The sequence below is a fragment of the Pseudomonas sp. TNT2022 ID1044 genome, assembly GCF_028656895.1.
GTDB classification, from domain to species: domain Bacteria; phylum Pseudomonadota; class Gammaproteobacteria; order Pseudomonadales; family Pseudomonadaceae; genus Aquipseudomonas; species Aquipseudomonas reinekei.
The window spans coordinates 1-57,019 of the sequence record NZ_JAMDHB010000009.1 but is presented as its reverse complement, the minus strand read 5'-3'; the positions used below and the strand labels follow the sequence as shown (position 1 = coordinate 57,019).

The following is a 57,019-nucleotide window of genomic DNA, read 5'->3' as shown; positions in this document are numbered from 1 at the left end:
CCCACGTTGCGCTGATCCACTGCGAAACCAGCACCGGCATCCTCAACCCACTGCCGGAAATCGCCCAGGTCATTGCGCAACACGGCAAACGCCTGATCATCGACGCCATGAGTTCCTTCGGTGCGTTGCCGGTCGATGCTCAGCAGATCCCGTTCGAGGCACTGATCGCCGCCTCGGGCAAATGCCTGGAAGGCGTACCGGGGATGGGGTTTGTCTTCGCTCGCAAAGAATCCCTGGCCAGTGCAGCCGGCAACTCGCATTCGCTGGCGATGGACCTGTATGACCAGCACACCTACATGGCCAAGACCGGCCAATGGCGCTTCACCCCGCCGACTCACGTGGTCGCGGCGTTGCACGAAGCCCTGCTGCAATACAACGAAGAAGGCGGCTTGCCGGCCCGGCACAAGCGCTACGCCGCCAACTGTCAGGCGTTGATGGAAGAGATGAGCAAGCTGGGCCTGCGCAGTTTCCTGCCGGCCGAGATCCAGGCGCCGATCATCGCCACCTTCCACGCGCCGAAAGATCCGCGCTACCAGTTCAAGGCGTTCTACGAGCGGGTCAAGGCCAAGGGTTACATCCTCTACCCCGGCAAACTGACCCAGGTCGAAACCTTTCGCGTCGGCTGCATTGGCTACGTCCAGCCAGCCGAAATGCGCGAAGCCGTAGCCGCCATCGGCGAGGTGTTGCGCGAGATGGAAGTGCTCGAGATTTAAGTCCACCACATTCCCCTGTGTGCGCGGGCAAGCCGCTCACACAGGTAATCGAACGCCTGATTCCCATGTTCTTACAGGAATACATTTGCCATGAACTACACCAACCCAAGCAAACTGCAAGCCGCCATCCTCGACTGGGCTGGCACCGTCGTCGATTTCGGTTCCTTTGCCCCGACGCAGATCTTCGTCGAAGCCTTCGCCGAGTTCGATGTCCAGGTCTCCATCGAAGAAGCCCGTGGCCCGATGGGCATGGGCAAGTGGGATCACATCCGCACCCTGTGCGATCAACCGCAAGTCGCCGAGCGCTATCGCAAAGTCTTCGGCCGTACGCCGACCGACGATGACGTGACCGCCATCTACCAGCGTTTCATGCCGCTGCAGATCGAGAAAATCGCCGAGCACTCGGCGCTGATCCCCGGCGCTCTGGACACCATTGCCAACCTGCGCGAACAGGGCATCAAGATCGGCTCCTGCTCCGGCTATCCCAAGCAAGTCATGGACAAAGTCGTCGAACTGGCCGCCACCAACGGTTACATCGCCGACCACGTGGTCGCCACCGACGAAGTGCCGAATGGCCGCCCATGGCCGGCCCAGGCACTGGCCAACGTGATTGCCCTGGGCATCGACGACGTCGCGGCCTGCGTGAAGATCGATGACACCGTGCCGGGCATTCTCGAAGGCCGTCGTGCCGGGATGTGGACCGTGGCGCTGATCTGCTCGGGCAACGCACTGGGCCTGGACTACGAGGGTTATCGCGCGCTCGGCAGCGATGAACTGGCCAGCGAGCGCAAACGCATTCACGCGCTGTTCGAAGGTTCGCGTCCGCACTACATGATCGATACCATCACCGACTTGCCGCAAGTGATCGCCGACATCAACAAGCGGCTGGCCAAAGGCGAGATGCCGCAAACCCACTGATTGGCTGACAACACCGCCCCCTGCAGGAGCTACCGCAAGCGGCTCCTACAGGGGGCGATGCGATTTGTTGTCAATTAGCTGAACAATGCAAGCTGCGTCCATGAGCCTCAGGTAAATCCTCTGAAACAGGATTACAGTTCAGGCATACCGTCGATCAAGAACGGTACCTTTAAACCGAGCCCCTGAGGAACACCGTATGCCGTGGAAAAGCTCCGCTTCGCGCTATAGCACCGTGTCAATCGCGTTGCACTGGTTAATGCTGGTCCTGCTGGCACTGGTTTATGCCTGCATCGAATTGCGCGGCCTCTTTCCCAAGGGCAGCGGCGGGCGAACGCTGATTGTTGAATCCCACTTCATGCTGGGCCTGACTGTGTTCGTATTGGTCTGGTTGCGCTTGTTCGCACGCAGCCTCGGCCCGGCTCCGCAAATCCTCCCGGCCTCGCCGCGTTGGCAATTAACGCTGGCCAGGCTGATGCACTGGGCGCTGTACATTTTCATGATCGCCATGCCGATTTTTGGCTGGCTGGTCACCAGTGCCAAAGGCAAACAAGTGATGTTCTACGGTTTCGACTTGCCGCTGTTGATCAGCGAGAACAAGGAACTGGCCAAAGAGCTCCAAGACTGGCACGAACTCGGTGGCACCATCGGCTACTGGCTGATCGGCCTGCATACCGTGGCCGGGCTTTATCACCATTATGTGGTGGGTGATAACACCTTGTTGCGGATGATGCCAAAACGGGTAACCCGAACCTGAAGTGTGGCCCCTGTAGGCGCGAGCAGGCTCGCGCCTACAGGACTGATGACAATATTCAGGGTTGAGAATTGAACCCCCGCCGCCCCTGCAAGCCGCCGGTATGAACGAAGATCAGGCGTGTGCCCTTTTTGAATCTGCCAGCTTCGACCTGCTGCCTGAGCGCCAGCAACGCCTTGCCGGTGTACAGCGGCTCAAGAGGAACGCCGCTGGCACTTTCGGCCTGTTCGATGAATTCGAGTAACAGCGGATCAACCCTGGCAAAGCCGCCACGGCAGGCATCGATCAGCTCATAGGCCGAATCAATAATCCCCGCTTGCGTCACAATACTGTCGACCTGCTGCGCCACGCCATGGTCATCCGGCACCGCCAACGCCCCGTAAACCGGTCGTTCGCCCGCTTCGGCAAGCACCAGTCCCGCCAGCGTCGTACCGGTCCCGCAGGCCAGCCACCAACCGTCGTAGTCGCTCCAGCCCAGGCCGCTCAAGTGCTCGCGAACCTGATCCTTGAGCTGCATGCAGCCACGCGCGCCAAGTAACCCCCCGCCACCCTCGGGCACGGGGTGCAGGTCCGGGTACCGGGCTTTCCACGGCAACCAGAAACCCGCTTCATGTCGTGCCCGATAACCGCCATAACCGAGCCAGTGCAGTTGCATGCCGAACGCCTGCAAGTCCTTTACCGTGGGTGTTTCCTGAGGGTGCCCACGCAACAGGCCCACCGTGGAAAACCCGAATCGCTTGCCGGCCGCCGCCAGTGCATGCAGATGATTAGAGTGCGCCCCGCCGAGGCTGATGATGCCATTGGCGCCCGATCGTTCAGCGACGTTGAAATGTTCGATCAGCTTGAACCATTTGTTGCCGCTGATCAGTGGGTCGATCTGGTCCAGACGCAAGAGGGCGACTTCGACGTCGGCCATTGTGAGCCAGTCGAGCGACAGGGGTTCGAGGGGGGCTTGGGGGAGCCTGTCGTTGGGAGAAAAAAGCATCAATGCCGGTTCCGGATGAAGTTCCGGCATCTTAGCAATCAAACGGTGGCGAGGGGCTTGCTCCCTCGCCACCGCTATTGGGTGGATTACAACTCGGCAGCCAACCGTGAGCCCTGATTGATCGCGCGCTTGGCATCCAGCTCGGCCGCGACATCCGCGCCGCCGATCAAGTGCACGTTTTGCCCCGCCGCTACCAGGCCATCCTGCAATTCGCGCAGTGGGTCCTGCCCGGCGCAGATCACGATGTTGTCCACCGGCAATACTTGCGGCTCGCCGGTTTCGCCGATGCGAATGTGCAGGCCTTCGTCGTCGATCTTCAGGTATTCGACGCTGTTGAGCATTTGCACCTGTTTGTTCTTCAGACCGGTGCGGTGGATCCAGCCGGTGGTCTTGCCCAGGCCGTCGCCGACCTTGGACTTCTTGCGTTGCAGCAGGAACACTTCACGGGCCGGTGCATGAGGCGCGGCCTTGATGCCGGCCACACCGCCGCGTGCTTCCAGGTGCGTGTCGATGCCCCACTCTTTCCAGAACTCATCGCGATTCAGGCTGGTGGCCTGCCCCTGATGCACCAGGAATTCCGAGACGTCGAAGCCGATGCCGCCAGCGCCGATCACCGCGACGCGCTTGCCTACCGGTTTACGCTGCAGAAGCACGTCCAGGTAGCTCAAGACCTTGGCGTTCTCAACGCCCGGAATTGCCGGGGTTCTTGGCGCGATGCCGGTCGCCAGAATGATCTCGTCGAAACCGCCCTCGACCAGTTTCGCCACGTCCACGCGAGTGTTCAGGCATACCTCGACGTTGGTGGTCTGCAGTTTGCGGCCGAAATAACGCAAGGTCTCAAAGAACTCTTCCTTGCCCGGCACACGCTTGGCCACGTTGAACTGACCGCCGATCTCGCTGGCCGAATCGAACAGCGTCACCTGATGGCCGCGCTCGGCCGCCACGGTCGCGGCGGACAGGCCCGCAGGACCGGCACCGACCACAGCGATTTTCTTGATCTGCTTGACCGGCACGTAGTTGAGCTCGGTTTCGTGGCAGGCGCGAGGGTTGACCAGGCAACTGGTCAGCTTGCCGCCGAAGGTGTGATCCAGGCACGCCTGATTGCAACCGATGCAGGTGTTGATTTCATCAGCGCGGCCTTCAGCCGCCTTGTTGACGAAGTCCGGGTCGGCGAGGAACGGGCGCGCCATGGAGACCATGTCGGCATCGCCATCAGCCAGAATCTGCTCCGCCACTTCCGGGGTGTTGATGCGGTTGGTGGTGATCAGCGGAATGTTCACCGAACCACGCAGCTTGGCCGTGACCTTGCTGAATGCCGCACGCGGCACCTTGGTGGCGATGGTCGGAATCCGCGCTTCGTGCCAGCCGATACCGGTGTTGATAATCGTCGCACCGGCCTGTTCGATGGCCTTGGCCAACAACACGATTTCATCCCAGGTACTGCCGCCCTCGACCAGATCGAGCATCGACAGACGGAAAATGATGATGAAATTCGGCCCCACCGCTTCACGCACCCGGCGCACGATTTCCACCGGCAGGCGCATGCGGTTTTCGTAGCTGCCGCCCCAACGGTCAGTACGGTGGTTGGTGTGGGCGGCGAGGAACTGGTTAATGAAATAACCTTCGGACCCCATGATCTCGACGCCGTCGTACTCGGCCTGTTGCGCCAGGGTCGAACAGGTGACGAAGTCGCGGATCTGCTTCTCGATGCCTTCCTCGTCCAGCTCTTTAGGCTTGAACGGGTTGATCGGTGCCTGGATGGCGCTTGGCGCGACCTGCTTCGGGCTGTAGGCGTAGCGACCGGCATGGAGAATCTGCATGCAGATCTTGCCGCCCGCCTCGTGCACCGCGCGGGTGACGATCTGATGCTTGAGCGCTTCTTCCTCGGTGGTCAGCTTGGCGGCGCCAGAGTACACACCGCCCTCGTCGTTCGGGCCGATACCACCCGTGACCATCAGGCCAACCCCACCCCGGGCACGTTCGGCGAAGTACGCCGCCATGCGCTCGAAACCACCTGGTTTTTCTTCAAGCCCGGTGTGCATCGAGCCCATCAGGGTGCGATTGCGCAACGTGGTAAAACCCAGGTCCAGCGGGGCCAACAGGTGCGGGTAATGAGCGGCGGTCATCGGTAACTCCACAACGAGCGATCACGGATAAATGTGGGCGCTCTTTGGCGCCCCTCTGTCATGGGATACAGCCTATGAGCAGTCCAGCGGACGCTCAATGACCGAAACTGACAACTTAATGATCGAAATGTGCAGCGACCGACGCCATATCAGGCATCGATGCGCAGGTTCAAGCGTCTACCGGATCATAGTCGTTCACGTTGGATACCTGCGCATGCAGGCGGCCCAACAGTTCGATCAGGGTGTCCACTTCCGCGGCAGAGAGCCCGCTGAGCAGCCGCCGTTCGCGTTCCAGCGCCACCTTGAGCACCCGACCGTGTAGCGCTTTTCCGCTGTCAGTCAGGCTGACGGTGTAACGCCGGGCGTCCTTTGAATCGACCTGGCTGCGAATGTGCCCTGCCGCTTCCAGCGACTGCAGTGAACGGCTGACCGCGCTCTTGTCGAGCCCGATCGTCTGACAGATTCGATTGGCGGTGATGTCATTTTCCACGGCGAGCATCGAGAGCATTCGCCACTCGACCACACCGATGCCGAAATGCTTGCGATAGCACTGCGATGCCCCGGAAGAAAGCTTGTTGGACAAGAAATTCAGCAGTGCGGGGACGTAGCGAGTGAGGTTCAGCTGGGATTCTGCGGACATTGAACGAACACCTTGGATCGGCAAGGACTTGAATATTGGTTGACACCGCAACTAAATAATCGGAGGATTTCTCTGCCGAACGTCACGGGTGATGACTTGCATGATATGTCGTCGCCCTGACTCATAAAAATAATTATCAGGTCTTGGTCATGAACCCTTTCAATTCGATCGCCCTCCACAAACAAGCGCCCGGCTGACCCCTCCTGCCGCCAAAGCTTTGATCCGTATTTTTCAGCAGCCACTTCAGTGTGGAGGGACAAGTCATGCTTCAAGTCAACGTCACCCGCAAAGCAGACGAAGCCGAAGGCATCTGCAGTTTCGAATTATCTGCCGTGGATGGCAGCACGCTGCCCGCGTTCGAAGCCGGCGCCCACATCGACATTCACATTGCCGACGGCCTCACCCGGCAGTACTCCTTGTGCAATGATCCCAGGGAACGACACCGCTACCTGATCAGCGTGCTCAAGGACCCGCAATCCCGAGGCGGCTCCAGGGCCATGCACGAGCAAATACGGTCGGGGCAAACGCTCAGCATCAGCCATCCTCGCAACCTTTTCCCGCTGGATCACTCAGCCAGCCGCCATCTGTTGTTTGGCGGCGGTATCGGTATCACGCCGATGCTGGCCATGGCCTATGAGCTATCGCACCTGGAAGCCGACTTCGAGTTGCATTACTGCTTTCGATCAAGCGACCGCGCGGCGTTTGTGGCGATGCTTGCACAAACCCCTTTCGCCGATCGCATAAAGCTTCATGACGACAGCGGTTCGCCAATCCAGAAGCTGGACGCGCCAGCCTTGCTCGCCACACCAGACGCAGGCACCCATCTTTATGTATGCGGTCCCGGCGGTTTCATGAACTACATCCTCGATGCTGCGCAGAACGCCGGCTGGTCGCAGGACCGCGTTCATAAAGAGTTCTTCGCCGCCGACCCTGTCGATCAAAGCGCCAATACGCCCTTCGAAGTCGAGCTGGCACGCAGTGGCCGGGTGTTTCAGATTCCGGCCGAACGCACGGTGTTCGAAGTGCTGGACGAGGCCGGCATAGAGATCGAGTCATCCTGCGAACAAGGCGTCTGCGGCACCTGCGTAACCCGCGTACTGAGCGGCATTCCCGAGCACCGGGACCAGTTTCTGACAGTGGCCGAACACGCCGCAAACGACCGCTTTACCCCGTGCTGCTCTCGCGCCAAATCCTCACGCCTGGTTCTTGATCTCTGAATCGAACAACAAGATAAAACCTGGAGAACACCATGAACATCCAAACGCTTGCCGAAGAAATTCCAGCACCTGCCTTGCCTGACTTTCCCTTGAACCAGTGGTACGTCGCTGCGCTGGGTTGGGAGTTGAAGGACAAACCCGTGGGCCGGACACTGCTCAATAAGCCTGTCGTGCTGTTTCGCAAAACCAGCGGCGAAGTCGCCGCGCTGGAAGATCGCTGCTGCCACAGGGCACTGCCACTGTCGAACGGCACGCTCGAAGCAACGGGCATTCGCTGTGGATACCATGGCCTGCTGTTCGACGAACGCGGCAAATGCATCGAAATCCCTGGCCAGGACAAGATTCCCAGCAAGGCCAAAGTCCCCGCGTATCACGTACGCGAGCAGGATCAGATCGTGTGGATCTGGTTTGGCAGCGAGGCTCACCCCGAGCCGAACTGCGAACCGCCGACCTACTCTGTGCACAGCAGCGGCAAGTATTTGTTCGACGGCAGCGTGTACCACTACAACGCGCCCTATCAGCTGATTCACGACAACCTCATGGACCTGAGCCATCTGGGCTATGTCCACCTGCGCACCATCGGCGGCAACGCCAGCATCCACATGAATGCCCGGATGAGTGTGGAAAGCGAAGGTGACGTGGTGCGGGTCGTGCGCCACATGCCGGACTCTGTGCCACCCCCCACCTACACCGCCGCCTACCCCTTCAAAGGCACCGTTGACCGTTGGCAGGAAATCGAATTTCACGTCAGTCATCTGCGCATCTGGACCGGTGCAGTGAATGCCGGCACGGATGACCTCAATGACCCTGATCGCGGTGGATTCCATATGCGCGGCTTCCACGGGGTCACGCCAGAGACCGAAACCACCACTCATTACTTCTGGACCATTGCCACCAACCCCGAAAGCGATCCTGAAGTCATCAAAGCCAAGGTCGTTGAGCAAACGGTATTGACCTTCGACGAAGACAAGGAAGTCATCGAAGCCCAGTACCAGAACATGTGCCGGTTCGGCGCGCGCCCGATGATCGACATACACGTTGATGTCGGTGCCAATCGCGCCCGCCGCATCATCGAGCAACTGCGCCAGTCCAGCTGTTGAATGCACAACGCACGCACACTGGTTGAGTGTGCGTGCGCTTCAATCCGAATCAGGATTAATGTGCGGGAAACACAACCCCCACCTGCTGCGCATACTTCAGCCACGCGGCCTTCAACCGCTGTACCGTCTGCGGTTGAGCGGCCGCCAGGTCGGTGGTTTCACCGCGATCCTGCGCCACGTCGAACAATTGCCATTGCAGCGGCTGCGCGTTATCGCCAAACCCTGCCTGGGGTCGCATGCCCAGCAGTTTGAGATTGCCTTCGCGATAGTACGCATTGCCGAACAGCTCTCCGGCCAGGCTGTCGGTGGCGTGTGGGCTACCTTTACCGGCGAGCATTGGCAGCATCGATTTGCCGGTGATCGGGTGTTTATCGACAGCGGTTGGCAATGCGATACCCGCCAGTTCGAGAAAGGTCGGCGCCAGGTCATCGACCCGTGCAACGCCGCGTTCCACACCCTGACGACGCAGTGCCCTGGGCAGATGGACAATCGCCGGCACGCTGATGCCGCCTTCGGCGGTGGTGCCTTTGAACAGGTGGAACGGTGCCGCGCTGACTTCGGCCCAGCGCAAGCCGTAGTCGATCTGTGAGCCCTTTTGCCCGAGGTTGGCGTAACGATTGTCGGTACGCGCGCCCGGCGGATAGAACCGGGCGTGATTCTCCCCCGCCGCGCCGTTGTCCGACATGAACACGATCAGCGTGTTGTCGTACTGCCCGCTTTGACGCAGGTAGTCGACCAGGCGGCCAATGTTGTGGTCGAGGTTGTCGACCATGGCGGCGTAGATTTCCATCTTCCGCGCTTCGACACGCTGCTGCTCAGGGCTCAACTGCTCCCATCCCGGCAACTTGGGGTTCACCGGCAGCGGCTTCGCAGGCTGGGCATCGCTGGCCATGAGGCCGAGGCTTTTCATCCGCTCGATCCGCGCCAGACGTACGCTGTCGTATCCCTGATCGAAGCGTCCCTTGTACTTGTCCAGATACGCCTTGGGCGCTTGCAGCGGCCAGTGCGGCGAAGTGAACGCCGCGTAGGCAAAAAACGGCTTGCCGTCCTTTTTGCTGTTTTGCAGGTAGCTGATCAGTTTGTCGGTGTAGAAGTCCGAGGAATAGAAATCCTCCGGCAACTCCACGGCCTTGCCGTTTTCGCGGTAGTGCACCTGCTCGATCTTCGCCGGGTCGAGACTGGAGGGTTTGAAGTGCGGCGCACCACCCTCCAGCAACGTGAAAGACTGCTGGAAGCCGCGCTGGTCCGGGCCTTGATCCGCCTCCAGGCCCAGGTGCCATTTGCCGACCATGAGGGTGCTGTAGCCGCCCTGTTTCAGCAGTTCGGCAATCGAGTAGGAACGCTGGTTCAGATAGCCCTCGTAACCCGGCTTGCCCCGTTGAAACGGTTGCAGGGCTTCAGCCATGGTGCCGAGTCCGGCGAGGTGGTTGTCGGTGCCGGACATCAACATCGAGCGTGTGATCGAACAGGTCGGCGCGGCGTACATATGGGTGAATTGCAAACCCTCCTTGGCCAGTTGATCCAGGGTGGGTGTACTGATATCGCCGCCATAGCTGCCAAGGTCCGAGTACCCCAGGTCATCGGCGACGATCAACAGGATATTGGGCGGTGTCGAGCCGGCGCTGGCCGCCATGGCCAGACCGCTGCCCATGGCGAGCAGGGTCGCGAGTAACGTTTGAGGCAGACGCAAAAGAGGCATGTGTTCTCTCTTATTGTTTTACTAGAGGGATTGTTTGTCGGCTTTCCCGCACGCGGCTTACTCTTCGAATATTGCCACCGCGCGAACAAACCCCGCCGATGCGTGCTTGATCTTGTAGGGGAAACACGACACCACGAATCCACTGGCCGGCAGCGATTCCAGGTTGGCAAGTTTTTCCATTTGCCCATAACCGATATCGCGCCCGGCCTTGTGCCCTTCCCAAATGATCGAGGCATCGCCGTTGGCGGCAAAACGCTCACGGGTGTACTTGAACGGTGCGTCCCAGCTCCAGGCATCGGTACCGACGACCCGCACTCCACGCTCCAGCAAATACATCGTGGCTTCACGACCGATGCCGACGCCGGCATCCAGGTAACCCGGTTGCCCGAACAACGCACCGGCACGGGTGTTAATCAGAACGATGTCCAGCGGCTGTAACTCATGACCGATGCGCGTCAATTCGGCTTCGATCTCATCGGCAGTCACCACGTGACCGTCCGCCATGTGCCGGAAATCCAGCTTGACCCCCGGTTGCAAGCACCAGTCCAGCGGTAACTCGTCGATGCCAAACGCTGGCTGACCACCGTCGGTGGTCGAGGCGTAATGCCAGGGCGCATCCATGTGCGTGCCGCTGTGGGTGGTGATGTGCAGCCGCTCGGCCGCCCAGGATTCGTTGCCCGGCATCTGTTCGAGTTGCAAACCCGGAAACATCGCGGCCATTTCCGGCCAGCCTTGCTGGTGATCCATGTAATCGATCTTTGGCAGCAACGGCGGCGGATCGGTGTAGGGGTTGTTGTCGAGGGTGACCGAGAGGTCGACGAGACGACGTTTAGGCTTGGTTGGCAGTGACATGTAAGGTCTCTCCGGTCAGCGGCAAGTGTCGGGGGGCCGAGGGGTTGAGGGAATTTCGAACCAGCGCGGCCGCGTTGCGGTCATGATTGAAACCGGCGGCACGCGCTTGCGGCGTTTTCAGTGGTGGCATCTGTGCGAACAACGCTTGCAGTCCTGCGTCCGGCGCATAACTGAGCAGCGTGCGGCGGTCCTGCCCATAGCGCTCGGCCAATGCGTCGACCACCTGGGCGATGGACAAATGCAGGACCGGCAACTGCCACACCCGTTGAGCGCCCAACGAGGCGCCATCGAGCTCCGCAGCGTGGATCAGGTTGTTCACACAGCAGCGCGCCGACATCCACCAGGCCGTCGCCTCTGGCGAGACCGGGCATTGATAAGGTACGCCCTCGGCAAAAGCGCGCATCAGGTCGCTCATGAATGCCGAGCGCAGGCCATTGGGCTCACGGGGTCGAGCGACAATGCCCGGCAGGCGTAACGCACGACCATCCACATCGCCGCGCCGGGCAAGGTCACTGACGGCGCTTTCGACCATGGCCTTGTGCGTGCCGTAGGACAATTCGGGGCGCAGTTCGGCAGCCTCGCTCATTCGTTCCGGCAGATGACCGCCATACACCGCAACGCTGCTGGCATACACCAAAACCGGTGGCTGGCTTTTGTTGCGCAGTTGGTTGAGCAGTTCAAGGCTGGCCAGCAGATTGACCTGATAGCCGAGTTCGTACTGCTCTTCAGCCGCGCCACCGGGAATGCTGACCAAATGGAACACCACGTCGATGCCGTCGGCCAACACCCGACGCATCAACGCCGGATCGGTCACGCTGCCAAAATGACGACGCAGACGCGCGTCCTCCGGCAAGCCTTGCAAGTCCCTGTCCAGCACCAACAACGAACCAATGTTCTGGCCGCGCAAATTGCCCCGCGCCAGCAGGCAACGCACCAGCTCTCGTCCGACAAAACCATTGGCTCCGGTAATCAACACACGCATAGAGCGGTCCTCAGCCTTGAGCCTGAACGACACGTTGATCGATGGCGCCGAACAGCGACTGGCCGTCGCTATCCAGGACGTCCATGTGCACGCGATCACCAAAGCGCATGAAGCCGGTTTGCGCGGCGCCGTGCTCGATCATTTCGATGGCGCGACGCTCGGCAATGCAGGCCGAACCCGCACTGCGCTCGGCATTCGAGACCGTACCGGACCCGATCAGCGTGCCCGCGCGCAGCCGGCGAGTCAGCGCGGCGTGGGCGATCAACTGGCCGAAACCGAAATTCATTTGCCCGCCATGGGGCTCCCCAAACCATTGGCCATTCCAGTGCACCTGCAAAGGCAAATGCACACGGCCATCGCGCCAGGCATCGCCCAACTCGTCCGGGGTAATGGCCAGCGGCGCAAAGCTGGATGAAGGTTTGGCCTGCAAGAAGCCAAAACCCGTGCGCATTTCCCGTGGGGCCAAAGCGCGCAAACTGACGTCATTGATTTGCAGGATCAACTTGATGTGCTGCAACGCTTTTTGCGCGTCGCAGCCCATCGGCACATCATCCACCAGCACCACGAACTCGCCTTCAAAGTCGATGCCCTGGCTCTCGCTCGGCAGTGCAATGTCGTCGCGCGGGCCAATGAAATCGTCACCGGCGCCCTGGTACATCAACGGCGTGTGTTCGACGCCGTCGATGGGTTCAAGGTTGAACGCCTTCTGCATCAGCGCACCGTGACTGAGAAACGCCGAGCCATCGCACCACTGATAAGCGCGAGGCAACGGCGCCATGGCCTGGCTGGGATCGAAGGCGAAGGCATCCGTCGCCTCGCCCGCATTCAACTGACGGGACAACGCCTGCAAGCGCGGCTCGATACTGCTCCAGTTTTCTATGGCGTGCTGCAAGGTGGTCGCCACGGAACTGGCATCCAGTGCCCGTGTGTGATCCCGCGAGACCACCACCAGCTGACCATCACGACTGCCGTTTTTCAGGGTGGCGAGTTTCATACCGATGCTCCCCGGCCATTGCTCAACTCTGCGGCGAAACGTCCATCGAGAAGGATGAAGACCATGCGCGCCATCGCTTCGGTGCGGTTGCTCCAGGCGTGATGGGTGCCGCGCTGCACCACGACATCGCCGCGTTTGAGGTGCACTTCTTCCTCGTCCAGCACCAGCCACACTTCTCCCTCGGTGACGATGCCGTAGTCGAGGGTTTCGGTGCGGTGCATCAATTTATGCCTGGAGTTGGCCTGCCCTGTACCGGCATGGGGCTCGCCGATTTCGGCGAATGCTGCCGCGGCATCTTCAGCGCTGACTGCGTTCTGCACGCTGTCGGGCGGGATATCCACCACGCGAATCACACTGCCCAGTGGTCCGGGGCTCAGCTGCAACGGTTTGCTGCTGGGGTCGCTGGCGTTGTCGAGCACAGCCGGGCTGGTGCTGCTGTTCCACAGTTCATAAAACACCGTGCCCGGCACCGACGACAACGGGAACACGTTCGGCGTCGGGCCGTTACTGGCGACAATCGCCAGGCCTTGCTGATTGTGACCGGTGACCACTCGTTTGAATTCTGGAAGCGCTTGCATGGAAAATCCTCGTTCAATTTCCGTCGCCGATGGTCGTGCCACCGACAACAACATTCGCGTGGGGCAACAAGCCACCGAGCCGCGGCACGGCCAGACAGAACACCGCCACCAACAGTTGCACGCCACCGACAATGGCCAACGCATGGGGTAACGCGGTGACGACGCCACCGGTCATGCCGAGAACCACCAGGGGGCTGATAAATTCGCCGGCGAAGATGGCCGCGGTAAAACACCCCGCCGCCCGCCCGCGTTGATGAAAATTGACTTGCGCCATGATCCAGGTGATCAGCGTCGGCAACATCAGGCCGATACCCAGGCCATTGATCGTCACCGCGACCACCACTTGCACATGGGTAAGTGCGCCCGCCATCAACAATCCGCCGATACCCGCCAGCACATAGGCGATCAACAGCATGTATTGCCCGCGCATCCCGCTGAACAAACGAAAACTCAGCGCACCGATCAGCACCCCCAGTTGATTGGCGCCCATGGTCATGCCGATTTGTTCCGGGGCATCCACGTGCAGCAGGTTGAGCAGGTATCCGGCCTGCACCGGCACGATAAACAGACTCAAACCTGCCAACAGCGACAGCCCATACAGAGGCGCAAGCGCGCGCCACGGAAACGTGCCTGCCGGCATCGGTTGCGTGGGTAGTTCAGGCTGTGGACGAGCCTGCGGCTCCCACAGCTTCCAGGCCATCAGCGGCAGGAAAATCAGACCCACTGCATACAACGCGAACGGCGTACGCCAGTCGTCCTGACCCAGGAACCCACCCAGCGCGATAAACACCGCCGCCGACAACGAAGTTGCGACCATCTGCAGGGCAAACAAACGTTCACGTTTGGCACCGCTGTAGTAGTCGCCCATCAGCGTGGTGCAGCAGGTCATGATCCCCGCCTCGGCCAATCCAATGCCCGCACGACTCAACACGATGGCCGGCAGCGAGTCGAGCCAGAGCGGCAGCACGCCGCAGAGGACGTACAGCAACATGCTCGCCAGCAACAAGGGTTTGCGGCCGAGGCGATCGGCGATCACCCCGGCGAATGGCGCCAGCAAGGCGATCATCAACGCCGGCAAGGTCAACACCACAGGCACCAGCACGGCACTGCCGGGCACGTCGGCAAAATGCGCCTGCATCCGCGGCAACACCGGGGCCAGCAGCACCGCCCCCAGCACCGGCAAACAGCTGCCGAGCAGCAACAACAGCGATTGCGCCCATCCCGCCTGGCGGGTGCGTGGTTCAACAAAGGCATTAACGACCATGGCACGGCTCCTCGATGCGCAGGTGACGAGTGTTCGCAACAACAGCCGTCTCGGAAACTGCCAGGTTGTTCACTGCCAGCGGCACGACGGCACCCTGCACCTCGCTGCGTGCGGGTAACAGGAAGTACGCCAGCGCCGGCAGCAACACCAGGGCGCCGACCATGTTCCAGACAAACATGAAGGCCAGCAGCACACCCATGTCGGCCTGGAACTTGATCGGTGAGAACGTCCAGGTCGCCACGCCGATGGCCAAAGTAATACCGGTCAACATCACCACCTTGCCGGTGGAAACCAGCGCGCGGTAATACGCTTCCGACAGGCTTGCCCCTTGGCGCAGATGGCCCAGGAGAATGCTCATCACGTACAGCGCGTAATCGACACCGATGCCCACACCCAGGGCGATCACCGGCAGAGTGGCGACTTTCACACCGATGTTCAGCCAGACCATCAAGGCTTCGCAGAGGATGGACGTCAGCATCAACGGAATCACCGCGCACAGGGTCGCGCGCCAGGAGCGGAAGGTGATCAGGCACAGCAGAATCACCGCACCGTAGACCCAGACGAGCATCTCGCGGTTGGCTTGCTTGACGACGATATTGGTCGCGGCTTCGATGCCGGCATTGCCCGCGGCGAGCAGGAATTGCACCTCGTCGGTGTTATTCGCGGCGGCAAATTTTTCCACGTGCTCGACCAGCCGGGTCAGTGTCTCGGCCTTGTGGTCAGTGAGGTAGGCGTACAGGGTCAACAGGCTGCAGTCTTCGTTGTACAGGCCGCGTGGTGCGCTGGCGGTGATCATGTTGAGCATCGCCTGATTGTTCTGCAGCTCGTACCACTTCGGATTGCCTTCACTGAGGCCGACCAGCATGCGCCGGTTGAGCAACGCCAGCGAGTTGGTCGAATCCACGCCCGGCAAGGCACGCAGTTGCCAGTCCAGGGCGTCGACCTTGGCGAGGATGTCGTAGCGGGCGCAACTGCTGGCCGGGGTTTTCACCATCACCGCAAACAGGTCGCTGCTGGCGCCGTAGTGACGGGTCAGATAGGCATCGTCCTGGTTGTAGCGAGAATCCGCGCGCAACTCCGGCGCCCCGGCGTCGAGGTCGCCAATTTTCAGTTGCAGGCTGACCACAAAACCCAGAGCCGCCAACGCCAGGCTGATGGCGATGCACAGGCTGGCCCAGCGACGATGGGTGAACAGGTCGAGAAAACGCCAAAAGGCATGGCGTGTCTGACCGGTTTGCTCGGCCTGCTCACTCTTGAGGCTCAGTTGCGCCGCGCGCGGTGAAACGCCCACATAAGAGAGCAGCACCGGCAGCAGGATCAGGTTGGTGAAGATCAACACCGCCACGCCAATGCTGGCGATCACCGCGAGGTCCTGGATGACCTGGATCTTGATCAGCATCAGCACCGCAAAACCCACGGCATCACACAGCAGCGCCGTCAGCCCGGCGAGGAACAGGCGGCGGAAGGTAAATCGCGCCGCCACCACCCTGTGCATGCCACGGCCGACGTCCTGCATGATGCCGTTCATTTTCTGCGCGCCGTGGCTCATGCCGATGGCAAATACCAGGAACGGCACCAGCACTGAATACGGGTCCAGTTGGTAGTCGAGCAACGGCAGCAAACCGAGTTGCCAGACCACCGCCACCAGCGAGCACAACACCACCAGCACGGTGCTGCGCAGGCAGCGGGTGTACCAGAACAGCACGGCGGTGGTGATCAGGATCGCGACGGCGAAGAACAGCAGGATCTGCTTCAGACCGGCAATCAGGTCGCCGACTTTTTTCGCGAAACCGATGATGCGAACATCAATGTCGGCGCTTTGATAAGTACTGCGCAGCGTCTCCAGTTGTTCGGACAACACGGCGTAATCCAGCGGCTTGCCGTCAGGGGTGGTGGCCAGTAAGGGCACGTAGATGATGCTGGAGGTCTGGTCGAGCGCCACCAACTGTCCGAGCTCATTGGAGCGTTGCACATTGCGCCGCAGCGCTTCGAGGTTGGCGGCACTGCCGCGGTAGTCATCGGGAATCACCGGGCCGCCGTCGAGGCCGTCTTCAGTCACCGCGACCCAGCGCGTGGCCGGTGTCCACAGCGACTTCATGTAGGCCCGGTCGACACCCGGCAGCAGGTAGAGTTTGTCGCTCAGGGCCTGCAGGGTCTTCAGGTACTCAGCGTCGTAGATATCGCCGTGCCGGTTGGCTACCACAATGCGCAGGGCGTTGCCTAAACCGGTGAGCTGTTTCTGGTGCTCAAGGTAGTTGGCAATGTAGGGCTGCTGGGTGGGGATCATCTTTTCGAAGCTGGCATTGAGCTCGATTCGAGTGGCTTGATAGCCGAGCACCAGAGTGGTCAGCACACACACCAACAGCACCCACAGGCGGTGGTTGAACAGCGTGCGTTCCACCACTGAACCGGAGCGTGGATCGAAATTCGCCAGGCTTTCCGTGGCGTTGTCGAAAGACTTCATAACCTCACTCCGAAGCGGTAGCGATTGACGGCGAGATGCGCGTCAACCCAGTAAAACCAGCCAGCGTCAGGCTGCCATCGGCGGCCTGGATAACACTGGCAACGGGCTTGCCGAGCGGTTTGCCGTAGGGCTGGAGCAGTGCACCGGCCTGGCCGTTGGTGCGAAACAAGGCGCCACTCTGATTGACCAGCAGCAACTGGCCGTCATCGGTGCGAATCGCATCGCTGAAAGACACCGGCATGGAAACCGGCGCGGGCTGGAAGCTCTCGCCAAGGTCGCTGGAGGCGAACGCATTGCCTTTCAAACCGGCCACCAGCAGCACGCCGTCATCACGCATTTTCAGGGTGAAAAAACTGCCCGCGTAAGGACTTTCCAGCTGGGTGAATGACTTGCCGGCATCCGTCGAACGCGCCAGATAACCCTGCTCGCCAGCCAGGAACCAGTGCTCGCCTTGTTGAGCGATGGCCGACAAGTGCGCGCCCATCGGGTTATCGATTTGCCCCATGATGGATTGCCAGGTAGTACCGCCATCGTCGGTGCGAAACGCCAGGCCGTACGCGCCAACAATCAGGCCGTGTCGGGCATCGACGAATTGCAGGGCGAGAAACGGTTTGTCTGCAGGCTCACCGGCAAGCCGTTCAGCCGTTTGCACGCGCGCGGCGGCGGCATTCGGATCGCTCGCAGAAAGCCGTTGCTCGGTGGCGGCCGCCAACTCAAGTTGTGCCGCACGCAAACCGTCCAGTTGCACAACCCAGTGTTCACCACCGTCGCGGGATGCCAGCACGACGCCGCCATGCCCCACGGCCCAGCCTGTGTCGGCGTCGACAAACTGCACGGCGGTCAGGCTGACCGAAACCGGCACCGCTGCCTGACGCCAACTCACGCCGTTGTCATCGGAAAGCAGCACGATGCCCCGCTCCCCCACCGCTACCAGCCGCGCACCCGCCCGGGCCAGGTCCAGCAGCACCGCGGATTTCGCTTGCGGCGCCAGCATCGCTGGCGTATTGAGTGCGTCGCCCACCGCAGCGGCCTGCGCCAGGCTCAACGGCGCCAGAGGCAGTGCCATCAACCACATCAGCCGACCAACCACCTGACAGAATCTGTTCATACCGACCTCGAAAAACCGTTTGATACCGGATCACGCTGCGCCAGCCGCGACCCGGTCTGACTCAACGAACCCCGGCACCCGCCATCGCCGCAGGCGAGAACTCGGAGGCCTTGTAGCGATCCACCACGCCGTACTGTTCTGGCAGGCCGGTGTAGACGTTCTGGATAAACCAGGCGCCGGAGGTCAGGTCGTAAAAACCGGAAGACAATTGTGCTTGTGCCGGCAGGTCCGGCAGCACCGCTGGCAACGACCACAGGGTCTTGGCCAACTGGCCGTTGGCATCCCAACGGTCGCCCAACATGGCTTGCCAGGTGTCTTCATCGAGGTAATAGCGGCCCTTCGGCAACTGGTGACGCTTGCCCGGCGCCAAGTCCGCTTCAACGACCCAGACCCTGTGCAATTCCCAACGCACGTAATCCGGGTTCATGTGGTGGGCGAGGAACAGGTCTTCAGGTTTGGCGGCGGCTTGCACCTTGTTGGTGTTGTAGGGGATGTACATCTCCTGCTTGCCCACCAGTTTCCAGTTGAAGCGGTCCATGCGCCCCTGAAACACACTCAACTCGTCGAACGACATCACCCCGGCAGTCGCCGGTGTCGGTGTATCGCAGCAGGCATTCGGCAGTTTGCGTACCCGGCGTTGGCCGGTCAGGTAAACGTGGGCCTGGGACAGGTCGCCGTTGATGTTGGTACGGCCCATGATCTGCTCGCCGGCGCGCAACGGTGGCCCGACGTTGAGCAGGCGGAACAGCCAATAGTCACCGTCAAAAGTCTCCGGCGATCCGTCCTGGTAGTAATACGGCATCTCCTGAATGGCCTGGCCATCGGTGGTCATGACCGGCTTGCCATCGGCGGTCATCAGGTAGTGACGAAAATGCATCGACAGCGAGGTCCCGCGCCAATTCAGCACGTGGTTCCACATGGCTTCGGCACCGTTTTTCGGCACCGGGAACGGAATACCGCCAAAGGCGCCTTCGGGGACGGGGCCGGCGCTGCTGTCGACCAGTCTGGCGCGGGTGGCGTTTTTCAGCGTGTTGTCATACACCCACTGCGGCGCGGCGGCGGTGCGACGGGTCTGGTACACATCGATGCGATAGGTGTCCGGGAAACGCTTGAACATTTCCTTGGTGCCATCGCTGAGTTTGCCGGCGTATTGCGCAAGGTTTTTCGAGGTGATGCTGAACAGCGGTTTGTCTGCGGCAAACGGGTCGGAACGCTTGCCGCCCTCTTTGAACGAAGGATCGACCTTGGTGTAACCACCGTCCCACGCCGGAATGGAGCCGTCGGCATTGCCGGCACGCTCGGCGCCAAAAGGCGTCAGGTTTTTCGACAGTTGGGCCGCGTCTTCCGCCGTCGCAGCGCCCGCCATCTGGCTGCCAATGGCCAGGCTACCCAGCAGTGCAAAGCAAAGGGCTTTGAGCTTGAAGGCTCCGGTTTTCTTGTTATGGGTCATGCGCAAGTCCTCTTAAAACGTGGTCTTGACGGAGAAAGACAGGTAGTCCCGGTCTTTCAGCGATTGCTTGTAATTGAACTGGCTGGCCGCGTTGAGGTTGGTGTCCTCGGCGCCGTAGTAATGCGTGTAGGTCAGGCCGGCGGTGACGCGATCCAGGTAGGTGGCGGTGATGCCGATGTTCATGTCGCCGCCGTTGTCCGGACCGAACGAGCTGACCACCGCCGATTTGCCCAGCGGGAAATAACTGAGGCCGACCGGAATGCTGATATCGATGCCGGAGAAGAACTGGCGGTAGGTCGGGGTGTAGACCACCTTGAAACCGAGGCCGTCATCGGTGGCATTGGGGTCAAGGGCGGCGCGGTTTTTGGTGACATTCAGCAGGCGGTTCCAGGCGATCTCACCGACCAGTCCTGATTCCCTGGCGATGAAGTTCGGCCCGAACGAAGCCAGGACGTTGAGGTTGACGTGGGCAGTGCGGCCGACCGCGTAGAGGGCATCGTCATCGTTGTCGGCGACCACGCCGGGCAGGACGGTTTGACCGTTGGAAACCAGCGGCATGTTCCAGCGCATCGAGGCTTCACCGGCGAAGCTGTATTCGTCGACGGTGGTGGAAAAACTGGCGCCGAAGGCGCGAATGTCTTCCGGGTACACCCAGTAGTACTCGCCGATCTGGCCAGTGCCGAAGTTCGGCGCACCAGTGGAAGGCTTGAGATACAGCTTGGGTGTCTTGTCGTGATACTGGATCGCGTACAGGCCGTACTCGACCGTCTCGGCGCTGTACTTCAACTGCAGGCCGCCCTGCCCCGAACTTTTCGCTTCCTTGTCATTGCCGTGGAAGAACGCCGCCGGGCTGCCGGGATTGCCACCGAGGAAGGCCGGAAATGGCGCACCCACGATCAAGCGTTCGTTGCCTTCACCAATGGTGTCGCTGGTGGAGAAGTAACTGCCGGCACCCGGCAGGCGTGTCTCTTCCCATTCCAACTGGTAGAAGGCGCCAAGCGATACATCGTTGGTCAGTTGAAACGTGCCCGACAGTTGATTGACCGGACGGGTGATTTCCTTGAACTGGGTGTTGGGGACGGACTGCGCTTTCACCACGTCGACCGGCGCCATGCCACCGGCAATGCCGTTGGCCCCGAAGAACAGGCTCTCGCCCCAGATCAAGCCGTGGCGACCGGCGCGCACGGACGTGGCGTGATCGGCCAGCTCGCCGTTCCAGTACACGAACGCATCGAGCAATTCACCGTCGCCGCCATGCAGGTGGCGGGTGTCGTCGGTAAATTCGTCGTAGGCCACGGAACGGGCGTTGGCCCGAGCCGGGTCGTCGTTATCGTTGTCGTGCTGGTATGAGCTGTCGTACCAGGCAGCGCCACTCAGGCGGGCGCCCACGTTTTTGAACGACATGTCCAGCTCGGAGAGGATGTCCGTGCGGTTGGAGATCAGGCCCTTTTTGAAGGCCCGGTCGCCGTCGTCCTGATTGCGTGCCACCTGGCCCTCGCTCAGCTTGCTGCTCGGATTCTGCGTGCGCCAGGCGGCGCTGTACTTCACGGTGTTATCCCAACGCAGCTTGAAATCCGGATTGCCGGTCTCCACCGAAAAAGCATGGGCCGCCTGGCTGCACAGCACCAACGCCGCGGCAAGAGTGAAACCAAAGGGTGCAGACGTGCAGACCGGGCGGCGCGCAAGCGTCGCAGTCGTGGAACTAACCATCGCGTTAACCTCTTGTTTTTATAGTGGTAACTGCTGTGGGTGAATCAGATGGGCTCGGCCGTCCGCGCGAGCATCTGCTTGACCAGGCCGATGCGGTCGAACTCGCGGTCGTGCTGCATTTCCTTGTCGCCGGCCAGCACCGAGCTTTCGCTGATGAACTTGCAGCGCTCGAAGCGCCGTGCCATGAAGCGCTGCAACTGTTGCTCGACACTGCCGTCGCGGGTCAGTTCTTCACTGAGCACGATGGCGTCTTCAATCGCCATGCCGGCCCCCTGACCGAGGTGCGGCGTGGTCGCGTGGGCAGCGTCGCCGATCAACAGGACGCGACCGCGATACCAGGGCTCTTCGACGAAAACCACTTCCATCGGCTTGTAGACCACCTGGCTGCTGTCGGTGATTTGCTCGCGCAGTTCACCGATCAGGCCGGTGAAACCCTGCAACCGCTGGCGCATCTGCTCGGCCAGCGTCGCCGGGTCCATCCACGGGTTGGACGGTTCGTGGGACGTGAGGAACAGGTACATCAGGTCACCGGCCAATGGCACGAGACCGGCATTGCCTTCGGCACTCTGGTAGTTGGCGAGGTGATCGATTTGTGGAGCGCGCGGGAAGTTGTAGCGCCACACCGACTGGCCGGTGAAGCGAGGCGTGTAGGTGTCGCCGAACAGCAAATCGCGAACTCTGGAGAACAGGCCGTCAGCGCCGACCACCAGGTCGTAGACAGCGCTGCTGCCATCCGTGAACAGCACATCAACGTTGTCGCCTGTGTCGTTCAGGGATTCAACGCTCAGACCCAGGCGCACTTTGGCGCCGAGTTTCAGCGCCGTTTCGCTGAGGACCTTGTGCAGCGCCAGACGCGAGATACCGACGTTGGCCGGATACGCAGGCCCCGCCAGCCGCTGCCCCGGAATGCGCGCCAGCAGCTGTCCGGCCGGGCCATAGATGGCGACGTCTTCAAAGGCGTATGCCGCATCGAGATAACCATCCAGCACACCCAGCTTGGCCATCTCGCGGACCACGTTGCTTTGCTGGATGATCCCGACGCCGTACACCGTCCACTCTGACTTGAGTTCGATCAGATCGACTTCAATGCCCTCGCGGCGCAGGGCGATGGCCGCACACAAGCCACCAATACCACCGCCCACGATCAGAACTTTGTTCACTGTACTCATGGCTTTCTCACTTTTTATTCTTGTGATTCGATGCAGCGCCGGGCACTGCGTCGTTAGGTTCAGCTTCCCGTCAATGCAGGGATTTGACTAATCGCGAGTAGGGATGCGATGTATCTCCAAACGCGATACCTCAATTTGAGCCGTCGTGACCTCCACACCGGGCATTTGCAGCACCAGCCAGCCCTCCTCCACCCGCCACGGCAACGCCTCCAGTTTCTGCCCCAGACAAGGGCCGTAGACGCATTCACCGGTGCCCGGCAGAAACTGCGCACCGTGGGCGTAACAGACGATCAACTGGCCGTCGGCGGATAAAAAACGGTCTTTGCGGTACTCCAGGCGCACGTCCAGATGCGGGCAACTGTTGCGATAAACCCGCACCTGCCCCTCGTACACCAAGGCGAAAACACTGTCCCTTCCGCGCTGCAGTGGATCGAACCCGCGCGCCTGCCCTTCCACCAATTCGTCCAGCCTGCACAGGGAAAAATCGCTGTGGCTCATGGCTGACCTCCGCACTCAACCCTGTTTGGGTGGCGGGCCGCCGGGTGCCCATTTTTCTTTCGAGTTGAACAGGAACAGTTGTGAGTTATCCGCTGACAAGGGCGCGCGACGGGCCTCCCAGGCGTCATCGTGTTTGTCCATGTCGGCGTCGTATTCGATGTGGCAACCCAGCGGACTGTTGAAGTACCAGAACCAGTTGGAGCCAAAGAGGTGACGGCCAGGCCCCCAGAAACTGGTCCAGCCCTTTTGCTCGAAACGCGTACCGGCCAGCAGCACTTCGGTACCGCTGCCCATGTGAAAGGTGAAGTGCTCGCAACCCTTCATGTGCGGCGGGGTCTGGATCATGAACAGGCAATGGTGATCATCGGAACCCGCAGGGCGCATGAACGGCCCGGCGCCGACAAAGGTGTCCGTGGTTCGAAAACCCAGGCGTTCGGCATAGAACGCTTCGGCCTTGGCCGCGTCGGGGACGAAATACACCACGTGGGACAAGGTGCGTGGCACCGCACTCATGTCGAGGGTGATGCCGGGCTGGTTCAACGGGCGCTGCGGTGCGTGACCGGCGGCGTTGGTCAGGTCGTTCGGGGCGTTGTACGCCTTGCGCACGGTCACCTGAAAAGCGATTGCAAATCCCATGTCGTCGACACTGTGCAGCACGCCGTTGTCACGGGTGACCTGACGGTCCCGCGCCAACTCGTCTTCGATGGCGTCGAGGTCTGCCGCGCTGGCAACGCCGTAGATGGTTTCGCGAATCGACGGCGCCGGGCCGATGGCAACCGGCAGGGTCGGATCGTCTGCGCGGCGAATGATCACGGCAGTACCGTCCAGCGCTTCAAAGCGCCCGCCATGGCTGTCGACGTCAACCGGTGCAAGGCCGTAGTCACGCAGGCAATCGGTACAAGCTTGGATGTCATCGACGCCAAAAATAAGGGCATCAAGGCCAATGATGTTCATGGCTACCACTCCATTGAAATTATGATCCGGAGACTGCTGCCGAACGCTCGATGAGGCCGATCAGCTGCGCATGGAATCCGGTGGTGGTGTCGGCCAGAGGTCCGACTGCGGCGAAGAGTGACGTGCGGCCTGGCAGCTGACTAATCGCGAGTGGGGATGCGACCTATCGGCAAATGCGATACCTGCGGCCGCGGCATGAGGTCGTAACGGCGGGGTTGACGGAACGATCAATTCACCGGAATGTATCGTGAAAATAAATACAACAACGGACATGCCTGATGCGTTTCAACCACCTGGATCTCAATCTGTTGGTGGCACTCGATATATTGCTCGAAGAGCAAAACATTACGCGTGCCGCCGAACGCCTGCACATGACGCAGTCCGCAACCAGTGGCGTACTCGGGCGTTTGCGCAATTATTTCGAAGACGAGCTGCTGGTGCAGGTGGGGCGCAAGATGCAGCCCACGCCCTACGCCCAGGAGCTTGCCAAACCGATTCGCGAAGTGTTGCTGACGATTCAATCCTCGATTACCGCCAAACCGGTGTTCGATCCCAACACCAGCAAGCGCCACTTCCGCCTCGTGACCTCGGATTATCTGATCAGCGTGCTGTTCGCCCAGGTCATTCAAAAGATCCATCAAGAAGCACCGAACATCACCTTCGAGATGCTCGGCCCGGGGGACAATTCCGGTGAGTTGCTGGTTCGTGGCGAGGTCGATCTGATGATCGTGCCTGAGCGCTACATCATCGATGGCCACCCCCACAAACTGCTGTTCGAAGAAGAACACGTCTGCGTGGTGTGGAGCGGCAACACCCAGGTCGGCGACAGCCTGACCCTTGAGCAGTACATGGACATGGGCCACGTCTCGGTGGGGTTTGGTCGCACCCGGCACTTGAGCATCGAAGAGTGGTTCATGAACCAATACGGCTTCAACCGCCGTATCGAAGTCATCACCAACGACTTCAACACCCTGCCGCAACTGGTGGTCGGCACCCAGCGCATCGCCACCATGCACCAGCGCCTGGCGCGGTTGTACGCCGAGCACCTGCCGCTGCGCATCCTCAATCCACCGGTGAAGATTCCGGTGATGCGTGAGGTCATGCTCTGGCACCGCAGCGTCGACGGCGACCCGATGCACCGCTGGCTGCGCGAGCGTATCAGCGAGTTCATCCAGCATCTGGAACAGGGTCCTATCGTCACTCGCGATACCTCGCATCCCGAGTCACGATTGGTCAATTAGCCGGAGCGTCCTTAACGTGCCTTGTGAACGCTCAAGGCAACCACAAGGACAACAACAATCATGTTCCGTTATTTCCCGACCAATTACGTGTGGAATCTCTCTGTCAACCTGGCCATCGAGATGGGCGCCCGCATCGGTGAAATCGAAGAGATGTGCGCGCCGCTGCAGGAAGCGGCCAAGCAACCCGACGCCGCGGGCACCAAGGCATTTCGCGAAACCTGGGCCAAGATGGCCGACAAACTCTGCGGCCTGGCCGAGGAAGACGAAGGCAATGGCCGACTGCTGTCTGCCGGTGAAAAGTACAACCGCGCCGCCACCTATTACCTCACTTGCGAACGCCTTCAGGCCCATGGCGCACCGGGCCGTACCGAGCTGTACCAGCGTTTTCTGCAGACCTTCAAACGCGGTATCGAACTGTCGCGGGAGAACTGCGAGCGCGTTGAAATCCCCTACGAGGGCAAACATATTTCCGGCTTGCTGGTGCGTGCCGAAGGCGTCACCGGTCCGGCGCCGATCCTGGTGCAAGTCAACGGGCTGGATTCGACCAAGGAAATGAAATACCGCGTCGGCCTGCCGGCCTGGCTGGCCAAACGCGGCATCTCGTCGTTGATCATCGACCAGCCCGGCACGGGTGAAGCGCTGCGCCTGCATAATCTGATTGCCCGTTACGACAGCGAGCACTGGGCCAGCCGCGTGGTCGACTGGCTGGAAACCCGCAGCGATGTGGATGCCAAGCGTATAGGCCTGGAGGGCGTCTCTCTCGGCGGTTATTACTGCCCGCGCGCGGTGGCCTTCGAGCCACGGTTTGCCTGCGGCGTGGTGTGGGGTGCGAACCACGACTGGCGCGATGTGCAAAAGCGTCGCCTGGAAAAAGAAGGCAGCTTCCCCGTCCCGCACTATTGGGCGCACGTGCAGTGGGTATGGGGTGCAAAAGACATGGACGAGTTCATGGCCATCGCCGAAAACGTCCATCTGGACGGCGTGCTGGACCGGATCAAAGTGCCGTTCCTGGTGACCCACGGTGAAAAGGATTCGCAGATTCCGTTGAAGTGGGCACATCGAACTTATGAGCAACTGGTCAACAGCCCTAAACGTGAACTGAAGATCTTCACCGAACGCGAAGGTGGCGTGCAGCATTCCAGCTTTGACAACAGCATCAACGCGGGTCAGTACATCGCCGACTGGGTGGCCGAAAACCTGGGTGGCCACAACGACTGACAAGCCTCCTGCAGGAACCGGCTTGCTGGCGATGGTGGCGTAACCTGCACCACCGCTATCACCAGCAAGCCGGCTCCTACAAATTTGGGTGATACCCAACAATTCCCCTGCCCCCACAAACCCGTAGGAGCTGGCTTGCCAGCGATGGCGGCGTCACATTCACCATCGCTATCGCCAGCAAACCGGCGCCGACGGATTTGTGTGATACCAAACAATTCCCCTGCCCCCCACAAACCCGTAGGAGCTGGCTTGCCAGCGATGGCGGCGTCAAATTCACCATCGCAATCGCCAGCAAGCCGGCTCCTACAAATTTGGGTGATACCCAACAATTCCCCTGCCCCCACAAACCCGTAGGAGCTGGCTTACCAGCGATGGCGGCATCACATTCACCATCGCAATCACCAGCAAGCCGGCTCCTACAGCCATTGAGCGTCCCACAATGGGTAATCATGCACACGCCTGACAAGACCAGCGCGTATTGGGTTGGCGACGACGTAACGAGCGGCTTCAATTAAATCCTCTTCGTAGCGGATGGCGCGGTCGTGAAAACCTTTTTGCCAAACACCTCCTGTTCGGCCCAAGTGAGCATTGATTGCTCGGGCGCTACGAGATTTGGTAGCCAGCATCAATGCCGGCAAGGTGCTGTTTTTGAGTTCGACCAGCCAATGAAAATGATCAGGCATGACGACCCAGGCCAGGGATTCCGCCAGGTCGTCCGTGTGTGCCTGTTGAAATTGCCGCACCAGCAACCGGCCTGTCGGCCAATGGGTGAATAGCGGTTCGCGATTTCGGGTCACCGCAGTTAGCAGATAAATTTGCCCGGATTGGGAATAGCGTCCGGCGCGCAAGCGATTGGCGTGGGGAAGATCAGGCATTCCATTGCCCTCCTGTGTTCGAAATCGAAACACAAGGCTAGTGCGCAAGATTGAGGAGCGTTGTCACCGTTTGATTCTGGATGTGACCGTATGGACGCCATCTTCAGCGAGCCGGCTCCTTGAGAGTTGCCTGATGCCAACAATCACCAGGCACCCGAAAACCTGGAGCCGGCTCGCCAGCGATAGCGTTTGCACTGACTTCTGAACGAACTCAGTTCGGCGCACGTGAGCCATGGAACGAACTGATCTGCCAGCCGTTGGTACCCAGCGTCCAGACCTGCGTGGCAACCCCCTCACCGCGAATCGACTGATCGCCGCCGCGCTTGCGCAGTGTGTTGCATTGCGTACACGTCATGACCGCCAGTTGTTCTCCGTAAAAGCGGATCAGCAACTCGCCGCGCTCAATCTCCAGATACTGTACGGCGCTTTTTGCGTACTCCAGATAGTCCGCCTTGCCTTGCACCAGGCCCGTGGTGTGCACGTACACCAGGTCGTCGGCGAACAGCTCGGCGACTCGTGAATAATCCTCTTCAACCAACGCCCGGCGGCGCTCTTGTTCAAGTGCCAGGAGTTCGTTTTTTACGGCTGCGGTAGTCATATCAATGGCTCTCTGTGGGTGATGAGCGCGCACCATAGACTCGCGATCCAGGGTACAAAAAATCGTCGATCACGATGCCAGCCATCGTCACTCGCGATACCCGCTCCTGCGTCCCGCTCATCGCCTCAAAGACCCCGCCGCCTTTGCTGCACAACAGCTATCGACGCCATCAATACCCGGCCATTGATGCAAGTTGCTGGTGGCATTCACTCCCGCCCCCTAGCCTCGCTTTGCATAACTATCAGCAAAGTGAAAACGCCATGAATGCCCTGCACCTCAAATGCCAGACCTTGTTCGACGGGACCGGCCTGGAAACCCGTCAGCAGCAGACATTGGTCGTGGAAAACGGCCTGCTGGCGTATGTCGGCCCGACTGCCCGGGCGCCGCAGCCACAACCGGGGGACACGGTTGTGGACGCCGGCGATAATTTTGTCATGCCGGGTCTGGTGGACGTGCATACCCATCTGGCCTTCGGCAACGCCCAGAGCGAAGAAGACATCGATATCTGGACCAGCGACGAATTCCGTGCGCTGCGTGGCATGTTCTTCGCTCAACACGTACTGGCCGCTGGCGTGACCAGCATGGTGTGCCCGGGTGACAGCGGCCAGCTCAGCATCGCGGTGCGCAATGCGATCGCTGCGGGCCTGTTCGAGGGTCCGCGCATCGCGGCCAGCAGCCGGGTGATCACTAATCGGCAGAGCCTCAATGACTGGTTTCCGAGTCGCGTGGGCGCACCGGAATATTTCACCGCACGCCTCGTCACCAGCCGCAGCGAAGCCTTGGCAGAAATCCGCAAGCAGGCGAAGGATGGCGTTGACCTGATCAAAATCGCCATGGACGGTACGCATCGTCGGCCGAACGGTGAAATCATCGCCGCATTCACCGCTGAAGAAACCTATGAGATGGTTCAGGAAGCGCATCGCCTGGGTTGCAAAGTAGCGACCCATGCCTATGGTCGCGAAGCGGTGATGTACGCCGCACGCGCCGGTGTCGATCTGGTGTTCCACGCCTTTTATATGGACGACGCCTGCATCGAGGCCTTGCTTGAAGCCGGCAGTATCCTCGCGCCCACCATGACCTTCCCGCAGAACACCGTGGACTTTTGTCAGCCCCACGACCCGGCCATCAGCACCGGCTACGCCGGATACTGCGCACGCACGCTGGACGTCGGGTCGGCGGTGCTCAAACGCGCCAAAGCCGCTGGCGTGCCTTTCGCCTGCGGCAGTGACAGCGGCTTTGCCGTGACGCCTTATGGCGAATGGCATGCGCGTGAATTGGAATTGCTGGTCACTCGCCTGGGCTTCACACCCGCCGAAGCGTTGTATGCAGCCACCGCTGTCGGGGCGCGCTGCATGCCCCGTGGCGAGACCCTCGGCTCCCTGGAAGTGGGCAAACAAGCGGACTTCCTGTTGCTCGACGGCTCGCCCTTGCACGACATCCGCCTCCTTCAAGACCGCTCACGGCTCAAAGCCGTGTACAAGGCCGGGCAGCCGGTGCGCATGGAACGCAGCCCCTACAACCCCAAGCAAGTGTCGGATTTCAACTCGTTGAAATGGACTGACCTGTATACCCGCGACCGTGTTGCCCAACTGGGCAAGTGGGCCGTATGAGGATCGACGTCATGCACACACTTGATCTACACACCGCCATCCACATCGCCAGCAGCGCAATTCAGATCGCTCAAGAAAGCGGGATTAAACCCCTGGCCGCCGTCGTGCTGGATACGGCGGGTCATCCACTGGCGGTCCTGCGCGATGAACAAGCCAGCTTTCTTCGCCCGCCAATCGCCACCGGCAAAGCGCGCGGCTGCCTGGGAATGGGCTTCGGCGGACGTGAGCTGGCACGGCGTGCGCAAGCGATGCCGGCGTTTTTCGATGCAATCAACAGCCTGACCGCTGGCGAAGTAATTCCGGTGGCTGGGGGTGTGCTGATTCGTAATACCGAGGGGAAGATTCTGGGCGCCATCGGCATCAGCGGCGACACCTCGGACAATGATGAGCATTGCGCTGTGCAGGCCATTGACCAGGCCGGACTGGTGGCCGATACCGGTGATCATCTGGCCGGTTGATCAAGCAATGCGGCCTGCTCAAGCAGCAGGCCGCGAAACCACATCATCGCCGGGTCGCGTTCCTGATACGGGTGCCACTGCAGCACCTGTACGGCGTCCGGAAAAGCCAGCGGTGCGCGATGAATGCGCAGTGGATAACGCTGGGCAAAACGCTCTGCTTGCCGGCGAAATACGGTGGCGACTCGCGCAGTACCGACAATGAACTCCGGCATCAGCGCGAAGCTTTCAACGGCCACCGCTACCTTTCGATGAACGCCCAACTCATGCAGATGCATGGCATCCATCGCCAGGTTTCGCCCATCAGCGAACGCTCGGACCACATGCTCGGCAGCGCAGTAACCGGTCAGGCTCAAGCCCTCGGCGAACTGCGGCTGTTGAGCGCAGACGATGCAACACAACGGGTCACTCATCAACGGTACGTGGGGGTAAGCTGGGTTCAACCGACGCTGCGGCACAATCACACAATCACTGCGGCGATAATCGAGCGCTTCGCTGACCACATCACCATCACGCGGCACAGGCAGGTCTCGCAGATTCAAACGCACCCCGGGTGCAACGCGCGCCAATTCAAGGCTGACCGCAGGCAACAGCACGCCGACCACGTAGTCCGAAGCCACCAAGGTGAATTGTCGAGTGCAAGTGGCCGGATCGAAACTTGCCGGCGTATCAACAATTTCCCGCGTCAGAGCAAGGGCTTCGTGCACCTTGGGCAAGAGCTCCAGCCCCAAGGCTGTTGGCTCCAGACGCCGCCCGACCTGAACCAGCAACGGATCGTTGAAATGCTCACGCAAACGGCCAAGCGCCGAACTGGTCGCCGACTGCCCCAGACACAAACGCTCGGCGGCCCTGCTGACGCTGCATTCGCTCAACAAGGCGTCCAGGGCTACCAACAGGTTCAGGTCGAGACGTCGATACCGCATACTTTTCCCATACAGATTTGATGTGATAACGGGCAGGACACAAATGTAGGGGACCCTTTATCGGTCCCACCAATCACATACTTCGCTAGGAGGTATCGCGAACAGAGATATCAACTGGCGCTCACCCGAATGCCCCTGGAAACCTGCGCGTCGAGGTCCCTGTTGCACAGAAAAATCCTCTGCAAAAGGCCTACTCCTTTCGCCAACCCATTGTTTTGCCGTAGTCTCGTACCCAATCTGAATGCAAAATCATGAACTCTCGCACACGGTTGTTATCTGTTTCCCCATGCGCAAACTTCTGTACCTGACTTTCTCCATGGCGCTGGTCGCCGCTCTTACAACCTACGCCATGTGGGCCGCAGACCGCCCGGTGGGTCATTACCTCTCGGACTTGCGGATCGATCTCGCCGTCGACCAGGGCCAACCCGCCGACCGGGGCAACCTGCTGGGCATCCAGCCCGAGCTGTTTCCTACCGATTACCAAAGCCCTGAACGCCTGCACCGCAAGCTCGCCGCTTACCTGCAAAAGGCCCGGGATCAAGGTCTGTTGAATGACAAAACCGTCGTGGTGCTGCCGGAACATGTCGGCACCTGGCTGATGGTCGCCGGCGAAAAAAATGAGTTGTACCAGGCCACCACACTCAAGGAAGCCATGAACTGGCTGGCCGTGAGCAATCCGCTGAAGTTCGTCCGCGCGCTGATCGGCGCCGAGGGTGGCAGCCGTCTGGACGATGCACACTTGCGGATGAAAGCCAAAGGCATGGCCAAGGACTATCAGGCGCTGTTCGGCGGGCTGGCGAAAGAATTCGAGGTGACACTGGTGGCCGGCTCCATCGTGCTTCCCGATCCAAGCGTGATCGACGGCAAACTGAAAATTGGCCGCGGTGCGTTGTACAACAGCAGTGTGGTCTTCGGCCGCGATGGTTTGCCCATCGGCCAGCCGCAGCGCCAGATGCATCCGGTCTTTGAACAACAGGATGCGATCAAGGCCAATGGCGACCATACCCTCAACGTCGTCGACACCCCGGCCGGGCGCCTTGGCGTGCTGATCGGCAGCGACAGCTGGTACCCGGACAACTACCGCAAGCTCGACGCTGAACAGGCGCAACTCGTCGCGGTCCCCGCTTTTGTCGTCGGCCGAGGCACCTGGGATCAACCGTGGCGCGGCTACATGGGATCGTCGACACCCGGTTCCGTCAGCCTCAAGCCCGGGGAGCTCAGCGAAGGCCAGGCCTGGCGTCACCTGACCCTGACCACACAAGCCCCTTCCAGCCGGGCCATCGCCGGCATGAGCGTGTTCTTGCGTGGCCAGTTCTGGGATCAGCCCAGCGCCGGGCAAAGTTTTCTCAGCAGCAACGGCCAGCACTTTGCCGATGGCAAGGCCCGCGGTGCGCGTTTGTTGAACCTGTGGTTGTAAGCCATGAAACCGATGCCGATGCGTCTCGGCGATTTATCGGTAGGCTTCGTTCATAGCCTGGCGGACGCCGTGCACAGCCTCGGGGCAGATCCACAGCCCCTGCTGGAGCAATATGGCCTGGATGCGGCCCGCCTCGGCGAAGCGGGCGCCCGACTGTCGATCCCGCGTTATATGCGCCTGGGACACAGTGCGATTCAGTTGACCGGCAACCCGGCGCTCGGCTTGCGCATGGGGCAACTCAGCCGTCTGAGCCAGGCCGGCCTGGCGGGCATCACCGCAGCCCAGGCACCCACGGTACGCGAGGCGGCGCGCTGCCTGATTCGCTTCGAAGCATTGTACGGCTCCAACTATCGCGGTCATTCGAGCTTTCACGAAGACCCGCAAGGTGCCTGGTTGCGCTTCTATTCCATCAGCCCCTACAACAGCTATAACCGCTTCGTGGTGGATTCGATCATCGCCGGCTGGTTGCAGCAATTATCCAGCCTGAGCCCTGCCCCACTGAAGGCTGAACGCATCGAGATCGAATTCGAAGCGCCAGACTACAGCGCCGCCTACGAAGCATTGGGCGACTGCCCGGTACAGTTTGATGCCGAACACAATCAACTGCGCCTGAGCCTGTCCAGCCTCGCCCAACGCAACCCCGAGCACTGCCCGAGCACTTGGCGCCATTTGCTGAGCTTGTGTGAACGGGAACTGGAGCAACTGACACGCACCCGTAGCCTGCGTGAACGCATCACTCAGTTACTGGGGCCGTTGCTCAACGGTGGCCGGGAACCCGACCTGGAAGAAGTGGCGGCACGCCTTAAGCTGCCTACCTGGACCTTGCGTCGTAAACTTGCTGAAGAAGGCACGCAGTTTCGTGCGATTCTCAACGACACTCGTCGCGACCTGGCCATGACCTACATTCGCGATACCGAACTGGCGTTCGGTGAAATCGCCTACCTGCTGGGCTTTGCCTCAGCCGAAGCGTTTCAACGCGCTTTCAAACGCTGGACCGGCCAGACTCCCGGCGAGTTTCGCCGCAGTCATCGGCAATCCGCTTGACGCTTACAACTCGGTAGCGTCTTCGGCAGGTTCCAGCGGGTCCAGTTCAAACGCCTGATACTCGAGCAGCTCTTCTTGATAATCGTCCATTTTTGAATCCCCACACCTTATTGAAGAATACGTCTGATCCAGTGGTCAGCGACTCTGAGATTAAGGTGCCCGTGTGAAAGAAAAATGACGCGGGCACGACACTCCGTCGCTACTGAATAAAACGTAGCAGGCCGTCAGGAATTTATCAGCGATTTTTTTGATTCAGGCCGCAGAACAGCGGCCTGGCTTGATGTGCATCAACGTATGCAAATGTAACTTATCCGTCACGGCATGGCCTTGATCGGCTCACTGGGCGCAGGCAAGTCGCTGGGGTTGGCAGGCGGTGTAATGGATTGCGGCTCAGGGGCTGGCTCTGAAACCGGAGCGGGGTTGATCGGCGCGGCCTCAGGCGGCGGTGCTACCGGCTCGGACGCGGCAGGCGGCTCATCGGCGGCTTGGGGGGCTTCTGCCGCAGGTGCAGGCGCCGGAGCAGTCTCCGGGGCCAATGGCGCCGGTACAGCCTTGGGTTCAGGCACGCCCAGATCGGTTTTCGGTTTCTCGGTAATGTGCGCCGCTTCCTTTACTTCCTTGGGCAGGAACAGTTCGACCAACGCGAAGAACCGCTCGTAAAACTTGGCGGAGGTTACGGTTTCGCTCGCAACCTTGACCATCGAGTCGTCCGACGAACCGATCGGCATCGACACCGACCCCAGCACGCCGACACCAAGACTGGCGGAGTTGTTGGTTTTCTTCAGTGCGTATTGATCTTGCAAGGCGTTGGCGAACACAGTGGCGTGATGCCCGGCACTGCCGTCTTCGGCACAGACCACACTGAAACTGATTTCCATGTGGGTCTCGCCGGTCTGCTGGAAGCTCTTGTGCCCACTGACCAGTTTCGGATCGCTGCTGGTGATGATGTAACCCTGGCTGAGCAACGCACGACGAGCGGCCTCACAGGACGCCGAATCGGTCACCGGATAGTTACGGGAAAATGTTCCGGAATCGTCGAAGTTCTCATGCTCATAGATGGCGGTTTTCTTCGACGAACAACCGGCAGCAGTGGCCAGCAGCAACGCCAGCCCGACAACCCGCATGGGAATTGATTTAAACATTGAACATCCTGAGAAAAACGGTTCGGGGCGTATTGTGCAACAGATCGATGCTTAGCGGCGCAACGATTGTGTCTTAAAACAGTTACAGGTGTGTTGACTCCAGTATTGGGTAAACGTCTCACGCGTTTGTCGTAACACCTGTAACAAAAAACCCCGACCTTTCGGCCGGGGTTCTCGTGACACTCAACTCAGCCAAACATCAGAAACGCTCGATGTCAGCCTGGCTTTCCAGCTGCTTGCGATACGCCGCAAAGTCTTGCTGACCTACACGCGAGGCGAGGAAGCGACGGTATTGAGCCTTCTCTTCTTCGGTCGGCGCTGCAGCTTCGTTCACGCCATTCAGACGCACGATCACCAGACTGCCATCAGCCAGGGTCACGTTGCTGAACGTCGGCTTGTCCTTGCCGGCTGGCTTGGGCATGCGGAACAGCGCTTGCAGCACAGTCGGGTCCACCCCTTCCTGAGCGCGGGTTGCCGCTTCGGTGACTTTCCAGTTCTGACCGTCAATCGCCTTGTCCAGTGGCGTCTTGCCGTCGCGCAGGCTGGCAATCAACTCTTCAGCCTTGGTCTTGGCAGCCGCACTGGCGTGCTCTTTGGTCAGTTGCACGCGAATGGCGGCAGACACTTTTTCCAGCGGCAGTTGCGCAGGCTTCAGGTGTTCCTTGGCACGCAGCACGATCACGGTTTCCGGATCGAGCTCAATGGCGGTGCTGTTGGCACCCTCATCCAGCACTTCAGGGCTGAACGCAGCGGTGATCACGGCACGGTTGGCTGCGATACCTTCACCACCTTCACGGCCGAACGGCGCGGAAGTGTGAATGGTCAACTTCAAGTCCTGTGCAGGCTGGGCCAGATCGGAAGCCTCGAACGAAGCATCTTCCAGTTGCTTGGCTGCCTCGACGAAACGCTGCTCAACCTGTGCCGCCTTCAGATCGCGGGTCAGCTTGTCTTTCAGGCTGGCGAAAGTCGGCACTTCAGGCGCTTCAACGCCCAACAGCTTGATCAGGTGGAAACCGAAATCGGTACGGACCGGCTCGGAAACCTGATCCTTGTTCAACGAATACAGCGCTTTTTCGAACGCTGGATCGTAGACGCCGGGACCGGCATAACCCAGGTCACCGCCGTTGTTGGCCGACCCCGGATCCTGCGAGAACTCCTTGGCCAGCGCTTCGAACTTCTCACCCTTGTTCAGGCGTGCCTGGATCTCGTCGATCCTGGTCTTGGCCTGCGCTTCGGTCGTCTTGTCATTCACTTCGATCAGAATGTGCGCAGCCCGGCGTTGCTCGGACAGGTTCGCGATTTCTTTCTGATACGCCGCTTGCAGGTCTTCGTCCCTGACGCTGACCTGATCAAAGAAGGAAGCCTTCTTCAATTCCAGGTAATCGATGATCACCTGATCCGGTGTCATGAATTCCTTGGCGTGTTCGTCGTAATAGGCTTTGACTTCGTCGTCAGTCAGCTTCACCGCTGCCGGGTCGGCCTTGATGTTCAGGTAAGCGAAATCACGGGTCTGTTTTTCCAGACGGGCGAAGGCCAGTACCTGTGCATCGGTGACGAAACCGCTACCCGCCAGACCGGCGCGCAACTGACCGATCAGCATTTCCTGTGCCAGCATCTGGCGGAACTGCATACGGGTGTAGCCCAGTTGGCGAATGACCTGGTCAAAACGCTCGGCGCTGAACTTGCCATCCACCTGGAATTCAGGCGTTTGCAGGATCACCTGGTCGAGAGCCGCCTCGGAGAAAGCGAATTTGGAGTTTTCTGCGCCTTGCAGCAGCAGTTTGCGATCGATCAGGCCTTTGAGCGCCGAATCACGCAGCATTTTTTCGTCAAGCAAGGAGGCATCGAAATCCTTGCCCAGCTGTTGCATGAGTTGACGGCGTTGCATATCGACCGCCTGGCTCAGCTCGTTCTGGCTGATCTCTTCACCATTGACCTTCGCCGCTTCATTCTTGCTCGTCGTGGCCTGAAAAATAGCGTCGAAACCAGTCAAAGCCATCAGTGCAACGATGACCCCGATAATGGTCTTGGCAATCCAGCCTTGTGAATTGTCCCTGATATTCTGCAGCATGCGTCCCCCATAAACGGTTGAACTTCAAAATTAGGCAACCGTGGAGCGTGGGTAGAATCCGGATAGAAGAAAGGCGCATCCGAGGATGCGCCTTCTCGTAACTGGCGGAGCGGACCGATGACTCGAACTTGCGAGCCTCGGTGTCTCGGACCGGCGACCTGCCGACTGGACTACCGCTCCGCTGCCAGGTCAGGCTTGACCCCGACCCGGATAGGCAAAAACCTGAATCGAACTTAGTTGACAGCTTCTTTCAGTGCTTTACCGGCTTTGAAACCTGGTTTTTTGGCTGCCGCGATTTCCAGAGTCTTACCAGTCTGTGGGTTACGACCGATACGAGCTGGACGATCAGTTACGGAGAAAGTACCGAAACCAACCAGAACAACCGAGTCGCCAGCCTTGAGAGCGCCAGTGACGGATTCGATTACAGCGTCCAGCGCACGGCCAGCAGCAGCTTTCGGGATATCAGCGGATGCAGCGATAGCATCAATCAGTTCCGACTTGTTCACTCTAAGTCCCCTTATATCTATTTGAGTATGATTCTAAGTTTTTTTGGTGAAAGCAAAAACGAGTGCTGAATGGCCTACAGACACTTAAGAGCCGCTTTATAACAAGGGCTCTAAAAAGCTGTCAAGGAAGCCCCCCAGGCAAATACGTACTAATGCGTGCTAATTCTTTCCTTGGAATCGGACTCGCGTTTTTCATCCTTCGCGACAATCTCCGGAGCCACATCCGGCAAGGGCTCCGGCGCGTATTGCAGCGCAATTTGCAGGACCTCGTCAATCCATTTAACCGGTTTAATCTGTAGATCCTGCTTGATATTGTCAGGAATTTCCTTCAAATCGCGAACATTCTCTTCAGGAATGATCACCGTCTTGATTCCGCCACGGTGAGCAGCGAGCAGTTTTTCTTTCAAACCACCGATCGCCAGTACCTGGCCACGCAAGGTGATTTCACCCGTCATGGCCACATCCGCGCGCACAGGAATGCCGGTCAATGCCGACACCAGCGCCGTGCACATGCCTACACCAGCGCTAGGACCGTCTTTCGGCGTAGCCCCTTCCGGCATATGGATGTGAGTGTCACGCTTCTCGTGGAAGTCCAGAGGGATCCCCAGGCTCTTCGCCCGGCTGCGCACGACAGTCAGTGCCGCAGTGATCGATTCGACCATCACGTCACCCAGCGAACCGGTCTTGATCAACTGGCCTTTACCTGGCACGACAGCGGCTTCGATGGTCAGCAATTCGCCACCCACCTGAGTCCACGCCAACCCGGTCACCTGACCGATCTGATCCTGCTGTTCTGCCAGGCCGTAGCGGAATTTACGCACGCCCAGGAAGTGTTCCAGATCGTCGGCAGTAACCTTCACCGAGAAGCGTTTTTCCAGCGCATGCTCTTTGACCGCCTTGCGGCAAACCTTGGCAATCTGGCGCTCCAGCCCACGCACACCGGCTTCGCGGGTGTAGTAGCGGATGATGTCGCGGATCGCTTCGGCGTCGAATTCCAGTTCGCCTTTCTTCAAACCGTTGGCAGTGATCTGCTTGGGCGAAAGATACTTCACGGCGATGTTGATCTTCTCGTCTTCGGTGTAGCCCGGCAGACGAATCACTTCCATCCGGTCCAGCAGCGCCGGCGGAATGTTCATGGAGTTCGAGGTGCACAGGAACATCACATCGGACAGGTCGTAGTCGACTTCCAGATAGTGATCGTTGAAGTTGTGGTTCTGCTCCGGATCGAGCACTTCCAGCAACGCCGATGCCGGATCGCCACGCATGTCGCTGCCCATCTTGTCGATTTCATCGAGCAGGAACAATGGGTTGCGAACGCCGACTTTCGTCATCTTTTGAATCAATCTTCCTGGCATCGAACCGATGTACGTCCGGCGATGACCACGAATTTCCGCCTCATCGCGTACACCACCGAGGGCCATGCGCACGAACTTGCGGTTGGTGGCGTGTGCGATCGACTCCGCCAGCGAGGTTTTCCCCACGCCAGGAGGACCGACCAGGCACAACACCGGACCACGAATTTTCTTCACGCGCTTTTGCACGGCGAGGTATTCGAGGATCCGTTCTTTGACTTCTTCCAGACCATAGTGGTCAGCATCCAGAATGTCTTCTGCACGCGCCAGATCCAGTCGTACCTTGCTCTGCGCCTTCCAGGGCACCTGAACCAGCCAGTCGATGTACGAACGCACCACGGTGGCTTCCGCGGACATTGGCGACATTTGCTTGAGCTTGTTCAGTTCGGCCGTGGCTTTGGCCAACGCGTCTTTCGGCAAGCCGGCGGCATCGATGCGCTTTTTCAGCTCTTCGATTTCGTTGTGGCCTTCGTCGCTGTCGCCAAGCTCTTTCTGAATGGCCTTCATCTGCTCATTCAGGTAGTACTCGCGCTGACTGCGCTCCATTTGCTTTTTGACGCGACCGCGAATGCGTTTTTCAACTTGCAGCAAGTCGATCTCGGCATCCAGCAACGCCAGAACGTGCTCGACCCGAGCCGACAAATCAATGATTTCGAGAATTTCCTGCTTCTGCTCGATTTTCAACGCCATGTGCGCGGCCATGGTGTCGACCAGGCGCCCAGGCTCGTCGATGCTGTTAAGCGAAGACAGGACTTCAGCCGGGACTTTCTTGCCCAACTGCACATATTGTTCGAACTGCGACAGCAGGCTGCGGACAAACACTTCCGACTCGCGCTCTGGCGCATCAACTTCGTCGATCAACGAGACTTCGGCACGGCAATGGCCGTCCACTTCGCTGAAGCGCTCCACAGCGCCCCGCTGCTCGCCTTCGACCAAAACCTTCACAGTACCGTCAGGCAGCTTGAGCAGCTGCAGAACGGTCGCAATCGTACCTACGCGATAAAGCGCATCTTCGCCGGGATCGTCGTCAGCAGGGTTTCTCTGAGCCAGCAGAAGAATCTGCTTGTCGCCCGTCATCGCTGCCTCGAGGGCTTCGATGGATTTCTCGCGCCCCACGAACAGCGGGATAACCATGTGCGGATACACAACGACATCACGCAATGGCAGGAGAGGCAATTCGATGGTGGTCTTCATGATTTCGCCTCTACGGCGGCCATAAGGCCGGAAACAGATGGAAGTAAGCTTGAAACCAAGATGGGGGCTGCCTTCAAAAAAAACAAGCACAAAGACAGTGTTAAAACGCGCAAAAAGCAAAGGGGCCCGAAGGCCCCTTCTTTGTTCCGGCTGCGTGACGCTTAAGCGTCTGGCGCGGCCTTGGCAGCAGGCTCACTGTTTTCATAGATATACAGTGGCTTGGACTTGCCTTCGATAACGCTTTCATCGATCACTACTTTACTCACCTCGGACTGCGAGGGGATTTCATACATAGTGTCGAGCAACACACCTTCGAGAATCGAACGCAGCCCACGGGCGCCGGTCTTGCGTTCCAGCGCGCGCTTGGCAACCGACTTCAATGCATCGGTGCGGAACTCCAGGTCCACGCCTTCCATCTCGAACAGCTTGGCGTATTGCTTGGTCAGAGCATTTTTCGGCTCGGTGAGGATCTGCATCAAAGCAGCCTCATCCAGCTCGTCCAGCGTGGCAAGAACCGGCAGACGACCGACGAATTCCGGGATCAGACCGAACTTGACCAGATCGTCAGGCTCGACTTCACGCAGGGATTCACCGACTTTCTTGCCTTCTTCCTTGCTGCGCACTTCTGCGTTGAAACCGATGCCGCCCTTGGTGGAACGGTTTTGAATAACCTTTTCCAGACCAGAGAACGCACCACCGCAGATGAACAGGATGTTACGGGTGTCGACCTGCAGGAATTCCTGCTGTGGATGCTTGCGACCACCTTGCGGCGGAACGGAAGCGACCGTGCCTTCGATCAACTTGAGCAGGGCCTGCTGCACGCCTTCACCGGAAACGTCCCGGGTGATCGACGGGTTGTCAGACTTGCGCGAGATCTTGTCGATCTCATCGATGTAGACAATGCCCATCTGGGCCTTTTCCACGTCGTAATCGCACTTCTGCAGCAGCTTCTGAATGATGTTCTCGACATCTTCACCCACGTAACCCGCCTCGGTGAGGGTGGTTGCGTCAGCGATGGTGAACGGAACGTTCAGCAAGCGGGCCAGTGTTTCGGCAAGCAGGGTCTTACCCGAGCCTGTCGGGCCGATCAGCAAAATGTTGCTCTTGCCGAGTTCGACGTCGTCATTCTTTTTGTCACGCTGGTTCAGGCGCTTGTAGTGGTTGTACACCGCTACGGCCAGAACCTTTTTCGCACGCTCCTGACCAATCACATACTGATCAAGGATGCCGCTGATTTCTTTAGGCGAAGGCAATTTATGCGCGCTGCTTTCGGCCTGTGCCTCCTGCACCTCCTCGCGGATGATGTCATTGCACAGGTCGACGCACTCGTCGCAGATAAAGACCGAGGGGCCGGCAATCAATTTGCGTACTTCATGCTGGCTTTTGCCACAGAAGGAGCAATAGAGCAGCTTGCCGTTGTCCTCGCCGTTGCGGGTGTCAGTCATTCGTTCGATCCAAATCCGATAGGCTTGCAACACAAGATGAAGGCTATTGCGGGCTTTTTCAAGCCCGCCGCTGATCAGACAAGCCGACCAAGCCTATTTTGAGCTGCTTATTTTTAAGCTGGGCGCTGGTTGATCACTTCGTCGATCAAACCGTATTCCTTCGCAGCTTCTGCACTCATGAAGTTGTCGCGGTTGGTATCGCGCTCGATTTCTTCCAGAGTGCGACCGCTGTGCTTGGCCATCAGCGTGTTCAGACGCTCGCGGATGAAGAGGATTTCCTTGGCATGGATTTCGATATCCGACGCCTGGCCCTGGAAACCGCCCAGTGGCTGGTGAATCATCACTCGCGAATTCGGCAGGCAGTAACGCTTGCCTGGGGCACCCGCTGTCAGCAGGAAGGCGCCCATGCTGCACGCCTGACCGATACAGGTGGTCGACACGTTGGGCTTGATGAATTGCATGGTGTCGTAGATCGACATGCCAGCTGTCACCGAACCGCCCGGGGAGTTGATATAGAGATGGATGTCCTTGTCCGGGTTTTCCGCTTCAAGGAACAGCAGTTGCGCACAGATCAGGTTGGCCATGTAGTCCTCTACCGGACCCACCAGAAAGATCACTCGCTCCTTGAGAAGACGCGAGTAGATGTCATAGGCGCGCTCGCCACGAGCGGACTGCTCGACAACCATCGGGACCAGACCGCCTGCGGCCTGGATATCAGAGTTCTGCTGAATATACGAATTACGGAACATGCTCTGCAGTCACTCCCAAATAGTTATGTCTTGAATACGCATAAGCCAGCTCGAGAGCTGGCTTATGGTGTTTGCTTCTTACCGCAAAAACAATCAGTCGGCTTGTGGAGCTTCTACCGGCTTGACCGCTTCTTCGTAAGAGACCGATTTGTCGGTCACGCTAGCTTTCTGCAGAACAGTATCCACAACTTGCTCTTCCAGCACAACCGAGCGAACTTCGTTCAGTTGCTGGTCGTTCTTGTAGTACCAGGACACAACTTGCTCAGGCTCCTGATAAGCCGAAGCCATCTCCTGGATCATCTCACGAACGCGAGCTTCGTCAGGCTTGAGGTCGAACTGCTTGACCACTTCAGCCACGATCAGGCCCAGCACTACGCGGCGCTTGGCTTGCTCTTCGAACAGCTCGGCCGGCAGTTGGTCTGGCTTGATGTTGCCGCCGAATTGCTGAACGGCCTGCACGCGCAGACGGTCAACTTCGTTGGACAGCAGAGCCTTCGGCACTTCGATCGGGTTGGTGGCCAGCAGACCGTCCATTACCTGATTCTTGACCTTGGATTTGATCGCCTGACGCAGCTCGCGCTCCATGTTCTTGCGAACTTCAGCGCGGAAACCTTCCAGACCGGTTTCCTTGATGCCGAATTGAGCGAAGAATTCTTCGGTCAGTTCTGGCAGTTTTGGCTCCGAAACAGTGTTCACGGTCACAGTGAACTCAGCGGCTTTGCCAGCCAGGTCGAGGTTCTGATAGTCCTCTGGGAAGGTCAGGTTCAGAACGCGTTCTTCGCCGGCTTTAGCGCCAACCAGACCGTCTTCGAAACCAGGGATCATGCGGCCGGAACCCAGAACCAGCTGAGTACCTTTGGCGGAACCGCCAGCGAACACTTCACCGTCGACCTTGCCAACGAAATCGATGTTCAACTGGTCTTCGTTCTGGGCAGCGCGATCGGCCACTTCGAAACGGGTGTTCTGCTTGCGCAGGATGTCCAGCATTTTGTCCAGATCGGCATCAGACACGTCAGCGCTCAGGCGCTCGACGGTGATACCTTCGAAACCGGCAACGGTGAACTCTGGGAACACTTCGAAAACTGCGACGTACTCCAGGTCCTTGCCCGCTTCCAGGGATTTAGGCTCGATCGAAGGCGAACCAGCCGGGTTCAGCTTTTGCTCGACAACAGCTTCGTAGAAAGAAGACTGGATGACGTCGCCTACAGCTTCCTGGCGAGCTTCAGCGCCAAAACGACGCTTGATTTCGCTCATTGGCACTTTGCCTGGACGGAAGCCAGCAATCTTGGCCTTTTGGGCAGTCTGCTGCAGACGCTTGTTGACCTGAGTCTCGATGCGCTCAGCCGGCACGGTGATGCTCATGCGGCGCTCAAGAGCAGAAGTATTTTCAACAGAAACTTGCATGGATATTCCTCGTTGCACAGACGTTAGCCGGCCGTTTCCGACCCCAGAATCAAGGGCATGCATTCTAGTGGGTCAAACTCAAGAAGTCACCCCACTGAAAACGGGTAAAAAAGCAGCAGGCAATTTATAGGTGCGAATGCACGGATGCACCTCGCTCCGGTGGCAAATACAGCCAATCACGCCAAGGCTCTGCACCAACCCTTCCTTATATAGAAGAGGTTGCCGCGCATCTCCCTGACAGCCGCCCTTGCAGGCAAGGCCGGCGGGCAGCACGGCATCATCGAGTAACATAAATACGACGAAACGCCCTGCCCTGCGACCCAGAACCTGCAGCCGCTGGAAACTCAATCCACTGAAACAAAAAAGGCGCCAGACTATTAATCTGGCGCCTTTCGAAATATGGGGTGGACGATGGGGATCGAACCCACGACAACGGGAGTCACAATCCCGTGCTCTACCAACTGAGCTACGCCCACCATATTGCGTAACAAAGAAGCCAAACAACTTCTCTGTTGAACCTCAATCCTGCCAATTGACATGAGTGAAGCTTATTTGGTGCGGATGAAGAGACTCGAACTCTTACGCCTCGCGGCGCTGGAACCTAAATCCAGTGTGTCTACCAATTCCACCACATCCGCGGAGTGAAGCCTTTAAAGCAAAGGCGCCAGACTGTTAATCTGGCGCCTTTCGAAATATGGGGTGGACGATGGGGATCGAACCCACGACAACGGGAGTCACAATCCCGTGCTCTACCAACTGAGCTACGCCCACCATATTGCGCTACTTGTGCCAAAGCTGCCTAATGGCGCACCCGGCAGGACTCGAACCTGCGACCATCCGCTTAGAAGGCGGATGCTCTATCCAGCTGAGCTACGGGCGCCTTGTTAGCTGTACCCTTGAAGGACTACAAACTAAGTGCTTTTCAGCCTTGCAGAACGTTGATTCCGCTCGACCTTCTTAACCAGTGCTAGGCTGTGCCCGACAAGTGCGACGAATAGTATAGAGCCCCCCGGAGGTCGTCAAATCCTTTTTAAAAAAAATTCATTTAATTAAAGGGGTTAGAGGAATTTGCAGACCAAGCGCCTTTGCCCTCACCGCATGACATGCGAGAATGCGTTCTCTTTTTTTCCCCTCTCGATGGTTAATCACGCGCAATGACTGCACAACTAATCGACGGCAAATCGATCGCCGCCAGCCTGCGCCAGCAGATCGCCCAACGCGTCACCGAGCGTCGCCAGCAAGGTCTGCGCACGCCGGGTCTCGCGGTGATCCTGGTCGGCAGCGATCCTGCCTCTCAGGTTTATGTCTCGCACAAGCGTAAAGACTGTGAAGAGGTCGGCTTCCTTTCCCAAGCTTACGACCTGCCTTCCGAAACCACTCAAGAAGCGCTGGCCGATCTGATCGATCGCCTGAATGACGATCCCGCCATTGATGGCGTTCTGCTGCAGCTTCCTCTCCCTGAACATCTGGACGCGTCCAAGTTGCTGGAGCGCATTCGCCCGGACAAAGACGTCGACGGCTTCCACCCTTATAACGTCGGCCGCCTGGCCCAGCGCATTCCGCTGCTGCGTCCATGCACGCCGAAAGGCATCATGACCCTGCTGGAAAGCACCGGTGCCGATCTGTATGGAATGAATGCCGTGGTGGTCGGTGCATCCAACATCGTTGGCCGCCCGATGGCGATGGAGTTGCTGCTGGCCGGTTGCACCGTGACCGTCACCCACCGCTTCACCAAGGATCTGGCGGGCCACGTCGGTCGTGCCGATCTGGTCGTCGTTGCCGCTGGCAAGCCAGGCCTGGTCAAAGGTGAGTGGATCAAGGAAGGCGCGATCGTGATCGACGTCGGCATCAACCGTCAGGAAGACGGCAAGCTGGTCGGCGACGTGATCTACGAAACTGCCCTGCCCCGCGCTGGCTGGATCACGCCGGTGCCGGGTGGTGTTGGTCCGATGACCCGCGCCTGCCTGCTGGAAAACACGCTGTATGCCGCCGAAACCCTGCATGGCTGAGTATTCCACGCAGCGGTAAAAAGCGACTCAAGGAACCCCGCCCATGGCGGGGTTCTTTTTGCCCGGAACAAACCGCGACCATCCGCCGGAAAATGACTTTTTTTTCATGTTTTCCGGGACTTTCGCAAGTGACTTGATCAACCATCGACAGTTATTCAGCCATACTCCAGAATGTCGCGCTTTTTAAGAAATAGCCCGTTACAAAACGGCTTATCAACACATTATGAGTCTGCCAGCGTGAAAATCCGTCTTTCCATCCTGAGCTTATTGTTTGCAGTTACAGGGACTTTCATCACGCCAATCGCCAGCGCTGGCGAAACGACTGCAGCGCCTCGAGATACCTCGAAACTCAAGCTCGCTTCCGGCAGTTCTTTACTGCTCGATATGCAGACCAACAAAGTCATCTATGCCAGCAACCCGGACGTCGTCGTTCCCATTGCTTCGGTCAGCAAGTTGATGACTGGCCTGGTGGTCGTTGAAGCCCGGCAAAACATGAACGAATACATCAACATCAACATCAGTGACACACCGGAAATGAAAGGTGTGTATTCACGGGTAAAACTAAAAAGCGAATTGCCTCGCCGGGAAATGCTGCTGATTGCCCTGATGTCGTCGGAGAACCGTGCCGCCGCGAGCCTCGCCCACCACTATCCGGGTGGCTACGCCGCGTTCATTGCGGCGATGAACGCCAAGGCCCGCGCTCTGGGCATGACCAATACCCATTTCGTCGAGCCCACGGGCCTCTCGGCGCGCAACGTTTCGACCGCTCGTGACTTGAGCAAGCTATTGATTGCCGCGCACAAGTACCCGCTGTTGACCGAGCTGAGCACGACCAAGGAAAAAACCGTTACGTTCCGCAAACCCGTGTACAGCCTGGGCTTTCGCAACACCGACCATTTGGTCCGCAAGCCGGATTGGGACATTCAACTGACAAAAACCGGTTTCACCAATGCGGCAGGCCATTGCCTGGTGCTGGTGACCCGTATGGGTAATCGGTCGGTGGCCCTGGTAATCCTCGACGCCTATGGCAAGTACACCCATTTTGCCGATGCCACGCGCATGCGTAATTGGGTTGAGAGCGGCAAGAGCGCGGACGTGCCTTCGGTTGCCCTGCAATACAAAGCCGATAAAAACCTCAAGCAACGTCAGAGCGGCTTAGTTGAAGCCTCGAAATAGGTCCGCCTGCAACAGCAAGCAAAAGCCCCGAACATTCGGGGCTTTTTTCGTCAGCGATTAATCGTTCGGCAGTGGCATCTGGTCGTCATCCGGAATGCCATCGCCTTTACCGGGATCTCGCCAGCCCTGAGGATGCTCGGTTGGCGCCACCGTCGGCCGCGCCAGTGGATCGCGCATCGGGCTGTCCGGATCCAGCACCGGGTCGATGTCCTCTTGCGGTGTAGTGGGAACGGTTTCCGGACGTTTATCGTTGAAACTCGAATCGGTAGACATGCGTACCTCCATCAGACCTAGGGTTTGAGATCACCCAGCGGATCGTAGGGTTTCGAAGGAGCCTTGGGGTTATCGCCCGGCTTCACGTCTTTCGGCGCCTTGGCCGGCCCAATGGGGTCGACCTGAGGGTCGGCAACGTCAGGAGAATCGGGGTCGAACCCCAGATCATCACCAGACGAATGCTCAGACGAATGCGGGCCGGCGGGGGTATTGGAATGTGCCATGAACGCCTCCTGATCGCGGCCCGAAAAGTGCGGGGCCTTGATCGTCAGAGGACGCCAATGCGCCGGGGTGCCCGGCAGATGACGAACGGGCTTAACGGGCACCCAAAGCTTTTTTGGCTTTCGCTGCCGCTTGCTCCTGGCCGGCCTGGGCGAGATCGTTCGCCGCCTTGAGCCAGCGCTGCTGATCGACTTCGGCGGGAATCTGCGTCGGCGCCTGAATCAACACTGCCCAGCCACCGGCATCCTTGAATGCCGATTCGAACGAGCTGAAGCTCATCAGCAGTCGTTGATCCATGCCGGCACGCAGCAACACGGTCTGCTTCTGCCGGTTGTATCCCGTGAGGATGGCATAACGCGGTTCCGACCAAAGTGCCGAGCCTTCGGTAAAACGCACCATGACCGGATAACCTGCCGCCACCTGCGTCAGTAAGGCTGGCAAGTTGCTGTCGAGGGGATAGACCATCATCCCGTACTCACGCGCGAGGTTTTGCATGTTCTGTTGCAGCTGGGCTTCGGCGCCCGGCAAACGCAATGGCTTATCGAGCAGCCCTGGGGTAATCACGATGCCTTGCTGGGACAGCATGCTTGCCAGTACCTGCGGCCCGCTTTGGTTGGCCACGCCTTTATAGAAGCGCCCACTGAGCTCCACCCTTTCCGGCAGACGCTTGATTTGTGGCGGCACGCTCCCCGCGCAGCCAGCCAGGCCGGCGACGCATCCCACGATGACCGCCACTGAAAGAATTCGAGAAATTACCCGCGCCATCATCACTCTCTTGTTCAGACGCCGGGCGATCCGCTCCCGGCTTGGTCGTCGATCATAGGACGCCACGGGGCGCCGGTATAGCCTTAACCGGTAGTTGAGTGGTTTGCATAGAGCGAACTGGTTGATGACAGTCGACCTTCGGTCAATAGCTTGAAACACGACAGCGGCTAGACTGTCACTTGCATAGTGTGTCTGCCCGCTGCAGGGCAAAGAGGAGGCATCGATGAGCCTGACTATGACGATCGTGATGTTGATTAGCGGCTGGCTGGCTGTCGCCGCCGCCATGTTATGGGGCGTTCTGCGCGTAACACGCCGGCACCATCACCACCCGAACCGGCCGGCACCCATGGTGAAAACCGATAAAACCGCCGCGCGCCACGTCACGGCCCACTGACTGGCGCCTTTCAAACACTCAAACAAAAACGGCCGCCTGGACTCTTTCGAGTTCAGGCGGCCGTTTCGTTTATCGACGGTTAAGCTTCGGCGGCTATGCGCTTCTGCTTCGCCCGGCGAGACATCATGTTCAACACCTCAATACCCGCCGAGAACGCCATGGCGGCATACACGTAACCTTTCGGCACATGGGCGCCGAAGCCTTCGGCGATCAGCGTCATGCCGATCATGATCAGGAAGCCCAGCGCCAACATGACCACAGTCGGGTTGTCGTTGATGAACTTGGCCAACGGGTCAGCCGCCAGCAACATCACCAGTACCGACACCACCACCGCGATGATCATGATCGGCAAATGCTCGGTCATGCCGACAGCGGTAATGATGCTGTCGATGGAGAACACCATGTCCAGCATCAGGATCTGACCAATGGCCGCGGCAAAGCCCAGGGTCACGGTGGAGGTCGCCGATTTCGGATCTTCCGGCGCAGGGTCCATGCTGTGATGGATCTCGGTCGTGGCCTTCCACAACAGGAACAGGCCACCGGCGATCAGGATCATGTCTTTCCACGAGAACGCATGGCCGAGAATCTCGATCACCGGCGCGGTCAGCTGAACAATGAACGCAATGGTGCTGAGCAGGCCCAAGCGCAGGATCAGCGCCATGCCGATACCAATGCGCCGCGCTTTCTGCCGATGCTGCTCGGGCAGTTTGTTGGTCAGGATCGAGATAAAGATCAGGTTATCGATGCCAAGCACGATTTCCATCACCACCAGGGTGGCCAGGGCAACCCACGCAGTGGGGCTGGCGGCAAGCTGTAGAAGGTATTCCATGGGTCAGTCCTGACTCGTTGTAAGACGGTTTAGATTTCCTGGGAGGAAGATTCGGATTTTTCCGAGTCTTTTTCCGATGATTCTTTTTTGCTGATCAGCCCGCCAGTGGCGTCGCTGAGTGCCTGCTCGGCGGCTTTATGGGTGTCGTCGATGGCTTGTTTTGCGCTTTCGGCGGCTTTACCCATCAATTGTTGAGCGCTTTTCTCAGCCTGATCGCAACCGGCCAATACCAGTAAAGATGTGATCACCAGCGCCGTGGCTTTAATTTTCATAATGCTTCCCTCGATAGAACGAACGGAACCGAAACGATGGCCCGTTGATAGCGACGCATTCTAGGGAGACAGACACTTCAGGAAAATTCGTATTTTTACCGGCTATACTTCGATTTTTACGAACTGTAGATCAACATGCTCAACTATCGACAACTGCACTACTTCTGGGTGGTGGCCAAGACCGGCAGCATCGTGCGTGCCTGCGAGCAGCTGAACCTGACGCCACAGACCATCAGCGGGCAGATTTCGCTGCTCGAACAAACCTACGGAATCGAATTGTTTCGCCGGGTGGGTCGACAGCTTGAACTGACGGAAGCCGGACGGCAGACCCTGCCGTATGCCGAACAGATGTTTCAGCTGGGCGGTGAACTGGAACTGATGCTGCGGGCGCAGCCCAATGAGCAGCAGATTCTGTTCCGAGTCGGCGTGGCCGATGTGGTGCCCAAATCCATTGTCTATCGGCTGATTGCGCCGACCATGGAACTGAGCGAACCGCTGCGCATCACCTGTCGCGAAGACAAACTCGAGCGCCTGCTGGCGGACCTCGCCATCCAGCGCCTGGACCTGGTGATCTCCGACAGCCCGATGCCGTCGCACCTGGACATCAAGGGTTACAGTCAGAAACTCGGTGAATGCGGGATCAGTTTTTTCGCCACTCCGGAGTTGGCGGCGAAATACGGCCAGGACTTCCCCCGCAACCTGCATGGCGCACCGCTGCTGATTCCGGGTCCGGAAACCGTGGTGCGCAGCCGATTGCAGCGTTGGTTTGCCGAACAGCAGATTCAACCGCAGATTGTCGGTGAGTTCGACGACAGCGCCTTGATGCAGGCCTTCGGCCAATCCGGCAGCGGGATTTTTATTGGCCCGAGCGTGATTGCCGACGAAGTGAAACGCCAATGTGGCGTAGAGGTCATTGGCCAGACCGACGCGGTGAGCGAGTCGTTCTACGCCATTTCGGTGGAACGCAAGGTCAAGCACCCCGGCATTGTCGCCATTACCGAAGGTGCCCGACGCGAGCTATTTACAGCGCTGTGACTTCTTCGCGCGGCTTGAAGGTCATCAGGGCGATGGCCAGCAGGATCGAAGCCAGAATGAAAGCGGCTGCCGCAAAACCCAAGCCTTGCAGGCCAACGCTGTCGATCACCCGACCGCCGATCATGGCGCCGAGGCCAATCCCGAGGTTGGCCCCGGCAATGTTCAGCGACGCCGCGAACGCCGGCGCTTGCGGCGCAGCTTTCATCAAGCGCACATGGCTGACCAGGAACATCGCCGCCTGAGTCACCCCCCAGATACCCATCGCCGCCGCCAGACCGACCGGCGAATGAATGTTCGGCACCAGCGCCACCAGGCCGGCGATCATGAAGGCGCAGAACATCATCGACGCCATCAGCGGATGACGGTCCACCGCGCGACCACCCAACGAGTTGCCGATCAAGCCGACCGCGCCGAAGCCCATCAGGCACCAGCCGACGACCGTGCCGTTGAACCCGGCCAGGCGTTCAAGGATGTCCGCCAGATAGGTGTAAGCGGTAAACATGCCGCTGAACACAATCACCGACAGCAACACGTGGCCGATCATCAATGGGCTGCGCAGGATCTTGAACTGCGAACGAAAGCTGACCTGATGCTGGTGCAGATTGGTTTTCGGCAGGTAGATAAACAGCAGCAACGCCTTGGCAAACGCGATAACCGCGAGAATCGCAAATGCACTGCGCCAGCCGAACGCATCAGAAATCAACGTGCCCACCGGAATGCCGAACACGGTGGCGCAGACAATGCCGAAGCCGATCTTGGCGATGGCTCGGCCCGCGTAATCCGGCCCGACGATATCGACCGCCGTTTCACTGGCCAGCGCCCAGAACACCGGCAAGCCCAGCGCCGGAATCAGCCGCGCGAACGCCATCACCCAGATGTTTGGCGCCAATGCCGCCAGGGTGTTGGCCAGACCAAACATGATCAACACCGAGATAAACAGCTTGCGCCGCTCGAAGCGGGCGAAGTACGCGGTAAGGAACGGCCCGAACGCGGCAACGGTGAAGGCGAACAGGGTCACCAGCAAACCCGCTTGCGGGATGCTGACCTCAAGATCACGGGCGATGGCAGGCAACAGGCCGACGATGACGAATTCCGTGGTCAGCACCGTAAAACCGGCGGCAGACAACAGAAGGATGGGAAACAGCATGCAAAACTCCAGAAAACGAAAACACCAGCGCTAGCCCGAAGGCCCACTGGCAATTTGAAAATGAGGATGGCGAATCTTAGCAGAGTGTTTCCGGGTGAGGTTGCACGAACCTGCAATTCGCGTTGAATGCCGGGGTGGCAGTTCGTCACAGGTCTGAAAGATTGCGCCTACGCTGTGATAAAGTCCGCGCCCTGAAAAAAGTACACCCAGTGGTTGATACAAAACCTGTGAGAGCGAGCAAGTTCGCTCCCAAAAGGAATGCGGAGCCCTAAATCCCGTGTTTCTCTCCCGGCTTCCCGTCTGCGGCCTGCCCTGATTGTTGCTGCAACGGCGGTGAAACCTCGAACTTATAAAAAATCAGAGATGCCGTTTTATGACTGCTTCATCCCCTTCTCTCTTGCAACGCCTAAAACGCCTGAGTTTGGTCACGCAGATCGTGATCGGCCTGATCGCCGGTATTGCCCTGGCCCTGGTTGCGCCAGAAGTGGCGAAGTCCGCCGCGTTTATCGGCAAGGTCTTCGTTTCCGCACTGAAAGCGGTCGCGCCGATTCTGGTGTTCGTGCTGGTCATGGCGTCCATCGCCAACCACAAGCACGGCCAGGAAACCCACATCCGGCCGATTCTGTTCCTGTATCTGCTGGGGACCTTCGCCGCTGCCGTGGTCGCGGTGGTTGCCAGCATGGTGTTCCCGTCCAACCTGGTGCTGTCGACTCAGGACGTTGCGGTGACTGCACCGGGCGGGATTGGCGAAGTGTTGCAAAACCTGCTGCTGAGCGTGGTTGATAACCCGGTCAGCGCCCTGATGAACGCCAACTTCATCGGCATTCTGGCCTGGGCCATCGGCATGGGCATCGCCATTCGCCATGCGGGCAACACCACCCGAGAAGTGCTGGGCGACCTGTCCAACGGCGTGACGGTGATCGTGCGAGTGGTGATTCGCTTCGCCCCGCTGGGCATCTTCGGCCTGGTGGCCTCGACCCTGGCCACTTCCGGTTTCGGCGCACTGATCGGCTACGCCCACCTGCTGGCCGTACTGCTCGGTTGCATGTTGTTCGTGGCGCTGGTGATGAACCCGCTGATCGTGTTCTGGAAGCTGCGCCGCAACCCGTACCCGTTGGTGCTGATGTGCCTGCGCGAGAGCGGCATCACGGCGTTCTTCACCCGTAGCTCCGCGGCGAACATTCCGGTCAACCTGGAATTGAGCAAGCGTCTGGGCCTGCACGAAGACACCTACTCGGTATCGATCCCACTGGGCGCGACCATCAACATGGCTGGCGCTGCGATCACCATCACCGTGCTGACGTTGGCGGCGGTGCATACCTTGGGGATTGCCGTGGACATGCCGACCGCTATTCTGCTGAGTGTCGTTGCGGCGATCTGCGCCTGCGGGGCTTCGGGTGTGGCCGGTGGTTCGCTGCTGTTGATTCCACTGGCGTGCAGCCTGTTCGGCGTCCAGAGTGAAATCGCCATGCAGGTGGTGGCGGTAGGTTTCATTATTGGGGTGTTGCAGGATTCGGCGGAAACGGCTCTGAATTCGTCGACCGATGTACTGTTCACCGCGGCGGCTTGCCTGGGTGAAGAAGATAAAGCAGCACGATTGGCCTGACACCGCCGACCCTGTGGGAGCGAGCTTGCTCGCGATGAGGGCACAACATTCACCATTGATGTTGACTGACAGTCCGCCATCGCGAGCAAGCTCGCTCCCACAGGGTTCGTGGTGTAACTGATAAATGCGTACACATGAAAAAGCCCCCGCAGCCCAAGGCTCCGGGGGCTTTTTTGTATCTGGCGGTTTAGAACGCGCCCATGTAATCGCGCTTGCCCACTTCAACGCCGTTGTGGCGCAGCAGTGCGTAAGTGGTGGTGACGTGGAAGAAGAACTGCGGCAGGCCGTAGGTCAGCAGGTAAGCCTGGCCGGAGAAGCGCTTCTCTTTAGGGGTGCCCGGACGGGTGACGATCTCGATGCCTTCCTTGCCGTTGATCTGCTCAGGCGTGAACTCGCCGATGTAGGCCAGAACCTTGGCGATCAGTGCTTGCAGTTCGGCGAAGGTGGTTTCGGTATCTTCGTACTTCGGCACTTCAACTTCAGCCAGACGCGAAGAAACGCCCTTGGCGAAATCAACGGCGATCTGCACCTGACGCACCAGCGGGAACATGTCCGGGTACAGACGGGCTTGCAGGAAGGCGTTCGGGTCGATGTTTTTCGCAGTGGCGTGGGCTTCGGCCTTGTTCAGCACATCGCTCAGGGCATTGAGCATTTGCTTGAAAACAGGAACCGAAGCGTCGTACAGGGAAATGGTCATGACAAGTCTCGTGTGGTGACAGGAGGGAAACGTGGGCCGATTATAGCCATCCACGCCCTCCCAGGACCGTTCTTTTTCAGCTGCCGTAAAGCTTCGCCGCCGGGACCGCTTTGGTCATCAGCCGTCCGAACGGGCGATGTCGCCAGGATTGAAGCGCGGCAACACGGCAATGCTCGACTAACCTGCGTGAACGAGGTTCTATTAGCCAATATTTTCCAGTTCAACCGTTAGCGAGGTTCCAGCCACTGTGAGTACTGAGCAAGAAACAACGTTCGACGAGCCACGGCTCAACAGCACGGAAATCCGCATTCTGGGTTCGTTGATCGAGAAGCAGGCCACCAGCCCGGAAACCTATCCGCTGACGCTCAATGCCCTGGTGATTGCCTGCAACCAGAAAACCAGCCGCGAACCGGTGATGAACCTCACTCCCGGTCAGGTCGGGCAGAGTTTGCGTGCACTTGAAGGCCGCGGCTTTACCAAACTGGTGATGGGCAGTCGTGCCGATCGCTGGGAGCACAAAGTCGACAAGGCTTTGGAACTGGTGCCGGCGCAAGTGATTCTGACGGGGCTGATGTTTTTGCGCGGCCCGCAGACGGTCAACGAACTGCTGACCCGCAGCGCACGCATGCATGAATTTGAAGATGCCGAACAGGTGGTGCACCAGTTGGAGCGGTTGATTGCGCGCGGGCTGGCAGTGTTGATTCCGCGTCAGGCCGGGCAGCGTGAGGACCGCTATACCCATGCGATGGGTGATCCGGCGGATATTGAAGCGATCATGGCGGCGCGGCAGAATCCCAGCGAGCGCGGTGCTGGCAGCGGTGTTTCGATTGAACGGATCGAAGAACTGGAAGCGCGGATTGCGGCGTTGGAAGAGCGGTTGGCGCGGCTGGAATGACTTTTTAACTTCAAAGATGCCCACTGTGGCGAGGGAGTTGCTCCCTCGCCACAAAAGTAACCGTCATCCTGTACCTTCACTCACCGTCCCAGTAATCGATGCCATCCTCCTGCCGCGCCACCGCAACAAACCCCGTGGCGTTGCCCTCGGCATCCACCTTGAAATCATCCATCACCGCGTACTTGCCCGAGTCCGGGTATTCGCAGATTTCCGGCGACTGCTGGGTGCTGACGGCCAGGTAGCGCAACTCAGCGTTGCTGGTATTGATGATTTGATGGGCTTTTTCCGGGCCGCCGGGCGGGCAGGCGATCACGTCGCCGGCGCGGATCGGAAAGCGCTCAGCGCCGAGTCGCACCTCCCCCTCCCCGGCCACCACGTAGAACATTTCTTCATTGACCCGATGGCTGTGAAACGGGCTGCCCCGCATCCCCGGCTCCAGGGCATACAAGCGATAACCCAGCTTCTGCGCACCCAACAACTGACCGACGCGGGCCAGTCGCTGCTGGTAGCGCCCGGCGGTTTCACCGGTTGGCGCGAACGCTTCAGGCAACGGTTCAAGTTCGACCTGATTCACGTTGAGAATGGGCGGATGCATGGAAACCTCAGTCAGGAAAATGAGAGCGCCAAAGGTAAAAGATCGCAAGACCTCTGGAGCTGCCGAAGGCCGCGATCTTTTGACTTTAATTTAGCTGCGGGCAAATGCCACTGCTTTCTGAAACTGTTCTTCAGTCGGCCGCACGCCGGTGTACAGCACAAACTGCTCCAGCGCCTGGATAGCAATCACCTCCAGCCCGGTAATGACTTTCTTACCTTCGGCACGGCCCATCACGATCAGCGGTGTTTCCGACGGAATCGCCACCACATCAAAGACGATGTCCGCTGCCTTGACCACACTGGCCTCGAACGACAATTGTCCGGCCTCTGCGCCGCCATCCATGCCCACCGGGGTTACGTTGACCAGCATCTGCGGGCGTCGGGCACCCAGTTCCGCTTGCCATTCATAGCCCAGGGATTCGGCCAAAGCCCGGCCCGCGCGCTCATTACGGGCCACGATCAGTCCGTTTTTGTAGCCACCGTCACGCAAGGCGCTGGCGACTGCCTTGGCCATGCCACCGCTGCCACGCAAGGCAAATGACGTGTCCTTGGGCACTGCGTGGGTTTCCAACAGTTGGGCAACGGCAATGTAGTCCGTGTTGTAAGCCTTGAGATGGCCGTCGGTATTGACGATGGTGTTGATCGACTGAATGGCGGCGGCGGAAGCGTCCATTTCATCGACCAAAGCAATGCAGGCTTCCTTGAATGGCATGGACACGCCACACCCGCGAATGCCCAGCGCACGGATCCCGCCCACAGCACCGGGCAGGTCCTGGCTGCTGAACGCCTTGTAGTAAAAATTCAGCCCCAGTTGTTCATACAGATGATTGTGAAATCGCAGGCCAAAGTTGCCGGGGCGCCCGGAGAGCGACATGCACAGCTGGGTGTCTCGATTGGGGTTCATCTGCATGTGAATCTCCTTCTAACGCACTTTCAGATGGACGGGATTAGCCAGCCCATGCGTTCTATTCGATGATATTCGCGTACCTGCCGACGGCACCAAAGACCGTCAGCAAACCGGTACAGACCTTACACAAAATTTACCCAGCGGCTGTGCTGATTTACAAAAAAACGCTGTCTTAGAAGTATCCCCGCGACAATCCTTGAGTCTATTGCAGACGCAAGCGCCGGGTCGAAGAACCGAGGAATTATCATGATCCGTAAAATCCCCACAGTGGCCTTGCTGATCGGCGCTTTGGCTATCGCAGGGCAGGCAGAGGCGCATGGCGGTGGTGGCGGTTGGCAAGGTCCAGCGGTATTTGGCGCGATCGTCGGCACAGCCATCGTTGGTTCGGCCATCATCAACAGCAATCGGCCAGTGTATGTCGCGCCGCAACCGGTCTATGCACAGCCAGCCCCGGTTTATTACGCACCGCCTCCGCCACCGGTCTACTACCAGCCGGCTTCGGTGTACGTGCAACAGCCGATCTACTACCGCCCGGCGCCGGTCTACTACGGACCACCCCGCGGCTATTACGGCCCACCGCGCGGTTACTATGGCCCCCGGCACGGGCACTACTGACGCACCATCAAGCCCTGCTGCACTAGCGGGGCTTTCTGGGTGCCCCCTCGAAGCACCTGTGTAGCAATCCCGCAGTTCCCGCCTGTATCAATCTTGCGACCAAAGCGTGGCGCACCTCAATCAACACTCGTTATGTACGTAAGACGGTTCCTAGGACTGATCTGATT

Annotated in this window: 52 protein-coding genes, 5 tRNA genes and 1 pseudogene (1 of these 58 cut by a window edge); 18 read left to right on the top strand and 40 right to left on the bottom strand. The window is 59.2% G+C overall.

The genetic code is table 11. From position 1 onward, the window contains the following. From M5G20_RS13135 to M5G20_RS13125, 3 genes are all read left to right on the top strand, one after another. Positions 1–713, top strand: the 3' portion of a protein-coding gene (locus tag M5G20_RS13135; RefSeq protein WP_273919418.1) for a 2-aminoethylphosphonate--pyruvate transaminase. It extends 397 nt beyond the left edge of the window; 713 of the gene's 1,110 nt are visible here — the last part of the coding sequence; the start codon falls outside the window, past its left edge; the stop codon is at positions 711–713. A gap of 90 nt (positions 714–803) precedes the next feature. After that, entirely contained in the window at positions 804–1,631 is an 828-nt protein-coding gene (gene phnX / locus M5G20_RS13130; protein WP_273919417.1) for a phosphonoacetaldehyde hydrolase, read from the top strand. A gap of 196 nt (positions 1,632–1,827) precedes the next feature. Beyond that, a complete protein-coding gene (locus M5G20_RS13125) occupies positions 1,828–2,385 on the top strand; it encodes a cytochrome b (protein WP_273919416.1) in 558 nt (185 codons plus the stop codon). Positions 2,386–2,440: 55 nt separating this feature from the next. Here the strand turns inward: M5G20_RS13125 and M5G20_RS13120 are convergent, their stop codons facing one another. The 3 genes from M5G20_RS13120 to M5G20_RS13110 form a co-directional block, all read right to left on the bottom strand. Beyond that, positions 2,441–3,367, bottom strand: coding sequence for a 1-aminocyclopropane-1-carboxylate deaminase/D-cysteine desulfhydrase (locus M5G20_RS13120; RefSeq protein WP_273919415.1), 927 nt, complete (start codon positions 3,365–3,367; stop codon positions 2,441–2,443). An 86-nt stretch (positions 3,368–3,453) separates the two neighbouring features. Next, positions 3,454–5,493, bottom strand: a complete 2,040-nt coding sequence (locus M5G20_RS13115) for an oxidoreductase (protein ID WP_273919414.1) — start codon at positions 5,491–5,493, stop codon at positions 3,454–3,456. A 169-nt stretch (positions 5,494–5,662) separates the two neighbouring features. After that, positions 5,663–6,133, bottom strand: coding sequence for a MarR family winged helix-turn-helix transcriptional regulator (locus M5G20_RS13110; protein WP_150735244.1), 471 nt, complete (start codon positions 6,131–6,133; stop codon positions 5,663–5,665). A gap of 263 nt (positions 6,134–6,396) precedes the next feature. On the opposite strand from M5G20_RS13110, the gene M5G20_RS13105 reads away from it, so the two are divergent. Together M5G20_RS13105 and M5G20_RS13100 are read left to right on the top strand one after the other, a co-directional pair. Next, positions 6,397–7,350: a PDR/VanB family oxidoreductase gene (locus tag M5G20_RS13105; RefSeq protein WP_273919413.1), complete on the top strand. Its 954-nt coding sequence runs from the start codon at positions 6,397–6,399 to the stop codon at positions 7,348–7,350. A 32-nt stretch (positions 7,351–7,382) separates the two neighbouring features. After that, on the top strand, positions 7,383–8,450 hold the full coding sequence (locus M5G20_RS13100; RefSeq protein ID WP_273919412.1) for an aromatic ring-hydroxylating dioxygenase subunit alpha: 1,068 nt from the start codon (positions 7,383–7,385) through the stop codon (positions 8,448–8,450). Between the two features lie 55 nt (positions 8,451–8,505). Here the strand turns inward: M5G20_RS13100 and M5G20_RS13095 are convergent, their stop codons facing one another. The 13 genes from M5G20_RS13095 to M5G20_RS13035 all read right to left on the bottom strand — a co-directional run bounded on the left by M5G20_RS13095 (position 8,506) and on the right by M5G20_RS13035 (position 24,172). Continuing rightward, on the bottom strand, positions 8,506–10,149 hold the full coding sequence (locus tag M5G20_RS13095; protein WP_273919411.1) for an arylsulfatase: 1,644 nt from the start codon (positions 10,147–10,149) through the stop codon (positions 8,506–8,508). 57 nt (positions 10,150–10,206) lie between these two features. Next, positions 10,207–11,001, bottom strand: coding sequence for a cyclase family protein (locus M5G20_RS13090; protein WP_150736293.1), 795 nt, complete (start codon positions 10,999–11,001; stop codon positions 10,207–10,209). After that, a complete protein-coding gene (locus M5G20_RS13085; protein WP_273919410.1) occupies positions 10,979–11,983 on the bottom strand; it encodes an NAD-dependent epimerase/dehydratase family protein in 1,005 nt (334 codons plus the stop codon). Before M5G20_RS13085 ends, M5G20_RS13090 begins: the two co-directional genes overlap by 23 nt. 10 nt (positions 11,984–11,993) lie before the next feature. Beyond that, positions 11,994–12,977: a fumarylacetoacetate hydrolase family protein gene (locus tag M5G20_RS13080; RefSeq protein ID WP_273919409.1), complete on the bottom strand. Its 984-nt coding sequence runs from the start codon at positions 12,975–12,977 to the stop codon at positions 11,994–11,996. Continuing rightward, the gene (locus tag M5G20_RS13075; RefSeq protein ID WP_273919408.1) at positions 12,974–13,555 is read right to left on the bottom strand and encodes a cupin domain-containing protein; all 582 of its coding nucleotides are present in this window, start codon (positions 13,553–13,555) and stop codon (positions 12,974–12,976) included. Before M5G20_RS13075 ends, M5G20_RS13080 begins: the two co-directional genes overlap by 4 nt. Positions 13,556–13,568: 13 nt before the next feature. Then, positions 13,569–14,819 carry an MFS transporter gene (locus M5G20_RS13070; protein WP_273919407.1) on the bottom strand — a complete coding sequence of 417 codons (1,251 nt, stop codon included), beginning with the start codon at positions 14,817–14,819 and terminating at the stop codon, positions 13,569–13,571. Beyond that, positions 14,809–17,283 carry an efflux RND transporter permease subunit gene (locus M5G20_RS13065; protein ID WP_273919406.1) on the bottom strand — a complete coding sequence of 825 codons (2,475 nt, stop codon included), beginning with the start codon at positions 17,281–17,283 and terminating at the stop codon, positions 14,809–14,811. Before M5G20_RS13065 ends, M5G20_RS13070 begins: the two co-directional genes overlap by 11 nt. A gap of 4 nt (positions 17,284–17,287) precedes the next feature. Continuing rightward, on the bottom strand, positions 17,288–18,391 hold the full coding sequence (locus tag M5G20_RS13060; RefSeq protein ID WP_273919405.1) for a WD40/YVTN/BNR-like repeat-containing protein: 1,104 nt from the start codon (positions 18,389–18,391) through the stop codon (positions 17,288–17,290). Between the two features lie 61 nt (positions 18,392–18,452). After that, positions 18,453–19,841 (bottom strand): DUF1329 domain-containing protein, encoded by a 1,389-nt coding sequence (locus M5G20_RS13055; protein ID WP_273919404.1) that lies wholly within the window; start codon positions 19,839–19,841, stop codon positions 18,453–18,455. A gap of 12 nt (positions 19,842–19,853) precedes the next feature. Then, positions 19,854–21,551 carry a DUF1302 domain-containing protein gene (locus M5G20_RS13050; protein ID WP_273919403.1) on the bottom strand — a complete coding sequence of 566 codons (1,698 nt, stop codon included), beginning with the start codon at positions 21,549–21,551 and terminating at the stop codon, positions 19,854–19,856. 44 nt (positions 21,552–21,595) lie between these two features. Beyond that, a complete protein-coding gene (locus M5G20_RS13045) occupies positions 21,596–22,720 on the bottom strand; it encodes an FAD-dependent oxidoreductase (RefSeq protein WP_273919402.1) in 1,125 nt (374 codons plus the stop codon). A gap of 87 nt (positions 22,721–22,807) precedes the next feature. Then, entirely contained in the window at positions 22,808–23,218 is a 411-nt protein-coding gene (locus M5G20_RS13040) for a Rieske (2Fe-2S) protein (protein WP_273919401.1), read from the bottom strand. Positions 23,219–23,233: 15 nt separating this feature from the next. Next, a complete protein-coding gene (locus M5G20_RS13035) occupies positions 23,234–24,172 on the bottom strand; it encodes a VOC family protein (RefSeq protein ID WP_273919400.1) in 939 nt (312 codons plus the stop codon). Between the two features lie 278 nt (positions 24,173–24,450). Here M5G20_RS13035 and M5G20_RS13030 point away from each other — a divergent pair, with 278 nt between their 5' ends. Continuing rightward, complete coding sequence (locus tag M5G20_RS13030) at positions 24,451–25,413, top strand: LysR family transcriptional regulator (protein WP_273919399.1); 963 nt, start codon at positions 24,451–24,453, stop codon at positions 25,411–25,413. Positions 25,414–25,473: 60 nt separating this feature from the next. Further along, a complete protein-coding gene (locus M5G20_RS13025) occupies positions 25,474–26,631 on the top strand; it encodes an alpha/beta hydrolase family protein (protein WP_273919398.1) in 1,158 nt (385 codons plus the stop codon). A gap of 416 nt (positions 26,632–27,047) precedes the next feature. On the opposite strand, the gene M5G20_RS13020 is transcribed toward M5G20_RS13025, so the two are convergent. Both M5G20_RS13020 and M5G20_RS13015 read right to left on the bottom strand, forming a co-directional pair. Next, positions 27,048–27,506 (bottom strand): REP-associated tyrosine transposase, encoded by a 459-nt coding sequence (locus M5G20_RS13020; RefSeq protein ID WP_273919397.1) that lies wholly within the window; start codon positions 27,504–27,506, stop codon positions 27,048–27,050. A gap of 211 nt (positions 27,507–27,717) precedes the next feature. Next, positions 27,718–28,104, bottom strand: a complete 387-nt coding sequence (locus tag M5G20_RS13015; protein WP_273919396.1) for a nuclear transport factor 2 family protein — start codon at positions 28,102–28,104, stop codon at positions 27,718–27,720. A 260-nt stretch (positions 28,105–28,364) separates the two neighbouring features. Here M5G20_RS13015 and M5G20_RS13010 point away from each other — a divergent pair, with 260 nt between their 5' ends. Together M5G20_RS13010 and M5G20_RS13005 are read left to right on the top strand one after the other, a co-directional pair. Further along, positions 28,365–29,714: a metal-dependent hydrolase family protein gene (locus tag M5G20_RS13010; protein WP_150736297.1), complete on the top strand. Its 1,350-nt coding sequence runs from the start codon at positions 28,365–28,367 to the stop codon at positions 29,712–29,714. A gap of 11 nt (positions 29,715–29,725) precedes the next feature. Then, a complete protein-coding gene (locus M5G20_RS13005; RefSeq protein WP_273919395.1) occupies positions 29,726–30,172 on the top strand; it encodes a GlcG/HbpS family heme-binding protein in 447 nt (148 codons plus the stop codon). Here the strand turns inward: M5G20_RS13005 and M5G20_RS13000 are convergent. Then, positions 30,157–31,092: a LysR family transcriptional regulator gene (locus tag M5G20_RS13000; RefSeq protein ID WP_273919394.1), complete on the bottom strand. Its 936-nt coding sequence runs from the start codon at positions 31,090–31,092 to the stop codon at positions 30,157–30,159. The genes M5G20_RS13005 and M5G20_RS13000 overlap by 16 nt on opposite strands. Positions 31,093–31,378: 286 nt before the next feature. Between M5G20_RS13000 and M5G20_RS12995 the strand changes: the two genes are divergently transcribed. Both M5G20_RS12995 and M5G20_RS12990 read left to right on the top strand, forming a co-directional pair. After that, on the top strand, positions 31,379–32,509 hold the full coding sequence (locus tag M5G20_RS12995) for a carbon-nitrogen hydrolase family protein (protein WP_273919393.1): 1,131 nt from the start codon (positions 31,379–31,381) through the stop codon (positions 32,507–32,509). Positions 32,510–32,512: 3 nt separating this feature from the next. After that, positions 32,513–33,553, top strand: a complete 1,041-nt coding sequence (locus M5G20_RS12990; RefSeq protein ID WP_273919392.1) for an AraC family transcriptional regulator — start codon at positions 32,513–32,515, stop codon at positions 33,551–33,553. Between the two features lie 314 nt (positions 33,554–33,867). Here the strand turns inward: M5G20_RS12990 and M5G20_RS12985 are convergent, their stop codons facing one another. From M5G20_RS12985 to M5G20_RS12930, 12 genes are all read right to left on the bottom strand, one after another. Further along, entirely contained in the window at positions 33,868–34,695 is an 828-nt protein-coding gene (locus M5G20_RS12985; protein ID WP_273919391.1) for a DUF2242 domain-containing protein, read from the bottom strand. A 199-nt stretch (positions 34,696–34,894) separates the two neighbouring features. Further along, entirely contained in the window at positions 34,895–36,766 is a 1,872-nt protein-coding gene (locus M5G20_RS12980; RefSeq protein ID WP_273919390.1) for a SurA N-terminal domain-containing protein, read from the bottom strand. 102 nt (positions 36,767–36,868) lie between these two features. Further along, positions 36,869–36,946 (bottom strand) — tRNA-Leu (locus M5G20_RS12975). Positions 36,947–36,999: 53 nt separating this feature from the next. Continuing rightward, entirely contained in the window at positions 37,000–37,272 is a 273-nt protein-coding gene (locus M5G20_RS12970) for an HU family DNA-binding protein (RefSeq protein ID WP_002552737.1), read from the bottom strand. Positions 37,273–37,421: 149 nt separating this feature from the next. Continuing rightward, positions 37,422–39,818: an endopeptidase La gene (gene lon / locus M5G20_RS12965; protein WP_150736270.1), complete on the bottom strand. Its 2,397-nt coding sequence runs from the start codon at positions 39,816–39,818 to the stop codon at positions 37,422–37,424. Between the two features lie 161 nt (positions 39,819–39,979). Next, positions 39,980–41,263, bottom strand: coding sequence for an ATP-dependent Clp protease ATP-binding subunit ClpX (gene clpX / locus M5G20_RS12960; RefSeq protein ID WP_046032565.1), 1,284 nt, complete (start codon positions 41,261–41,263; stop codon positions 39,980–39,982). A 113-nt stretch (positions 41,264–41,376) separates the two neighbouring features. After that, on the bottom strand, positions 41,377–42,012 hold the full coding sequence (clpP, locus tag M5G20_RS12955) for an ATP-dependent Clp endopeptidase proteolytic subunit ClpP (RefSeq protein ID WP_053161532.1): 636 nt from the start codon (positions 42,010–42,012) through the stop codon (positions 41,377–41,379). Positions 42,013–42,105: 93 nt separating this feature from the next. Next, the gene (gene tig / locus M5G20_RS12950; RefSeq protein ID WP_273919389.1) at positions 42,106–43,416 is read right to left on the bottom strand and encodes a trigger factor; all 1,311 of its coding nucleotides are present in this window, start codon (positions 43,414–43,416) and stop codon (positions 42,106–42,108) included. A gap of 400 nt (positions 43,417–43,816) precedes the next feature. Next, positions 43,817–43,892, bottom strand: a tRNA-His gene (locus tag M5G20_RS12945). Positions 43,893–43,969: 77 nt separating this feature from the next. Next, positions 43,970–44,054: transfer RNA gene (locus M5G20_RS12940), tRNA-Leu, on the bottom strand. A 57-nt stretch (positions 44,055–44,111) separates the two neighbouring features. Further along, positions 44,112–44,187: transfer RNA gene (locus M5G20_RS12935), tRNA-His, on the bottom strand. Positions 44,188–44,219: 32 nt separating this feature from the next. After that, positions 44,220–44,296, bottom strand: a tRNA-Arg gene (locus M5G20_RS12930). A 274-nt stretch (positions 44,297–44,570) separates the two neighbouring features. Between M5G20_RS12930 and folD the strand changes: the two genes are divergently transcribed. Together folD and pbpG are read left to right on the top strand one after the other, a co-directional pair. Further along, positions 44,571–45,425 (top strand): bifunctional methylenetetrahydrofolate dehydrogenase/methenyltetrahydrofolate cyclohydrolase FolD, encoded by an 855-nt coding sequence (gene folD / locus M5G20_RS12925; protein WP_150736268.1) that lies wholly within the window; start codon positions 44,571–44,573, stop codon positions 45,423–45,425. A gap of 237 nt (positions 45,426–45,662) precedes the next feature. Further along, positions 45,663–46,601 (top strand): D-alanyl-D-alanine endopeptidase, encoded by a 939-nt coding sequence (gene pbpG, locus M5G20_RS12920; RefSeq protein ID WP_273919388.1) that lies wholly within the window; start codon positions 45,663–45,665, stop codon positions 46,599–46,601. 57 nt (positions 46,602–46,658) lie between these two features. Here pbpG and M5G20_RS12915 read toward each other — a convergent pair whose 3' ends face one another. From M5G20_RS12915 to M5G20_RS12905, 3 genes and pseudogenes are all read right to left on the bottom strand, one after another. Beyond that, positions 46,659–46,874 (bottom strand): hypothetical protein, encoded by a 216-nt coding sequence (locus tag M5G20_RS12915; protein WP_273919387.1) that lies wholly within the window; start codon positions 46,872–46,874, stop codon positions 46,659–46,661. A 17-nt stretch (positions 46,875–46,891) separates the two neighbouring features. Further along, complete coding sequence (locus tag M5G20_RS12910) at positions 46,892–47,098, bottom strand: DUF6021 family protein (RefSeq protein ID WP_150736265.1); 207 nt, start codon at positions 47,096–47,098, stop codon at positions 46,892–46,894. Between the two features lie 91 nt (positions 47,099–47,189). Continuing rightward, a pseudogene (locus tag M5G20_RS12905) lies at positions 47,190–47,917 on the bottom strand (peptidase C39 family protein). 167 nt (positions 47,918–48,084) lie between these two features. Between M5G20_RS12905 and M5G20_RS12900 the strand changes: the two are divergent. Then, positions 48,085–48,255 carry a hypothetical protein gene (locus M5G20_RS12900; RefSeq protein ID WP_273919385.1) on the top strand — a complete coding sequence of 57 codons (171 nt, stop codon included), beginning with the start codon at positions 48,085–48,087 and terminating at the stop codon, positions 48,253–48,255. A gap of 79 nt (positions 48,256–48,334) precedes the next feature. Here M5G20_RS12900 and M5G20_RS12895 read toward each other — a convergent pair whose 3' ends face one another. Together M5G20_RS12895 and M5G20_RS12890 are read right to left on the bottom strand one after the other, a co-directional pair. After that, on the bottom strand, positions 48,335–49,084 hold the full coding sequence (locus M5G20_RS12895) for a TerC family protein (protein WP_273919384.1): 750 nt from the start codon (positions 49,082–49,084) through the stop codon (positions 48,335–48,337). Between the two features lie 29 nt (positions 49,085–49,113). Continuing rightward, the gene (locus M5G20_RS12890; protein WP_075948022.1) at positions 49,114–49,356 is read right to left on the bottom strand and encodes a hypothetical protein; all 243 of its coding nucleotides are present in this window, start codon (positions 49,354–49,356) and stop codon (positions 49,114–49,116) included. Positions 49,357–49,491: 135 nt separating this feature from the next. Between M5G20_RS12890 and nhaR the strand changes: the two genes are divergently transcribed. Further along, positions 49,492–50,391, top strand: a complete 900-nt coding sequence (gene nhaR / locus M5G20_RS12885; RefSeq protein WP_273919383.1) for a transcriptional activator NhaR — start codon at positions 49,492–49,494, stop codon at positions 50,389–50,391. On the opposite strand, the gene M5G20_RS12880 is transcribed toward nhaR, so the two are convergent. Continuing rightward, positions 50,378–51,538, bottom strand: a complete 1,161-nt coding sequence (locus tag M5G20_RS12880) for an MFS transporter (RefSeq protein WP_075948024.1) — start codon at positions 51,536–51,538, stop codon at positions 50,378–50,380. The genes nhaR and M5G20_RS12880 overlap by 14 nt on opposite strands. 373 nt (positions 51,539–51,911) lie before the next feature. On the opposite strand from M5G20_RS12880, the gene sstT reads away from it, so the two are divergent. Then, entirely contained in the window at positions 51,912–53,144 is a 1,233-nt protein-coding gene (gene sstT, locus M5G20_RS12875) for a serine/threonine transporter SstT (RefSeq protein ID WP_273919382.1), read from the top strand. 187 nt (positions 53,145–53,331) lie between these two features. Here the strand turns inward: sstT and M5G20_RS12870 are convergent, their stop codons facing one another. Then, complete coding sequence (locus M5G20_RS12870) at positions 53,332–53,841, bottom strand: DUF1993 domain-containing protein (protein ID WP_273919381.1); 510 nt, start codon at positions 53,839–53,841, stop codon at positions 53,332–53,334. 247 nt (positions 53,842–54,088) lie between these two features. Here M5G20_RS12870 and M5G20_RS12865 point away from each other — a divergent pair, with 247 nt between their 5' ends. After that, positions 54,089–54,736: a YceH family protein gene (locus M5G20_RS12865; protein WP_273919380.1), complete on the top strand. Its 648-nt coding sequence runs from the start codon at positions 54,089–54,091 to the stop codon at positions 54,734–54,736. A 76-nt stretch (positions 54,737–54,812) separates the two neighbouring features. Here M5G20_RS12865 and M5G20_RS12860 read toward each other — a convergent pair whose 3' ends face one another. Both M5G20_RS12860 and M5G20_RS12855 read right to left on the bottom strand, forming a co-directional pair. After that, positions 54,813–55,331, bottom strand: a complete 519-nt coding sequence (locus M5G20_RS12860; RefSeq protein WP_273919379.1) for a cupin domain-containing protein — start codon at positions 55,329–55,331, stop codon at positions 54,813–54,815. 90 nt (positions 55,332–55,421) lie between these two features. After that, positions 55,422–56,240: a shikimate 5-dehydrogenase gene (locus M5G20_RS12855; RefSeq protein WP_273919378.1), complete on the bottom strand. Its 819-nt coding sequence runs from the start codon at positions 56,238–56,240 to the stop codon at positions 55,422–55,424. Positions 56,241–56,483: 243 nt separating this feature from the next. Here M5G20_RS12855 and M5G20_RS12850 point away from each other — a divergent pair, with 243 nt between their 5' ends. Continuing rightward, a complete protein-coding gene (locus M5G20_RS12850; RefSeq protein ID WP_273919377.1) occupies positions 56,484–56,852 on the top strand; it encodes a hypothetical protein in 369 nt (122 codons plus the stop codon). The last annotated feature ends 167 nt before the right edge of the window (positions 56,853–57,019 follow it).

Bases quoted from the DNA above. Each gene is read 5' to 3' on its own strand.
- M5G20_RS13010 (WP_150736297.1), top strand. From the start codon at position 28,365: ATGAATGCCCTGCACCTCAAATGCCAGACCTTGTTCGACGGGACCGGC.
- M5G20_RS13120 (WP_273919415.1), bottom strand. From the start codon at position 3,367: ATGCTTTTTTCTCCCAACGACAGGCTCCCCCAAGCCCCCCTCGAACCC.
- M5G20_RS12990 (WP_273919392.1), top strand. From the start codon at position 32,513: ATGAAACCGATGCCGATGCGTCTCGGCGATTTATCGGTAGGCTTCGTT.
- M5G20_RS12980 (WP_273919390.1), bottom strand. From the start codon at position 36,766: ATGCTGCAGAATATCAGGGACAATTCACAAGGCTGGATTGCCAAGACC.
- M5G20_RS12985 (WP_273919391.1), bottom strand. From the start codon at position 34,695: ATGTTTAAATCAATTCCCATGCGGGTTGTCGGGCTGGCGTTGCTGCTG.
- M5G20_RS12895 (WP_273919384.1), bottom strand. From the start codon at position 49,084: ATGGAATACCTTCTACAGCTTGCCGCCAGCCCCACTGCGTGGGTTGCC.
- M5G20_RS13045 (WP_273919402.1), bottom strand. From the start codon at position 22,720: ATGAGTACAGTGAACAAAGTTCTGATCGTGGGCGGTGGTATTGGTGGC.
- M5G20_RS12880 (WP_075948024.1), bottom strand. From the start codon at position 51,538: ATGCTGTTTCCCATCCTTCTGTTGTCTGCCGCCGGTTTTACGGTGCTG.
- M5G20_RS13020 (WP_273919397.1), bottom strand. From the start codon at position 27,506: ATGCCTGATCTTCCCCACGCCAATCGCTTGCGCGCCGGACGCTATTCC.
- M5G20_RS13125 (WP_273919416.1), top strand. From the start codon at position 1,828: ATGCCGTGGAAAAGCTCCGCTTCGCGCTATAGCACCGTGTCAATCGCG.
- phnX (WP_273919417.1), top strand. From the start codon at position 804: ATGAACTACACCAACCCAAGCAAACTGCAAGCCGCCATCCTCGACTGG.
- M5G20_RS13105 (WP_273919413.1), top strand. From the start codon at position 6,397: ATGCTTCAAGTCAACGTCACCCGCAAAGCAGACGAAGCCGAAGGCATC.
- M5G20_RS13090 (WP_150736293.1), bottom strand. From the start codon at position 11,001: ATGTCACTGCCAACCAAGCCTAAACGTCGTCTCGTCGACCTCTCGGTC.
- M5G20_RS13000 (WP_273919394.1), bottom strand. From the start codon at position 31,092: ATGCGGTATCGACGTCTCGACCTGAACCTGTTGGTAGCCCTGGACGCC.
- M5G20_RS13065 (WP_273919406.1), bottom strand. From the start codon at position 17,283: ATGAAGTCTTTCGACAACGCCACGGAAAGCCTGGCGAATTTCGATCCA.
- M5G20_RS13035 (WP_273919400.1), bottom strand. From the start codon at position 24,172: ATGAACATCATTGGCCTTGATGCCCTTATTTTTGGCGTCGATGACATC.
- M5G20_RS13110 (WP_150735244.1), bottom strand. From the start codon at position 6,133: ATGTCCGCAGAATCCCAGCTGAACCTCACTCGCTACGTCCCCGCACTG.
- lon (WP_150736270.1), bottom strand. From the start codon at position 39,818: ATGAAGACCACCATCGAATTGCCTCTCCTGCCATTGCGTGATGTCGTT.
- M5G20_RS12900 (WP_273919385.1), top strand. From the start codon at position 48,085: ATGAGCCTGACTATGACGATCGTGATGTTGATTAGCGGCTGGCTGGCT.
- M5G20_RS13080 (WP_273919409.1), bottom strand. From the start codon at position 12,977: ATGAAACTCGCCACCCTGAAAAACGGCAGTCGTGATGGTCAGCTGGTG.
- M5G20_RS12890 (WP_075948022.1), bottom strand. From the start codon at position 49,356: ATGAAAATTAAAGCCACGGCGCTGGTGATCACATCTTTACTGGTATTG.
- clpP (WP_053161532.1), bottom strand. From the start codon at position 42,012: ATGTTCCGTAATTCGTATATTCAGCAGAACTCTGATATCCAGGCCGCA.
- clpX (WP_046032565.1), bottom strand. From the start codon at position 41,263: ATGACTGACACCCGCAACGGCGAGGACAACGGCAAGCTGCTCTATTGC.
- M5G20_RS13100 (WP_273919412.1), top strand. From the start codon at position 7,383: ATGAACATCCAAACGCTTGCCGAAGAAATTCCAGCACCTGCCTTGCCT.
- M5G20_RS13095 (WP_273919411.1), bottom strand. From the start codon at position 10,149: ATGCCTCTTTTGCGTCTGCCTCAAACGTTACTCGCGACCCTGCTCGCC.
- sstT (WP_273919382.1), top strand. From the start codon at position 51,912: ATGACTGCTTCATCCCCTTCTCTCTTGCAACGCCTAAAACGCCTGAGT.
- folD (WP_150736268.1), top strand. From the start codon at position 44,571: ATGACTGCACAACTAATCGACGGCAAATCGATCGCCGCCAGCCTGCGC.
- M5G20_RS13085 (WP_273919410.1), bottom strand. From the start codon at position 11,983: ATGCGTGTGTTGATTACCGGAGCCAATGGTTTTGTCGGACGAGAGCTG.
- M5G20_RS13070 (WP_273919407.1), bottom strand. From the start codon at position 14,819: ATGGTCGTTAATGCCTTTGTTGAACCACGCACCCGCCAGGCGGGATGG.
- M5G20_RS12855 (WP_273919378.1), bottom strand. From the start codon at position 56,240: ATGCAGATGAACCCCAATCGAGACACCCAGCTGTGCATGTCGCTCTCC.
- M5G20_RS12850 (WP_273919377.1), top strand. From the start codon at position 56,484: ATGATCCGTAAAATCCCCACAGTGGCCTTGCTGATCGGCGCTTTGGCT.
- M5G20_RS13050 (WP_273919403.1), bottom strand. From the start codon at position 21,551: ATGGTTAGTTCCACGACTGCGACGCTTGCGCGCCGCCCGGTCTGCACG.
- M5G20_RS13075 (WP_273919408.1), bottom strand. From the start codon at position 13,555: ATGCAAGCGCTTCCAGAATTCAAACGAGTGGTCACCGGTCACAATCAG.
- M5G20_RS12870 (WP_273919381.1), bottom strand. From the start codon at position 53,841: ATGACCATTTCCCTGTACGACGCTTCGGTTCCTGTTTTCAAGCAAATG.
- M5G20_RS13030 (WP_273919399.1), top strand. From the start codon at position 24,451: ATGCGTTTCAACCACCTGGATCTCAATCTGTTGGTGGCACTCGATATA.
- M5G20_RS13015 (WP_273919396.1), bottom strand. From the start codon at position 28,104: ATGACTACCGCAGCCGTAAAAAACGAACTCCTGGCACTTGAACAAGAG.
- M5G20_RS13040 (WP_273919401.1), bottom strand. From the start codon at position 23,218: ATGAGCCACAGCGATTTTTCCCTGTGCAGGCTGGACGAATTGGTGGAA.
- tig (WP_273919389.1), bottom strand. From the start codon at position 43,416: ATGCAAGTTTCTGTTGAAAATACTTCTGCTCTTGAGCGCCGCATGAGC.
- M5G20_RS13060 (WP_273919405.1), bottom strand. From the start codon at position 18,391: ATGAACAGATTCTGTCAGGTGGTTGGTCGGCTGATGTGGTTGATGGCA.
- M5G20_RS12995 (WP_273919393.1), top strand. From the start codon at position 31,379: ATGCGCAAACTTCTGTACCTGACTTTCTCCATGGCGCTGGTCGCCGCT.
- nhaR (WP_273919383.1), top strand. From the start codon at position 49,492: ATGCTCAACTATCGACAACTGCACTACTTCTGGGTGGTGGCCAAGACC.
- M5G20_RS13005 (WP_273919395.1), top strand. From the start codon at position 29,726: ATGCACACACTTGATCTACACACCGCCATCCACATCGCCAGCAGCGCA.
- M5G20_RS12910 (WP_150736265.1), bottom strand. From the start codon at position 47,098: ATGGCACATTCCAATACCCCCGCCGGCCCGCATTCGTCTGAGCATTCG.
- M5G20_RS13055 (WP_273919404.1), bottom strand. From the start codon at position 19,841: ATGACCCATAACAAGAAAACCGGAGCCTTCAAGCTCAAAGCCCTTTGC.
- M5G20_RS12860 (WP_273919379.1), bottom strand. From the start codon at position 55,331: ATGCATCCGCCCATTCTCAACGTGAATCAGGTCGAACTTGAACCGTTG.
- M5G20_RS13115 (WP_273919414.1), bottom strand. From the start codon at position 5,493: ATGACCGCCGCTCATTACCCGCACCTGTTGGCCCCGCTGGACCTGGGT.
- M5G20_RS13025 (WP_273919398.1), top strand. From the start codon at position 25,474: ATGTTCCGTTATTTCCCGACCAATTACGTGTGGAATCTCTCTGTCAAC.
- M5G20_RS12915 (WP_273919387.1), bottom strand. From the start codon at position 46,874: ATGTCTACCGATTCGAGTTTCAACGATAAACGTCCGGAAACCGTTCCC.